Annotated in this window: 52 protein-coding genes, 5 tRNA genes and 1 riboswitch (2 of these 58 only partly in view); of the genes, 35 read left to right on the plus strand and 22 right to left on the minus strand. The window is 55.7% G+C overall.

Annotated features, from left to right (window positions below; translation table 11 throughout):
* Window positions 1-239 carry the start of an acyltransferase gene (locus ACEPLT_RS00790; RefSeq protein ID WP_008502751.1) on the minus strand. 757 nt of this gene lie to the left of the window's left edge, so the window shows 239 of its 996 coding nt (coding positions 1-239); the start codon lies at window positions 237-239; the stop codon falls past the left edge of the window.
* A 182-nt stretch (window positions 240-421) separates the two neighbouring features.
* On the opposite strand from ACEPLT_RS00790, the gene ACEPLT_RS00795 reads away from it, so the two are divergent.
* From ACEPLT_RS00795 to ACEPLT_RS00810, 4 genes are all read left to right on the plus strand, one after another.
* On the plus strand, window positions 422-727 hold the full coding sequence (locus tag ACEPLT_RS00795) for a YsaB family lipoprotein (protein ID WP_021242465.1): 306 nt from the start codon (window positions 422-424) through the stop codon (window positions 725-727).
* Between the two features lie 160 nt (window positions 728-887).
* A complete protein-coding gene (gene glyQ, locus ACEPLT_RS00800; protein WP_003860141.1) occupies window positions 888-1,799 on the plus strand; it encodes a glycine--tRNA ligase subunit alpha in 912 nt (303 codons plus the stop codon).
* Between the two features lie 9 nt (window positions 1,800-1,808).
* Entirely contained in the window at window positions 1,809-3,878 is a 2,070-nt protein-coding gene (glyS, locus tag ACEPLT_RS00805) for a glycine--tRNA ligase subunit beta (protein WP_219984201.1), read from the plus strand.
* 230 nt (window positions 3,879-4,108) lie between these two features.
* On the plus strand, window positions 4,109-5,728 hold the full coding sequence (locus ACEPLT_RS00810; RefSeq protein ID WP_232929157.1) for an ABC-F family ATP-binding cassette domain-containing protein: 1,620 nt from the start codon (window positions 4,109-4,111) through the stop codon (window positions 5,726-5,728).
* A gap of 39 nt (window positions 5,729-5,767) precedes the next feature.
* On the opposite strand, the gene ACEPLT_RS00815 is transcribed toward ACEPLT_RS00810, so the two are convergent.
* Complete coding sequence (locus ACEPLT_RS00815) at window positions 5,768-6,055, minus strand: HTH-type transcriptional regulator (protein ID WP_008502755.1); 288 nt, start codon at window positions 6,053-6,055, stop codon at window positions 5,768-5,770.
* A gap of 331 nt (window positions 6,056-6,386) precedes the next feature.
* Between ACEPLT_RS00815 and ACEPLT_RS00820 the strand changes: the two genes are divergently transcribed.
* Both ACEPLT_RS00820 and cspE read left to right on the plus strand, forming a co-directional pair.
* Window positions 6,387-7,097 (plus strand): DUF3053 domain-containing protein, encoded by a 711-nt coding sequence (locus tag ACEPLT_RS00820; protein ID WP_008502756.1) that lies wholly within the window; start codon window positions 6,387-6,389, stop codon window positions 7,095-7,097.
* A gap of 247 nt (window positions 7,098-7,344) precedes the next feature.
* Entirely contained in the window at window positions 7,345-7,557 is a 213-nt protein-coding gene (gene cspE, locus ACEPLT_RS00825; RefSeq protein ID WP_003860775.1) for a transcription antiterminator/RNA stability regulator CspE, read from the plus strand.
* A gap of 58 nt (window positions 7,558-7,615) precedes the next feature.
* Here the strand turns inward: cspE and ghrB are convergent, their stop codons facing one another.
* From ghrB to ACEPLT_RS00855, 6 genes are all read right to left on the minus strand, one after another.
* The gene (gene ghrB / locus ACEPLT_RS00830; RefSeq protein ID WP_232929158.1) at window positions 7,616-8,590 is read right to left on the minus strand and encodes a glyoxylate/hydroxypyruvate reductase GhrB; all 975 of its coding nucleotides are present in this window, start codon (window positions 8,588-8,590) and stop codon (window positions 7,616-7,618) included.
* 27 nt (window positions 8,591-8,617) lie between these two features.
* Window positions 8,618-9,898: an MFS transporter gene (locus ACEPLT_RS00835; protein ID WP_046091977.1), complete on the minus strand. Its 1,281-nt coding sequence runs from the start codon at window positions 9,896-9,898 to the stop codon at window positions 8,618-8,620.
* Between the two features lie 116 nt (window positions 9,899-10,014).
* Window positions 10,015-10,953: a sugar kinase gene (locus tag ACEPLT_RS00840; RefSeq protein ID WP_023294842.1), complete on the minus strand. Its 939-nt coding sequence runs from the start codon at window positions 10,951-10,953 to the stop codon at window positions 10,015-10,017.
* Between the two features lie 3 nt (window positions 10,954-10,956).
* Window positions 10,957-11,706 (minus strand): sugar phosphate isomerase/epimerase family protein, encoded by a 750-nt coding sequence (locus ACEPLT_RS00845; protein ID WP_032623049.1) that lies wholly within the window; start codon window positions 11,704-11,706, stop codon window positions 10,957-10,959.
* A 103-nt stretch (window positions 11,707-11,809) separates the two neighbouring features.
* The gene (locus ACEPLT_RS00850; RefSeq protein WP_023345235.1) at window positions 11,810-12,826 is read right to left on the minus strand and encodes a LacI family DNA-binding transcriptional regulator; all 1,017 of its coding nucleotides are present in this window, start codon (window positions 12,824-12,826) and stop codon (window positions 11,810-11,812) included.
* Between the two features lie 179 nt (window positions 12,827-13,005).
* Window positions 13,006-13,668 carry an OmpA family lipoprotein gene (locus tag ACEPLT_RS00855; RefSeq protein WP_008502762.1) on the minus strand — a complete coding sequence of 221 codons (663 nt, stop codon included), beginning with the start codon at window positions 13,666-13,668 and terminating at the stop codon, window positions 13,006-13,008.
* Window positions 13,669-13,880: 212 nt separating this feature from the next.
* Between ACEPLT_RS00855 and ACEPLT_RS00860 the strand changes: the two genes are divergently transcribed.
* On the plus strand, window positions 13,881-16,160 hold the full coding sequence (locus ACEPLT_RS00860) for a molybdopterin guanine dinucleotide-containing S/N-oxide reductase (protein ID WP_232929163.1): 2,280 nt from the start codon (window positions 13,881-13,883) through the stop codon (window positions 16,158-16,160).
* On the opposite strand, the gene ACEPLT_RS00865 is transcribed toward ACEPLT_RS00860, so the two are convergent.
* Together ACEPLT_RS00865 and tag are read right to left on the minus strand one after the other, a co-directional pair.
* A complete protein-coding gene (locus ACEPLT_RS00865; protein ID WP_008502764.1) occupies window positions 16,123-16,569 on the minus strand; it encodes an N-acetyltransferase in 447 nt (148 codons plus the stop codon). The genes ACEPLT_RS00860 and ACEPLT_RS00865 overlap by 38 nt on opposite strands.
* Complete coding sequence (tag, locus tag ACEPLT_RS00870) at window positions 16,547-17,128, minus strand: DNA-3-methyladenine glycosylase I (RefSeq protein ID WP_021242476.1); 582 nt, start codon at window positions 17,126-17,128, stop codon at window positions 16,547-16,549. The genes ACEPLT_RS00865 and tag overlap by 23 nt, the downstream gene beginning before the upstream one ends.
* A 165-nt stretch (window positions 17,129-17,293) precedes the next feature.
* On the opposite strand from tag, the gene ACEPLT_RS00875 reads away from it, so the two are divergent.
* The 9 genes from ACEPLT_RS00875 to dppF all read left to right on the plus strand — a co-directional run bounded on the left by ACEPLT_RS00875 (window position 17,294) and on the right by dppF (window position 27,888).
* Window positions 17,294-17,989 carry an autotransporter domain-containing protein gene (locus tag ACEPLT_RS00875; protein ID WP_021242477.1) on the plus strand — a complete coding sequence of 232 codons (696 nt, stop codon included), beginning with the start codon at window positions 17,294-17,296 and terminating at the stop codon, window positions 17,987-17,989.
* A 238-nt stretch (window positions 17,990-18,227) separates the two neighbouring features.
* Window positions 18,228-19,430, plus strand: a complete 1,203-nt coding sequence (locus ACEPLT_RS00880; protein ID WP_008502767.1) for an L-lactate MFS transporter — start codon at window positions 18,228-18,230, stop codon at window positions 19,428-19,430.
* 257 nt (window positions 19,431-19,687) lie between these two features.
* Complete coding sequence (gene eptB, locus ACEPLT_RS00885) at window positions 19,688-21,379, plus strand: kdo(2)-lipid A phosphoethanolamine 7''-transferase (RefSeq protein WP_008502768.1); 1,692 nt, start codon at window positions 19,688-19,690, stop codon at window positions 21,377-21,379.
* A 91-nt stretch (window positions 21,380-21,470) separates the two neighbouring features.
* Window positions 21,471-21,547, plus strand: a tRNA-Pro gene (locus tag ACEPLT_RS00890).
* A gap of 620 nt (window positions 21,548-22,167) precedes the next feature.
* Window positions 22,168-23,775 carry a dipeptide ABC transporter periplasmic-binding protein DppA gene (gene dppA / locus ACEPLT_RS00895; RefSeq protein WP_008502769.1) on the plus strand — a complete coding sequence of 536 codons (1,608 nt, stop codon included), beginning with the start codon at window positions 22,168-22,170 and terminating at the stop codon, window positions 23,773-23,775.
* A 177-nt stretch (window positions 23,776-23,952) separates the two neighbouring features.
* The gene (gene dppB / locus ACEPLT_RS00900) at window positions 23,953-24,972 is read left to right on the plus strand and encodes a dipeptide ABC transporter permease DppB (RefSeq protein WP_008502770.1); all 1,020 of its coding nucleotides are present in this window, start codon (window positions 23,953-23,955) and stop codon (window positions 24,970-24,972) included.
* Window positions 24,973-24,981: 9 nt separating this feature from the next.
* Window positions 24,982-25,884 (plus strand): dipeptide ABC transporter permease DppC, encoded by a 903-nt coding sequence (gene dppC / locus ACEPLT_RS00905; RefSeq protein WP_008502771.1) that lies wholly within the window; start codon window positions 24,982-24,984, stop codon window positions 25,882-25,884.
* A 10-nt stretch (window positions 25,885-25,894) separates the two neighbouring features.
* Window positions 25,895-26,878 carry a dipeptide ABC transporter ATP-binding protein gene (gene dppD / locus ACEPLT_RS00910; RefSeq protein ID WP_008502772.1) on the plus strand — a complete coding sequence of 328 codons (984 nt, stop codon included), beginning with the start codon at window positions 25,895-25,897 and terminating at the stop codon, window positions 26,876-26,878.
* The gene (gene dppF, locus ACEPLT_RS00915; RefSeq protein ID WP_008502773.1) at window positions 26,875-27,888 is read left to right on the plus strand and encodes a dipeptide ABC transporter ATP-binding subunit DppF; all 1,014 of its coding nucleotides are present in this window, start codon (window positions 26,875-26,877) and stop codon (window positions 27,886-27,888) included. Before dppD ends, dppF begins: the two co-directional genes overlap by 4 nt.
* A 44-nt stretch (window positions 27,889-27,932) precedes the next feature.
* Here dppF and coaA read toward each other — a convergent pair whose 3' ends face one another.
* Entirely contained in the window at window positions 27,933-28,883 is a 951-nt protein-coding gene (gene coaA, locus ACEPLT_RS00920; RefSeq protein WP_021242480.1) for a type I pantothenate kinase, read from the minus strand.
* 317 nt (window positions 28,884-29,200) lie between these two features.
* Between coaA and ACEPLT_RS00925 the strand changes: the two genes are divergently transcribed.
* The 13 genes from ACEPLT_RS00925 to rpoC all read left to right on the plus strand — a co-directional run bounded on the left by ACEPLT_RS00925 (window position 29,201) and on the right by rpoC (window position 43,270).
* Window positions 29,201-29,276, plus strand: a tRNA-Thr gene (locus ACEPLT_RS00925).
* 8 nt (window positions 29,277-29,284) lie between these two features.
* A tRNA-Tyr gene (locus ACEPLT_RS00930) sits at window positions 29,285-29,369 on the plus strand.
* Window positions 29,370-29,486: 117 nt separating this feature from the next.
* Window positions 29,487-29,561, plus strand: a tRNA-Gly gene (locus tag ACEPLT_RS00935).
* Window positions 29,562-29,567: 6 nt separating this feature from the next.
* Window positions 29,568-29,643 (plus strand) — tRNA-Thr (locus tag ACEPLT_RS00940).
* 118 nt (window positions 29,644-29,761) lie between these two features.
* A complete protein-coding gene (tuf, locus tag ACEPLT_RS00945) occupies window positions 29,762-30,946 on the plus strand; it encodes an elongation factor Tu (RefSeq protein ID WP_014830236.1) in 1,185 nt (394 codons plus the stop codon).
* A 229-nt stretch (window positions 30,947-31,175) separates the two neighbouring features.
* The gene (secE, locus tag ACEPLT_RS00950) at window positions 31,176-31,559 is read left to right on the plus strand and encodes a preprotein translocase subunit SecE (protein WP_003862342.1); all 384 of its coding nucleotides are present in this window, start codon (window positions 31,176-31,178) and stop codon (window positions 31,557-31,559) included.
* Between the two features lies 1 nt (window position 31,560).
* Window positions 31,561-32,106 carry a transcription termination/antitermination protein NusG gene (gene nusG, locus ACEPLT_RS00955; protein WP_003862341.1) on the plus strand — a complete coding sequence of 182 codons (546 nt, stop codon included), beginning with the start codon at window positions 31,561-31,563 and terminating at the stop codon, window positions 32,104-32,106.
* A 155-nt stretch (window positions 32,107-32,261) separates the two neighbouring features.
* Window positions 32,262-32,690 carry a 50S ribosomal protein L11 gene (rplK, locus tag ACEPLT_RS00960; RefSeq protein WP_008503452.1) on the plus strand — a complete coding sequence of 143 codons (429 nt, stop codon included), beginning with the start codon at window positions 32,262-32,264 and terminating at the stop codon, window positions 32,688-32,690.
* Window positions 32,691-32,693: 3 nt separating this feature from the next.
* Complete coding sequence (gene rplA, locus ACEPLT_RS00965; RefSeq protein WP_006810530.1) at window positions 32,694-33,398, plus strand: 50S ribosomal protein L1; 705 nt, start codon at window positions 32,694-32,696, stop codon at window positions 33,396-33,398.
* Between the two features lie 291 nt (window positions 33,399-33,689).
* Window positions 33,690-34,187 (plus strand): 50S ribosomal protein L10, encoded by a 498-nt coding sequence (gene rplJ / locus ACEPLT_RS00970; RefSeq protein WP_013095001.1) that lies wholly within the window; start codon window positions 33,690-33,692, stop codon window positions 34,185-34,187.
* A 66-nt stretch (window positions 34,188-34,253) separates the two neighbouring features.
* The gene (rplL, locus tag ACEPLT_RS00975; RefSeq protein ID WP_013095002.1) at window positions 34,254-34,622 is read left to right on the plus strand and encodes a 50S ribosomal protein L7/L12; all 369 of its coding nucleotides are present in this window, start codon (window positions 34,254-34,256) and stop codon (window positions 34,620-34,622) included.
* A 319-nt stretch (window positions 34,623-34,941) separates the two neighbouring features.
* On the plus strand, window positions 34,942-38,970 hold the full coding sequence (gene rpoB, locus ACEPLT_RS00980) for a DNA-directed RNA polymerase subunit beta (protein ID WP_008503453.1): 4,029 nt from the start codon (window positions 34,942-34,944) through the stop codon (window positions 38,968-38,970).
* Window positions 38,971-39,046: 76 nt separating this feature from the next.
* Complete coding sequence (gene rpoC, locus ACEPLT_RS00985) at window positions 39,047-43,270, plus strand: DNA-directed RNA polymerase subunit beta' (protein WP_008503454.1); 4,224 nt, start codon at window positions 39,047-39,049, stop codon at window positions 43,268-43,270.
* Window positions 43,271-43,328: 58 nt separating this feature from the next.
* Here rpoC and ACEPLT_RS00990 read toward each other — a convergent pair whose 3' ends face one another.
* From ACEPLT_RS00990 to ACEPLT_RS01035, 10 genes are all read right to left on the minus strand, one after another.
* The gene (locus ACEPLT_RS00990; protein ID WP_008503455.1) at window positions 43,329-43,646 is read right to left on the minus strand and encodes a PTS lactose/cellobiose transporter subunit IIA; all 318 of its coding nucleotides are present in this window, start codon (window positions 43,644-43,646) and stop codon (window positions 43,329-43,331) included.
* Complete coding sequence (locus ACEPLT_RS00995; RefSeq protein ID WP_008503456.1) at window positions 43,646-43,954, minus strand: PTS sugar transporter subunit IIB; 309 nt, start codon at window positions 43,952-43,954, stop codon at window positions 43,646-43,648. Before ACEPLT_RS00995 ends, ACEPLT_RS00990 begins: the two co-directional genes overlap by 1 nt.
* A gap of 180 nt (window positions 43,955-44,134) precedes the next feature.
* Window positions 44,135-45,676, minus strand: a complete 1,542-nt coding sequence (locus ACEPLT_RS01000) for a sensor domain-containing diguanylate cyclase (protein WP_025910400.1) — start codon at window positions 45,674-45,676, stop codon at window positions 44,135-44,137.
* A 336-nt stretch (window positions 45,677-46,012) separates the two neighbouring features.
* Window positions 46,013-47,140, minus strand: a complete 1,128-nt coding sequence (gene thiH, locus ACEPLT_RS01005) for a 2-iminoacetate synthase ThiH (protein WP_232929278.1) — start codon at window positions 47,138-47,140, stop codon at window positions 46,013-46,015.
* Window positions 47,137-47,907, minus strand: a complete 771-nt coding sequence (gene thiG / locus ACEPLT_RS01010; protein ID WP_021242958.1) for a thiazole synthase — start codon at window positions 47,905-47,907, stop codon at window positions 47,137-47,139. The genes thiH and thiG overlap by 4 nt, the downstream gene beginning before the upstream one ends.
* Window position 47,908: 1 nt before the next feature.
* A complete protein-coding gene (gene thiS, locus ACEPLT_RS01015; RefSeq protein WP_126289667.1) occupies window positions 47,909-48,109 on the minus strand; it encodes a sulfur carrier protein ThiS in 201 nt (66 codons plus the stop codon).
* On the minus strand, window positions 48,093-48,848 hold the full coding sequence (locus ACEPLT_RS01020; protein ID WP_008503461.1) for a HesA/MoeB/ThiF family protein: 756 nt from the start codon (window positions 48,846-48,848) through the stop codon (window positions 48,093-48,095). The genes thiS and ACEPLT_RS01020 overlap by 17 nt, the downstream gene beginning before the upstream one ends.
* Window positions 48,841-49,476 carry a thiamine phosphate synthase gene (gene thiE / locus ACEPLT_RS01025; RefSeq protein WP_059360273.1) on the minus strand — a complete coding sequence of 212 codons (636 nt, stop codon included), beginning with the start codon at window positions 49,474-49,476 and terminating at the stop codon, window positions 48,841-48,843. Before thiE ends, ACEPLT_RS01020 begins: the two co-directional genes overlap by 8 nt.
* A complete protein-coding gene (gene thiC / locus ACEPLT_RS01030) occupies window positions 49,476-51,371 on the minus strand; it encodes a phosphomethylpyrimidine synthase ThiC (protein WP_023326468.1) in 1,896 nt (631 codons plus the stop codon). The genes thiE and thiC overlap by 1 nt, the downstream gene beginning before the upstream one ends.
* A 79-nt stretch (window positions 51,372-51,450) precedes the next feature.
* A riboswitch (TPP riboswitch) is annotated at window positions 51,451-51,559 on the minus strand.
* Between the two features lie 54 nt (window positions 51,560-51,613).
* On the minus strand, window positions 51,614-52,099 hold the full coding sequence (locus ACEPLT_RS01035; protein WP_008503464.1) for an Rsd/AlgQ family anti-sigma factor: 486 nt from the start codon (window positions 52,097-52,099) through the stop codon (window positions 51,614-51,616).
* A 95-nt stretch (window positions 52,100-52,194) separates the two neighbouring features.
* On the opposite strand from ACEPLT_RS01035, the gene nudC reads away from it, so the two are divergent.
* The 6 genes from nudC to ACEPLT_RS01065 all read left to right on the plus strand — a co-directional run bounded on the left by nudC (window position 52,195) and on the right by ACEPLT_RS01065 (window position 56,547).
* A complete protein-coding gene (gene nudC / locus ACEPLT_RS01040) occupies window positions 52,195-52,968 on the plus strand; it encodes an NAD(+) diphosphatase (protein WP_008503465.1) in 774 nt (257 codons plus the stop codon).
* A gap of 38 nt (window positions 52,969-53,006) precedes the next feature.
* Entirely contained in the window at window positions 53,007-54,071 is a 1,065-nt protein-coding gene (gene hemE / locus ACEPLT_RS01045; RefSeq protein WP_008503466.1) for a uroporphyrinogen decarboxylase, read from the plus strand.
* Between the two features lie 9 nt (window positions 54,072-54,080).
* Complete coding sequence (gene nfi / locus ACEPLT_RS01050) at window positions 54,081-54,752, plus strand: deoxyribonuclease V (RefSeq protein WP_232929279.1); 672 nt, start codon at window positions 54,081-54,083, stop codon at window positions 54,750-54,752.
* Between the two features lie 41 nt (window positions 54,753-54,793).
* Window positions 54,794-55,384, plus strand: a complete 591-nt coding sequence (locus ACEPLT_RS01055; protein ID WP_008503468.1) for a YjaG family protein — start codon at window positions 54,794-54,796, stop codon at window positions 55,382-55,384.
* Between the two features lie 186 nt (window positions 55,385-55,570).
* Window positions 55,571-55,843 (plus strand): nucleoid-associated protein HU-alpha, encoded by a 273-nt coding sequence (hupA, locus tag ACEPLT_RS01060; RefSeq protein WP_002445246.1) that lies wholly within the window; start codon window positions 55,571-55,573, stop codon window positions 55,841-55,843.
* Between the two features lie 11 nt (window positions 55,844-55,854).
* A complete protein-coding gene (locus ACEPLT_RS01065) occupies window positions 55,855-56,547 on the plus strand; it encodes a DUF1481 domain-containing protein (RefSeq protein ID WP_039025499.1) in 693 nt (230 codons plus the stop codon).
* A 58-nt stretch (window positions 56,548-56,605) separates the two neighbouring features.
* Here ACEPLT_RS01065 and purD read toward each other — a convergent pair whose 3' ends face one another.
* Window positions 56,606-57,267: the 3' portion of a phosphoribosylamine--glycine ligase gene (gene purD, locus ACEPLT_RS01070; RefSeq protein WP_063618796.1), read on the minus strand. It continues 631 nt past the right edge of the window; the window shows 662 of its 1,293 coding nt (coding positions 632-1,293); its start codon lies off the right edge, out of view; its stop codon occupies window positions 56,606-56,608.

Consider the following 57,267-nt stretch of genomic DNA (forward strand, 5'->3'; position numbering starts at 1 on the left):
GCGATGCGGATGAAGTGCCGCGGCTGCGCGCTGCGTTCACCAAAAAAGAGAAAGCCGGAAATCATAAAGAACAGCGGCACGCTGACGCGCGACGCAGAGTTGAGAATATTGGCGATATCCCAGTTAACGGGGCTGATGCTGTGGGCGTTCGTGACGTACCAGGTCGTCGTGTGGATCATGACCACCATCAGACACGCTATTCCTCGCAGGTTATCAATCCAGTTAATTTTTGACGGCATCAGTTCCTCGTATTCCCTGTAAAGTGAATGTGACTCCCATTGTCCAAAAGTCTTCGTTTGGAAAATTCTGAGTTTTATTCGCAGGCTTGCCGGGAGACCGCGAGATTCGCAGAATGGCTGACCATAATCTATAAACGTGTTGATACTAAAAATAACAGCCACTGACCAGGACGGTAATAAAAATGATGATGAAGCGTGTGGCATCACTCATTCTGCTTTTCATGCTGGCAGGATGCAGTGCGCCACAAGAAGCACCAGTGCAAAAAGCCCAGCAGGGCAAAATGAGCCCGGAACGTTCACTGAATATGGAGTCACTCTGCAAGGACCAGGCCGCACGCCGCTATAACTCGGACGTGCAGAAAATCAACGTCACCGGGTTTGAGCGCTTTCAGGGCAGCTATGAGCTCAAGGGCTATACGGCGCGTAAAGAAGGCTTTGTCTGCTCGTTTGATGCGGACGGCCAGTTTTTACACCTCTCCATGCGCTAGCCTGCTCGCATAATCAACAGCCAGACGCCGTCAGCGCCCTGGCGTGAATGCTTATTTCCCAATTTTCCCTAAACAACCCCGTTTCGTACTGTATATCTTGCAGCCAGCGGGTATACTGGTCCCTTCCATTTAAAACCACACGTATCCAGCACGAAATACTATGCAAAAGTTTGATACCAAGACCTTCCAGGGCCTGATCCTGACCTTACAGGATTACTGGGCTCGTCAGGGCTGTACCATTGTTCAACCTTTGGACATGGAAGTCGGCGCCGGCACTTCACACCCGATGACCAGCCTGCGCGCGTTGGGGCCAGAGCCAATGGCGACCGCGTATGTGCAGCCTTCCCGTCGTCCGACCGATGGTCGTTACGGTGAGAACCCGAACCGTCTGCAGCATTACTATCAGTTCCAGGTGGTGATTAAGCCATCACCCGACAACATTCAGGAACTGTACCTCGGGTCGCTGAAAGAGCTGGGTATGGATCCGACCATTCACGACATTCGTTTCGTGGAAGATAACTGGGAAAACCCAACGCTGGGTGCCTGGGGTCTGGGTTGGGAAGTGTGGCTGAACGGCATGGAAGTGACCCAGTTCACTTACTTCCAGCAGGTTGGCGGTCTGGAATGTAAGCCGATCACCGGTGAGATCACCTACGGTCTGGAACGTCTGGCGATGTACATTCAGGGCGTAGACAGCGTTTACGACCTGGTCTGGAGCGACGGCCCGCTGGGTAAAACCACCTACGGCGACGTGTTCCATCAGAACGAAGTGGAGCAATCCACCTATAACTTCGAATACGCGGACGTGGACTTCCTGTTCACCTGCTTCGAGCAGTATGAGAAAGAAGCGCAGCAGCTGCTGGCGCTGGAGACTCCGCTGCCGCTGCCTGCCTACGAGCGTATTCTGAAGGCCGCCCACAGCTTCAACCTGCTGGACGCCCGCAAAGCGATCTCCGTGACTGAACGTCAGCGCTACATTCTGCGTATTCGTACCCTGACCAAAGCCGTTGCAGAAGCTTACTATGCGTCCCGTGAAGCCCTTGGCTTCCCGATGTGCAACCGAAACAAATAAGAGGCGGCCATGTCTGAGAAAACTTTCCTGGTGGAAATCGGCACCGAAGAGCTGCCACCAAAAGCCCTGCGCAGCCTGGCTGAATCTTTTGCTGCGAACGTGACTGCCGAGCTGGATAACGCTGGCCTGGCGCACGGTAAAATTGATTGGTTTGCTGCTCCGCGTCGTCTGGCGCTGAAAGTGGCAAACCTGGCGGCGTCTCAGCCGGATCGCGAAGTCGAAAAACGTGGCCCGGCGATTGCCCAGGCGTTTGACGCGGAAGGCAAGCCGAGCAAAGCGGCGGAAGGCTGGGCGCGCGGCTGCGGCATCACCGTCGATCAGGCCGAGCGTCTGACCACCGATAAAGGCGAATGGCTGCTGTATCGTGCCCATGTGAAAGGCGAAAGCGCGGAAGCGCTGCTGCCGGACATGATTGCCACGTCTCTGGCGAAGCTGCCCATTCCTAAGCTGATGCGCTGGGGCGCGTCTGACGTTCACTTCGTGCGTCCGGTACACACCGTGACCCTTCTGCTGGGCGACACCGTTATCCCGGCGACCATTCTGGGCGTGGCGTCCGATCGCGTGATCCGCGGCCACCGCTTTATGGGCGAGCCAGAGTTCACCATCGACAATGCCGACCAGTACCCGCAGATCCTGCTGGAGCGCGGTAAAGTGATTGCCGACTACGAACAGCGTAAAGCCAAAATCAAAGCGGACGCGGAAGACGCGGCGCGTAAGATTGGCGGTAAAGCCGATCTGAGCGACAGCCTGCTGGAAGAAGTGACCTCGCTGGTGGAATGGCCGGTTGTGCTGACCGCGAAGTTCGAAGAGAAATTCCTGGCCGTTCCGGCTGAAGCGCTGGTGTACACCATGAAGGGTGACCAGAAGTACTTCCCGGTCTATGCCAACGACGGCAAGCTGCTGCCAAACTTCATTTTCGTGGCGAACATCGAATCGAAAGATCCGAGCCAGATTATCTCCGGTAACGAGAAGGTCGTGCGCCCACGTCTGGCGGATGCCGAGTTCTTCTTCAACACCGACCGTAAAAAGCGTCTGGAAGATCATCTTCCACGCCTGCAGACCGTACTGTTCCAGCAACAGCTGGGTACGCTGCGCGACAAGACCGACCGTATTGCGGAGCTGTCCGGCTGGATCGCTCGTGAAATCGGTGCCGACGTTAACCACGCGACCCGCGCAGGCCTGCTCTCCAAGTGTGACCTGATGACCAACATGGTGTTCGAATTTACCGACACCCAGGGCGTGATGGGCATGCACTACGCGCGTCACGATGGCGAAGCGGAAGACGTGGCGGTTGCCCTGAACGAGCAGTATCAGCCGCGCTTTGCGGGTGACGAACTGCCGTCCAACCCGGTAGCTTGTGCTGTCGCAATTGCCGATAAGATGGACACCCTGGCGGGTATCTTCGGTATCGGCCAGCATCCGAAAGGCGACAAAGACCCGTTTGCGCTGCGTCGTGCTGCGCTGGGCGTGCTGCGTATCATCGTTGAGAAGAACCTGAACCTGGATCTGCAGACCCTGACCGAAGAAGCGGTGCGTCTGTACGGCGATAAGCTGACCAACGCCAACGTTGTGGATGACGTGATCGACTTTATGCTCGGTCGTTTCCGCGCCTGGTATCAGGATGAAGGTTACACCGTCGACACCATTCAGGCGGTTCTGGCGCGTCGTCCGACCCGTCCGGCTGATTTCGATGCGCGTATGAAGGCGGTTTCTCACTTCCGTACGCTGGAAGCGGCATCTGCTCTGGCGGCGGCCAACAAGCGTGTCTCCAACATCCTGGCGAAGTCCGACGAGACGCTGAACGAGCGCGTGAACGCCGCGACGCTGAAAGAGCCGGAAGAGATCGCCCTGGCGATGCAGGTTGTGGTGCTGCGCGACAAGCTCGAGCCGGTCTTCGCGGAAGGTCGCTACCAGGAAGCGCTGGTGGAGCTGGCCGAGCTGCGTGACGTCATCGACGCCTTCTTCGAGAAAGTGATGGTAAACGTAGAAGATAAAGAGCTGCGTATTAACCGTCTCTCTATGCTCGAGAAACTGCGTGAACTGTTCCTGCGCGTGGCGGATATTTCGCTGCTGCAGTAATGTGCCCGTTGTGACAAATGCTAAAAACCCGCTTCGGCGGGTTTTTTTATAGTGTGTTGCTGAAAATTTAACCTTGAAATGGTCAACCCATTACCGCTATCCTTACCCCCGTTAACTTTCTCGCGCTGGAGTGCCCCCCAAAAATGAACAAACACGACTGATGAATTTCGATCCTTGCTAAAACGCCACCGCGTCGGCAGGGGATGTTTTGATTTCATTCAGGAGTGCTTATGGCTCATTTTGCGCAGTCCCCTTCTTTTATTTTGCATCAGGTCACCTGTCAGTTTCCGACGGGCGATACCCTTTTTGGTCCGCTGAATCTCACGCTGGAACCCTCCCTGTGCGCGCTGGTTGGCCGCAACGGCAGCGGAAAAACGCGTCTGCTGCGCTTGCTGGCGGGGCTGGACGAACCGGCTACCGGTCATATTGAACGCTTTGGCTCGCATGCCTGGGTGGCGCAGCAGCATGTTATTTCTTCGCAGACGACGCTGGCTGAACTTCTCGGGTATGACGCGATTTTTGCGGCGCGTAAGCGCATTGACAGTGGTGATTATCAGCCTGACGATCTGGCGTTACTCGACGGCCACTGGGATATCGCCGAACGTCTGAGCGAAGCGTTTATCAATGCGACGCTCCCACCGTTTGAGCCTGATAAGCCCGCCATAGAACTCAGCGGCGGCGAGCGCATCCGCGCCCTGCTGTGCGGGGCGTTTACGGCGGGCGCGGACTTTCTTCTGCTGGACGAACCGACTAACCATCTGGATCGACAAGGCCGGGCGTGGTTCTACGACCAGTTGAGTCGGTATCAGGGCGGCGTGCTGGTGGCCTCTCATGACCGCGAACTTCTGGAGCAGGTGCCGCGTATTCTTGAGCTGAGCGCCTCGGGTCTGCGCAGCTACGGCGGAAATTATGCGGATTATCAAGCCCTGCGCGATGCCGAACAGCAGGCTGCCCGCGCGGCGCTGGAACATGCGGCAACCGAGCGCAAACGCACCCGCGCGCGCATGCAAAAAGAGCATGATGACAGCCAGCGGCGGTCGGCAAAGACGTTACGCACCGTCGATACCCTGAATATCGCATCGTTCGAGCGGGTCAAATATAAAGGCGCGGCAAAGGAACGTATCGGCACCTGGAAAAAACAGCACAGCGAGCAAAACGAAGCGCTGAACGCCGCGGTAAACAAGGCGCGTGAACGCGTTGAAGACGATAACCCGGTCATGTTCACTCTGCCGGGAAGTCAGATCCCGGAGGGGAAGCAGGTGCTGGTGCTGGAGGATCTGGTGCTGCAGCATGTACCTGTTCCTCCGCTCAACTGGCGGATGGACGGACCGATGCGCGTGGCGTTAAAGGGGTCGAACGGCTGCGGGAAGTCGACGCTGTTAAAAACCCTCCTCGGCGAGATGGCTCCCCGTTCGGGTAGCTGTAAAGTGTCCGTCAGCTGCGCTTATCTCGACCAGCATCTCTCCCGTCTCGATCTCTCGCAGTCGGTCATGACGCATCTCAATTTGAGTCATACCCCTCTGGAAGAGGGGGTATTGCGAACCCGTTTAGCGCAGCTTCAACTGGGAGCTGACAAAGTGATGCTCCCATTGGCGGCGCTCAGCGGCGGTGAGCGTCTTAAGGCTGCCCTGGCCTGCGTGCTGTGGCGCGCGGAGGCCACGCAGCTTCTGCTGCTGGATGAACCGACCAACCATCTGGATCTGGCTTCAGTCCAGGCCATTGAAGCGGCGCTGGCCGGTTTCCCTGGGGCACTGCTGGTGGTATCACACGATGAGGCGTTTTTAAGCGGCTTAACGTTAACGCATGAGCTGGTGTGGGAAAAGGCGGGTTGGCGTTGTGATAGCCTGTAAAACACAAGCCCCCGCAAAGGCGGGGGCATTCAATCTTCACTACGCGATCTGCTTGCTGAGTGCAGGGTTGGCCTGAATCAGGCGCATCAGCCTTAACTCGGTTGGGGTGGGTTTCTCACGTTTTGACTCCCACTCCTGCACCATAGCCACGCTGACACCCATCGCTCTGGCGAATTCTTCGGTTTTCAGTCCTGTCCCTTTGCGCAATTGCTCATATTCTGTAAAGGGATTGGATTTTTGTTGCAGGGTAATCGTCTGCGGTACATCTTTAAAAATGATCTGTTCCAGGCTGCTCAGCAGCTCAAACTCAGGATCTTTATATTCCATTGAGGACTCCTCTTAAATCTCACATCGTGATCAAGAACATCAGAGAGCCAATTAAGAATAGTCCCTAATACCAACCCAGGATCGTCACGGGTGTGATTAATCGTGCGGTAACGATCGCTGTATCCGATTCAGCAATATGGAGAGTTATGCTAATTCCCTGATTAGTCATATGTCGGCTTCGCCAGGTATTTTTTTGTAAATGGTAAGAAATAAATCGGCAATAGCCGTTTTGCATGAAAAGAGTATCTTGCAAGGCTGACCTGGACTATCCTTGTCAGCGTCGGGCACGCGTGTGCCGGTGTGCGCTTTTTTGGGTGAAAGGAGTAATAAAATGGCGACAGGAAAGTCCTGCTCTCGCTGGTTTGCGCCTATTGCGGCGTTGCTGATGGTTGTTAGCCTGAGTGGGTGTTTTGATAAAGAAGGCGATCAGCGCAAAGCGTTTATCGATTTTCTGCAGAATACAGTGATGCGCAGCGGCGAGCGGTTGCCAACGCTGACTGCGGATCAGAAAAAACAGTTTGGCCCCTTTGTATCCGATTACGCCATTCTTTATGGTTATTCACAGCAGGTAAGCCAGGCGATGGATTCCGGTATCCGCCCGGTAGTGGATAGCGTGAACGCCATCCGCGTTCCACAGGATTATATGACGCAGCGTGAACCATTGCGCCAGTCCAACGGTGCGCTTGGCGTGCTGAGCCAGCAGTTGCAGAATGCGAAAATGCAGGCTGACGCGTCACGTTCTGCGCTGAAGCAGGGCGACGATCTCAAACCGGTCTTCGACAAAGTGTATGAGAAAGTGGTGACCAAACCGTCAGAAGCACTGCAGCCGTTGATTCCGGCCGCGCAAATCTTCACGCAGCAGCTGGTCCAGGTGGGTGACTTTATTGCCCAGCAGAATACGCAGGTAAGCTTTGTTGCCAACGGTATTCAGTTCCCGACCTCCCAGCAGGCAAGCCAGTACAATACGCTGATTGGGCCGCTGGCCTCTCAGCATCAGGCCTTCAGCCAGGCCTGGAGTGCCGCAGTCGCTGCCACAGAATAAACCGAAAAAACCCCGCTTCTGGCGGGGTTTTTTTATGCGTTGCGAAAATAACGCTTGTCATTCCTCTACCACATCGGTATAACTATTCCCGTCGGTTTGTTACACAGACCTAAAGCAGTTTAGTAAAGCAGTCCAGATTGTTATCCATAGATACCCTTCGTAGTGACCCTTCCTTCATCGCTTAAAAATCTGTAACGCAATCCATCAAGCCGGAAGGCACAATATATTTGTTAATAAGGTAATTTCTATGTCTGCTAAAATGACTGGTCTGGTAAAATGGTTCAACGCTGATAAAGGTTTCGGCTTCATCACTCCTGACGATGGCTCTAAAGACGTGTTCGTACACTTCTCTGCTATCCAGAACGATGGCTACAAATCTCTGGACGAAGGTCAGAAAGTGTCCTTCACCATCGAAAGCGGCGCTAAAGGCCCAGCAGCTGGTAACGTTGTAAGCCTGTAAGCTTCCAACCCAGTAGCAAAGAATTTAAAAACCCGCCTTCTGGCGGGTTTTTTCGTTTCTACCGTTGCACCTGCGGGTTCACGCAGTTTATCTCCACCTTTCCACCTAATGCGGCAATCAGATTATCGACCGCGGTGGCCGCCATGTTGTAGCGCGTCTCATGGGTGGCTGAGCCGATGTGGGGCAGGGCAACCACGTTAGGCATTGTCAGCAGCGGGGAGTCCACCGGCAGCGGCTCCTGCTCAAACACGTCCAGACCTGCTGCATGGATCTCACCGTTTTTCAGAGCCTCAATCAGCGCCTTCTCATCCACCACCGGGCCACGACCCGCGTTGATGAAAATGGCAGATGCCTTCATTTTTTCAAACGCCTCTTTACCAATCAGATGACGGGTTTCATCCGTCAGCGGCAGCACCAGGCAGACAAAATCGGCTTCCTGCAGCAGGTTATCCAGCTCGCAGTAACGGGCGTTGAAGCGTTCTTCGGCTTCACTGTGATGGCGACGCGCGTTATACAGAATCGGCATGTTAAAACCAAAATGCGCGCGCTGCGCCAGCGCCAGCCCGATACGCCCCATACCGACAATGCCCAGCGTTTTGCCGTGAACATCCACACCGAACCAGTCCGGACCAATGCTTTTTGTCCATTCGCCCGCTTTGACGCGCTCAGCCACTTCCACCACGCGACGGGCCGTGGTGAGCATGAGCGCCATCAGCGTATCGGCCACGGTTTCCGTCAGAGCATGCGGGGTATGCATCAGCAGGATCTTGCGGGCGTTAAGCGCATCCACGTCGAAGTTGTCGTAACCCACGGAAACGGTTGAGGTAGCACGAAGCTTCGGCATTTTCTCCAGCAGGGCGACATCCACTTTTTCGCTTGAACCCAGCAGGCCTTCCGCGCTCGCGAACGCGTCGGCGTGCTGTGCCACGGTTTCCGGGCGCAGGTTCTTCACCTGCGTGACGGTGAAGTGCTCTTCAAGGCGTTTCTGCAGATCTTCCGGCAGGGTTTTATACAAAATGACGGACGGCTTCATGCTAATCTCCGTTGATTTTTTAAGGATTCAGGCGTGGCGAGCGCCGACAGGGTGTTGTTGATTATTAGCAGGCTTAACAATCAGAGTAAGCCATACCGAGGCGAAAAGCGCCACCCCCATAAAGATGTACGATGCGGATGGGCTGCCGGTGGCACCGTTCAGGTAACCGACGAACCAGGAGCCGCAGAACGAACCCAGTGCACCCATACTGTTAATCAGCGCCATCGCACCCCCCGCCACGTTACGCGGCAGCATCTCGGGGATGATGGCAAAGAACGGTCCGTAAGGGGCGTACATGGCCGCACCGGCAACCACCAGCAGCGTATAAGAGACCCAGAAGTGGTTTGCGCCCACGGCCCAGGAGCCAATAAAGGCGAAGGCAGCAATCAGCAGCAGCGGCCAGACAAACAGCTTGCGGTTCTGCAGCTTGTCCGACGCCCAGGAAACGATAATCATGGCGATGGTTGCCGCCAGATACGGTACGGATGACAGCCAGCCTACTTCGACCATGCCGAGGTTTTCACCGCCGCTGCGGATAATGGACGGCAGCCACAGCACAAAGCCGTACACACCAATGCTCCAGGTAAAGTACTGCGCACAGAGCAGGATCACGTTACGCGAGCGGAAGGCTTCACCATAGTTACGCACCGCCTTCAGACCTTGCTGTTCTTTGTCCAGCTGCGCCTGCAGCGCTGCTTTTTCATCTTCGGAAAGCCACTTCGCCTGGGCAGGTTTATCTTTCACCAGCACCCACCAGCAGAAGGCCCAGATAATTGCCGGTACCCCTTCAATGATAAACATCTCGCGCCAGCCGAAGGACTGGATCAGGTAGCCGGACACCACCGACATCCACAGTACCGTGACCGGGTTACCGAGGATCAGGAAGGTATTCGCGCGCGAGCGCTCAGATTTGGTAAACCAGTTGCTGATGTAGATCAGCATCGCGGGCATAACCGCCGCCTCAACGACGCCGAGGATAAAGCGAATGGCGGCCAGGGCAGGAATATTGTTCACCATGCCGGTCAGCGACGCGCAGGCGCCCCACAGGATCAGACAGATGAAGATCAGCTTACGCACGCTGCGGCGTTCCGCATAGATCGCGCCGGGGATCTGGAAGAAGAAGTAGCCCAGGAAGAAAAGGGCACCCAGCAGGGAGGAGATCCCTTTGGTGATCCCGAGGTCCTCGGTGATCCCTGCGGCGGACGCGAAGCTGAAGTTGGCACGGTCAAGGTACGCCAGGCTGTACGTGATAAACACGATTGGCATGATGTACCACCAGCGTTTTACTGCATTGGTCGAACTGTTCATAGGCTTGCCTCTGTTGTTGAGGTTGTTACCGCCGTTGTCTGTAGGGTACACGGTGGCTTAATTATCTGGTGCGGCTTGCTGCCTCACCCTGGCCCTCTCCCACAGGGAGAGGGAATTTAAACGCCGAGCTGTGCTCGTGTTGGTAATCCTTCGCTGTCGCCCTGCACCTGAATGGCCAGCGAGCCAATCTTGTTGCCTCGCGCGACGGCCTGCGGCAGCGTTTTACCTTCCAGCAGGGCGCTAATCACGCCCACGGCAAAGCCGTCACCTGCGCCGACGGTGTCGACGACGTTCTCGACCTTCACTGCCGCGACCGCGCCCTGCTCGCCGTTGGCCGTTTTAAACCACGCGCCATCGGCACCGGTCTTCAGCACCACCGCTTTTACCCCTTTATTCAGGTAGAAGTCGGCGATGCCTTCCGGCGTGCTTTCGCCGGTCAGAATCATCCCTTCTTTCAGGCCTGGCAGAACCCAGTCCGCCCGGAACGCCAGACGGTTCAGTTTCTCCACCATTTCCGCTTCGCTTTTCCACAGCACCGGACGCAGGTTGGGGTCGAACGATAGGGTTTTCCCCTGGGCTTTCATGGTGGTCGCGGCATGATCCAGCAGCTCATACGAGCTGGCAGAGAGTGCCGCGGCTACGCCGCTCAGGTGCAGATGACGTGCGGAGGCAAAGTAATCGGCGTGGTAATCCGCGACAGAAAGGTGGCTTGCAGCCGAGCCTTTGCGGAAATATTCCACGATGGGATCGGTTCCATTTTCGACCTTGGATTTAAGCTGAAAGCCGGTAGGGAAGCGTCCGTCGAGGGTGACCCCTGCAGCATCAATCCCCTCTTTTTTCAGCGAATCGAGAACGAAATGGCCAAAGCTGTCATCCCCCACGCGGCTGACCCAGCCCACGTTCAGGCCGAGACGCGCCAGGCCGGTCGCGACGTTGAGTTCAGCGCCTGCGACGCGTTTGATAAAGTGCTCCACCGCACTCAGCTCGCCCGTTTCGGTGGCGACAAACATGGCCATGGCCTCGCCGATCGTGATGACATCCAGCGTCTTGTGCATGGTTTACTCCTCGCGCAGCAGGTTGACGTAATGGCGGGTAACGGCGGTTAAATCCGCCCCTTCCAGCGGGAATTCGATACCGCGCGGGGCATCGGCAGGCAGCTGGCCGAGCAGATCCAGCCAGCGCGCATCGGCGCGGTCCGGTGCGACGGCGCGGAAGTTATCTTTATGCGGCACGGCGGCTTTCACGTGGATATAGCTCACCGCAGGGGCCAGGTGACGCGCGGCCTCTTCAGGGGAGTCGCCCACCCACAGCCAGTTCCCCATATCGAAGGTCAGCGTGACGGGGAGCGCCATTTCCCGACAGGCGGCCTGGAAGCGCTGCATGGGCGCGAGCTGTCCGCAGTCGGTCTGATCGTTCTCCACGACCAGCGCCATGCCGCTGGTATTCAGCAGCGTACGCAGGGCGTCCAGAGGTTGCGCGTCGCGGAAATGGCCGAGGGAAACCTTCAGCCAAAGTGCGTTCAGGGTGTTGGCTTCAGAAAGATAGCGGGGCAGGTCCGGGTTGAGGGTGCCGTCGGGCATAAACAGGGCGGCGGGTGCGGAGTAGCACGCCAGCAGACCCAGCAGCTCAATGGATTCGCCCAGCGCAGGCAGCGCCAGCAGCTCTTCGCTGTTGAACAGTTCCCGGCGGATCTCCACGCCGTCTGCCCCCGCGCCAGCAATAACGGGGAGCATCGCCCGTTGACCGCCCGCCTGTCGCACCTGTTCCGCACCGTACGCGGCGGTGACCACCATAATTTTCCTGCCCATCTTCGGACTCCATCGCAACATATCAATACTATTACGCTAGATGGAACCGGTTCCAAAGAAAAGGTCAGGATGTTGAATTTATGATCGCTATCACAAGGGAAATTTAACGCGCGGTGGAGCCACGAACGATCAGCTCGCCGGAGAAGACCTGCTCGCGAACGGCATCGCTGGTGCCTTCAATACGACGAACGACTTGTTCAACAGCAGCATAGCCAATCTGCCAGGTGGGCTGTTTGAGGGTAGTAATGCCGACGCCAGCCAGCTCTGCCCACTCCAGTTCATCAAACCCCAGCAGACCGATGTCGCTGCCCCAGTGCAGGCCAATGCGCTTGAGCGAGCGGGCGACCTGCAGCGTCAGCGCCCCGTTGGCGGAGATAACCGCTTTGCGCATCCCACGATGGCGCGTATGGAACTGACGCAGGGTGTTGTCGAGCTGCCCGGCTTCGTGAAGCGGCGTTTCGGCATTTTCGGCGATCACGCCGGGATAACGCTCCAGCGTGGCGCGAAATGCGCTCAGGCGTTCACGTCGGGTATTGACCATCCCCAGCGGTTCACTCAGAAACAGAATGGCCTCGAAGCCCTGTTCAATCAGATGTTCGGTGGCGGTCGTGGCGGCCTGGATGTTATCCAGCCCGACCACGTCGCAGGCAAATTCCGGGATTTTACGGTCGATGAGGACCATGGGCAGGGAGGATTGCTGCAGGCGATTCAAGCCTTCTTCACGCATGCCTACCGCGTTGACCACAATCCCTTCCACCTGATAGCTGCGCAGCAGGTCGAGATAATGCAGCTCCTGGTCGACTTCGTTGTTGGTATTACAGACCAGCGGCGTGAAACCCTTCTCGCGACAGGCGGCTTCGATACCGCTGAGCACGTTCACGGAGTAGGGGTTGGTGATATCGGCGATGATCAGCCCGATAAGGCGGGTGCGGCCGCGTTTGAGCCCGCGCGCCATGAGGCTGGGACGGTAGTCGAGATCGGCAATGGCCTGTTCAATACGCGCCAGCAACGCATCGGACAGCAGGTGTTTCTCGCCGTTAAGATAGCGCGAAATGCTGGTTTTACCGGTTTTGGCGGCTTTCGCCACGTCGCTGATGGTGGCCCGGGCTGGTTTGCTCATCACTGATTTCCCTGAATTTAGTGAGAATACCTTAGCGGGAAAATCGGACGAATCAAGCATTTTGCCCGGTGGCGCTGCGCTTACCGGAGGATGCGGTCTGATGCCCTCACCCCAACCCTCTCCCACGGGAGAGGGCGCAAACACTAAAAACGGCAACGGGGTTGCCGTTTTGCTTTTACCTACTGAATTGGGCTTAACGTAATCTCTACGCGGCGGTTCTGCGCTTTGCCTTCCGCCGTGCTGTTGCTGGCGATAGGGTTGGCAGGGCCCATGCCGCTGGTGCGGATGCGGTTTGCTTCAACGCCCTGGGTGATCAGCGAGCTGGCCACGGAATCGGCGCGCTGCTGGGACAGACGCATGTTCAGATCCTGGCTGCCGGTGCTGTCGGTGTAGCCAATCACGTTCACGGCGGTCTTGTTGTACTCTTTCAGCACCATCGCCACGCCGGTAAGGGTGTTCGCACCCGCGGGTTTCAGCGTTGCGCTGCTGCTGTCGAAGGTGACGTTGTTCGGCATGTTCAGGATGATGTTATCGCCGCTGCGCGTCACGCTCACGCCGGTTCCCTTCATTTTGTCGCGCAGTTTTGCTTCCTGCACGTCCATGTAATAACCGACGCCGCCGCCCAGGGCCGCGCCCGCCGCTGCGCCAATCAGCGCGCCTTTGCCGCGGTCTTTCTTGGAGGAGGAGAGCGCCCCAACGCCTGCGCCGACCAGCGAGCCGATACCCGCGCCAATGCCGGATTTACCCGCTTCGCGCTCACCGGTGTAAGGGTTGGTTGTGCAGCCAGAAACAGCCAGTGCACCGCTCACCAGAGCGGCAATAACGAGTACGCGTTTTTTCATCTTCTTTCCTTAATCCTTTTTATTCTTTGCCACGGCGAACGTGGCAGTTGATTATGACGTCCAGATACGGAGAAAATTCCGGGTATAACTCTGAAATTTGTGACAAACCATAAACGGTCTCAGCAAGAAGGCCGTAAAACCTGCACGCAACCAGGAGCGCACGCTTGAGCACCTCAACGAAAACCATTCTGACCGCCGCCCACTGGGGGCCGATGCTGGTCGAAACCGATGGCGAAAATGTTCTGTCGTCTCGCGGAGCATTGCCAACACAACATCCCAACTCTTTACAGACCGTCGTTCGCGATCAGGTGCACAGCAAAACACGCGTGCGCTGGCCGATGGTGCGTAAAGGTTTTCTCGCCTCACCTGACAAGCCGCAGGGCATTCGCGGTCAGGATGAGTTTGTTCGCGTGAGCTGGGATGACGCGCTGGCGCTGATCCACACCCAGCACAAGCGCATTCGCGACAGTTACGGTCCGTCGTCCATTTTCGCCGGGTCCTACGGCTGGCGCTCTAACGGGGTGCTGCACAAGGCATCGACGCTGCTGCAGCGCTATATGAGCCTGGCGGGCGGCTATACCGGTCATCTGGGGGATTACTCCACCGGTGCAGCGCAGGCGATCATGCCGTACGTCGTGGGCGGGAACGAGGTGTACCAGCAGCAGACCAGCTGGCCGCTGGTGCTGGAACATACCGACGTGGTGGTGCTGTGGAGCGCTAACCCTCTTAACACGCTGAAAATTGCCTGGAATGCCAGCGACGAGCAGGGCATTGGCTATTTCGACGCGCTGCGCAAAAGCGGCAAGCGCATCATCTGCATTGACCCGATGCGCTCTGAAACCCTGGATTTCTTCGGCGACAGCGCCGAGTGGATTGCCCCGCATATGGGCACCGACGTGGCAATGATGCTGGGTATCGCCCATACCCTGGTGGAAAACGGCTGGCACGATGTCGCATTCCTGACGCGCTGTACCACCGGCTTCGATAAATTCGCCGACTATCTGACGGGTAAAACGGATGATGTAGCCAAAACGGCAGAGTGGGCGGCTGACATTTGCGGTGTTTCTGCGGATAAACTCCGCGAAATGGCGGCGTTATTCCATAAAAACACCACGATGTTGATGTCCGGCTGGGGGATGCAGCGCCAGCAGTTTGGCGAGCAAAAACACTGGATGCTGGTGACCCTCGCCGCGATGCTGGGGCAGATCGGTACGCCGGGCGGCGGTTTTGGTCTCTCCTATCACTTTGCCAATGGCGGTAACCCCACGCGTAAAGCGGCGGTGCTGGCGTCTCTGCAAGGTTCGGTGCAGGGGGGCGTGGACGCCGTGGATAAAATCCCGGTGGCGCGTATTGTTGAAGCCCTGGAAAATCCGGGCGGTTTTTATCAGCACAATGGTCTCGACCGCCACTTCCCGGATATTAAATTTGTCTGGTGGGCGGGCGGGTCGAACTTCACGCACCATCAGGATACCAACCGCCTGATCCGCGCCTGGCAGAAGCCGGAGCTGGTGGTGATTTCAGAGTGCTTCTGGACCGCCTCGGCGAAACACGCTGATATCGTGCTCCCGGCGACCACCTCGTTTGAGCGTAACGATCTCACCATGACCGGCGACTACAGCAATCAGCATATGGTCCCGATGAAGCGCGTGGTGGCCCCGCGCGATGAGGCGCGTGATGATTTCGACGTGTTTGCTGAACTGAGCGAGCGGTGGGAAGCGGGCGGTCGCGCGCGTTTTACCGAGGGAAAAACCGATCTCGAATGGCTGGAAACCTTCTACCAGATTGCCGGGCAGCGCGGCGCGGCGCAGGGCGTGACGCTCCCGCCATTTACTGAGTTCTGGGAGGCGAACCAGATCGTCGAAATGCCGGAGAGCGAACAGAACGCGAAGTTTGTTCGTTTTGCCGATTTCCGCCGCGATCCGGAGAACCACCCGCTGAAAACCGAGAGCGGCAAGATCGTGATCTACAGCGAGCGCATCGCCAGCTTTGGCTATGCTGACTGCCCGCCGCATCCCACGTGGCTCGAGCCGGACGAATGGCACGGCAACGCCCGGCCGGATCAGCTGCAGGTATTATCTGCCCATCCCGCGCACCGTCTGCACAGCCAGCTTAACTATACCTCCCTGCGCGAGCAGTATGCGGTCGCCGGGCGAGAGCCCATCACGCTGAATACCCTTGATGCGCAAGCGCGCGGGATTGCGGACGGCGACGTGGTGCGCGTCTGGAACGCGCGTGGACAAGTGCTGGCAGGGGCGGTGGTGAGCGACGGGATTAAGCCGGGCGTGATCTGCATTCATCAGGGCGCATGGCCTGACCTTGAGCTCGCCGAAGGCGGTATCTGTAAAAACGGGGCGGTTAACGTGCTGACCAAAGATCTCCCCAGCTCGAAGCTGGGGAATGGTTGCGCAGGGAACACGGCGCTGGCCTGGGTCGAGAAATATACGGGTCCCGAGCTTACCTTAACGGCGTTTGATCCGCCTGCCAGCTCATGATCCACGTCGGGTGTTGGGTGTCATCCTGCCAGGCGCTGTCTTCAATGCGAAAGCCCTGAGCATGGTAGAAATTCACCGCCCGGACATTTTTCTGATACACCTCCAGGGTTAAGTGCGGGAAGCGCTGTTGAACATGGTTCAGCAGCGCGCGCCCGATGCCTTTCCCGATGCATGACGGCGCCACAAACAGGGCGCCGACAAACTGAGACTGCATCACGCTGATAAATCCGCAAGGTTCGCCGTCCTGCTCCCAGACCCAGGTTTCAGCGGACGGCAGATAAACGTCCCGCACCATGGCCTCATTCTCTTTCCAGTAATTCGGCGCGATGAACGGATGCGCTTCCGTGGTGCTTTCCAGCCACAGGCTCAGCAGCGGCGCGGTATTTTCATTTTGCCATTTGCGGATCATGATGGCCTCCCGGATGACAGAAGCAGCCGGTAACGTGGTCGTTGACCAGGCCACAGGCCTGCATAAAGGCGTAGCAGATGGTGGAGCCGACAAACTTAAAGCCGCGTTTTTTCAGGGCCTTCGAGAGCGCATCCGAGGCCGGAGTGGCGGCCGGAATTTCCGCGAGCGTGGTCGCCTCCGTGACTTGCGGAGCGTTATTCACAAACGTCCAGACAAAATCTGAAAATGATTCGCCGTTTTGTTCCATCGCCAGATAAGCGCGTGCATTACCGATGATGGCCTGGATCTTGCCGCGATGGCGGATGATGCCGGCATCCTGCACCAGTCGCTCGACGTCCTCATCGGTCATCGCGGCGACGGCGACGGGGTCGAACTGGTGGAAAGCGCTGCGGTAATTTTCGCGTTTTTTCAGTACCGTAATCCATGATAACCCCGCCTGCTGGCCCTCCAGGCAGATCATCTCAAAGAGCTTTTTGCCATCCCTTTCCGGCACGCCCCATTCCCGATCGTGATAGTCGATATAAAGCTGATCCTGGCTTACCCAACCGCAACGTTCCATCCGTCATCTCCCTTATTGATACTGATTTCGCAAAAATTTCGTTCTGACTGGCTTGACGTGTTTACTATAAAGACAATAGTTAATACAGGGCCATATGCTCTCTAAGCTCTTCCTGAATAACGACAAATATCGCCGAATTCGGCTCTCTCTGGGGTCGCGTTGAAGATGATAAAAAAAATCAGTGGTCGCCATGCTGTGTCTGGCCTGGTGGGGATTTCAGCCTGCCTGTTTTTTTGTAATACAGCGTCTGCCTGGCAACAGGAATATATCGTTTCAGATGCCCAAAATAATACGGCGGAACGCTATACATGGGACGCGGATCACCAACCGCGCTATGAGGATATTCTCGCGGAGCGTATTCAGTCTTCGCAAAATGCGCCGGGTCTTGCTCTGAATATACCGTCTGGCAGCACGACAGAGGGGGCGATGAGCGTAGGCTGGAATTTTCCCGTTTCAGCGCGTATCACCACAGGCCCGGTGGTGGCGTGGCGGTACGACGGCACGGCTCCCATGATGATCAACGAGTTTGGTGATAGCGCGTCGACACAGTCAGTTACGGACCCGCTCTGGCATGCCAGCGTCAGCACGCTGGGGTGGCGCGTTAACACCCAGTACGGCGATCTCCGGCCCTGGGCGCAGATCAGCTATAACCAACAGTTTGGTGAAAACCAGTGGAAATCGCAGTTTGGTATGCCGCAAACGCCAGCTCCTGCCCAAAATGGCAGCTGGATGGATGTCACCGTGGGAACGGATATTCCCTTTAATACGCACATGGCGGCCTATGCCTCGCTGGCTCAGGGGGAGCATACCACCACCGGTGAGGAGTTTTTATACACCCTCGGCGTCAGCGCCAATTTCTAGCGTTGTTACTTTTTTAAACGTTACGATAACATCTCGAATACAATAACCACGGGCTTTACAGCGATAGCAGATACTAACACGCTGTCGCTTTATTCCCGTGCCAGGTCATTCATTCCCGATTCCAGGCATTTCATTCCGTTCCGCCTGCATTTCATGCCGTTTTACCCCAGGCATATTGAGGTTTTGTTTATCGTTGTCCTCAGCGAATTCCCTCAATTTATCTTGCAGGACAACTGCCATGAACACATCAACCTATAACCGCACGCGCTGGCTCACGCTCTTTGGCACCATCGTCACTCAGTTTGCGCTGGGATCGGTCTATACCTGGAGCCTGTTCAACAGTGCGCTTTCTGACAAACTCGGCGCACCGGTCAGCCAGGTCGCGTTCTCCTTTGGTTTGCTGAGCCTGGGTCTGGCGATTTCATCTTCCGTCGCGGGCAAGCTGCAGGAGCGTTTTGGCGTGAAGCGCGTGACCATGGCGTCCGGCATCCTGCTGGGACTGGGCTTTTTCCTGACCGCGCATTCCAGCAATCTGATGATGCTCTGGCTGAGTGCGGGCGTGCTGGTGGGACTGGCGGACGGCGCGGGCTATCTGCTGACGCTGTCAAACTGCGTGAAGTGGTTCCCGGAACGTAAAGGCTTAATCTCCGCGTTTGCCATTGGTTCTTATGGTTTGGGCAGCCTCGGGTTCAAATTTATCGATGCCCATCTGCTGGCGTCCGTTGGCCTCGAAAAAACCTTCATGATCTGGGGCGCAATCGTGCTGGTGATGATTCTGTTCGGCGCCACGCTGATGAAGGATGCGCCGCAGCAGGAAGTGAAATCCGTGAATGGCGTGGTGGAGAATGATTTCACCCTCGCGCAGTCCATGCGTAAACCGCAGTACTGGATGCTGGCGGTGATGTTCCTGACGGCCTGCATGAGCGGCCTGTATGTCATCGGCGTGGCGAAAGATATCGCGCAGGGGATGGTGAAACTGGATGCAGCCACGGCGGCCAACGCGGTGACCGTCATCTCCATTGCTAACCTCTCCGGTCGTCTGGTCCTCGGTATTCTGTCCGACAAAATCGCCCGCATCCGCGTGATTACGATTGGGCAGGTGGTTTCGCTGGTCGGTATGGCGGCGCTGCTGTTCGCTCCGCTGAATGAAGCCACCTTCTTCGCGGCAATTGCCTGCGTGGCCTTTAACTTCGGCGGCACCATTACCGTCTTCCCGTCACTGGTGAGCGAGTTCTTTGGCCTGAACAATCTGGCGAAAAACTACGGCGTGATCTATCTGGGCTTCGGGATCGGCAGTATCTGCGGCTCGCTGATTGCTTCCCTGTTCGGCGGGTTCTACGTAACCTTCTGCGTGATATTTGCCTTGCTGATTATCTCCCTGGCGCTGTCAACCACGATTCGCCAGCCGCAACGTGAAGTTTTTAAAGAAGTTCATGCATAATCGCGACGAGAAAGGCCGGTAATCCGGCCTTTTTATTTTTTTAACCTGGAAATAAAGCGATTTTGTCTGTTTATGGATTTGCTTTTTTGTAAATAACTGTACTGATCACACTCTCTGCTGCCACTTTTCCGCTTCCCTGTGGTCTACTTACCACGCCTGTAGACGTTTCATTGAACGATCCCCTGAGCGTATGTCTAATCTGCCCACTTTTTAATCGAGGTGGGCGGCGGTACTGTCCCTTTTTCCGGGTAGCTTGCATGAAATACATTAAATCGATGGCGCAACAAAAGCTCTGCTTTTTGCTGGCGTTGTACATCGGCCTGTTTATGAACGGCGCAGTTTTTTTCCGTCGGTTTGACGGTTACGCGCATGATTTTACCGTCTGGAAAGGAATTGCAGCGGTTGTCGAATTGGTCGCTGCGGTACTGGTCACCTTCTTTTTATTCCGTATTCTTACCCTGTTTGGCCGTCGCGTGTGGCGAGTGCTGGCAACGTTTATCGTGCTGTGCTCGGCGGGTGCCAGCTATTACATGACTTTTATGAACGTGGTGATTGGCTACGGCATTATTGCCTCGGTGATGACCACGGATATCGACCTCTCTAAAGAGGTTGTGGGGCTGCACTTTATCCTCTGGCTGGTAGCGGTCAGCGCCTTGCCGCTGCTGCTCATCTGGAGCAACCGCTGCCGCTATACCCTTGTTCACCAGATCCGCACGCCAGGAAAGCGATTCAGAAGCGTCGCCGTGGTGCTGCTGGCGGGCCTGATGGTCTGGGGGCCGATTCGTCTGCTGGAGGTGAAGCAGAAGAATGATGAGCGTACCTCCGGCGTGGATATGCCGAGCTACGGTGGCGTGGTTGCCAACTCTTATTTACCGTCTAACTGGATCTCCGCGCTGGGGCTGTATGCGTGGGCGCAGGTGGATGAGTCCTCGGATAATAAGTCGCTGATAAACCCGGCGAAGAAGTTTACCTATGTGGCGCCAAAGGATATCGACGATACCTACGTCGTCTTTATTATCGGAGAGACCACGCGCTGGGATCATATGGGCATTCTCGGCTATAACCGTGATACCACGCCTAAACTGGCGCAGGAAAAGAACCTGATTGCCTATCGTGGCTATTCCTGTGATACCGCCACCAAACTTTCCCTGCGCTGCATGTTTGTGCGCGAGGGCGGGGCGAGCGATAACCCGCAGCGTACGCTAAAAGAGCAAAACGTCTTCTCGGTGCTGCATCAGCTTGGGTTTACCTCCGACCTCTATGCGATGCAGAGTGAGATGTGGTTCTACAGCAACACCATGGCGCAAAACATCTCCTACCGCGAGCAGATTGGCGCAGAGGCGCGCAACCGTGGCAAACCTGTCGATGACATGTTGCTGATTGATGAGATGAAACTCTCACTCAACGGGAACCCTGATGGTAAGCATATGATCATCCTTCATACCAAAGGGTCGCACTTTAACTACACGCAGCGCTACCCGCGCAGCTTTGCCAAATGGACGCCGGAGTGCGTCGGAGTGGATAAAGACTGCACCAAAGCCCAGTTGATTAACTCTTATGACAACTCCGTGATGTATGTGGATCACTTTATTGATTCGGTGATTGACCAGGTTCGCGATAAGAAGGCTATTGTCTTCTATGCGGCGGACCACGGTGAATCTATCAATGAGTTCGAGCATCTGCACGGTACGCCACGCAAGATGGCGCCGCCCGAGCAGTTCCGCGTGCCAATGATGGTGTGGATGTCCGATAAGTATCTGGAAGACCCGGAGAAAGCGAAGATGTTTGCCCATCTGAAGAAAGAGGCGGAAATGAAGGTGCCGCGTCGTCACGTTGAGCTGTACGACACCATTATGGGTTGTCTCGGCTACACCTCACCGAACGGTGGGATTAACGAAAACAACAACTGGTGTAAACTCCCTGATAACAGCGCAAAAGCCGCGCAGTAGCTGCTCTGGCGAGAATATCGCCAGTTGAATGGCTTTTTGAAAATAAGGGATTGACGGGGGCGCACCTCAGCAGTAAGATGCGCTCCGCATTCGGCGAGTAGCGCAGCTTGGTAGCGCAACTGGTTTGGGACCAGTGGGTCGGAGGTTCGAATCCTCTCTCGCCGACCACATTCTGAAAAGGGCTAACCGTAAGGTTAGCCCTTTTTGCATTATGGCCTTAGCTCTTCAGAGTAATCAAAACGCCCCTTACGCCCGCTTCTCCCTGCCTGTTAACGATTTTGTGACATAATCCATTGTATTTTTTTATATATAGATTGATCTTTTTTCGCGTTGCTTATGGATAACCTCAGCATTTTTCGCTGTGCGTTTTAACGTTCGCGGTATTTAGTGCTCAGATAATCACCATTCTGCAAGAAAATTTACCCATTCTGAATAAAAGTTAATCACTGATTGTTGCGAAATATGAAGATAGTTGTGCTGCAACATGGCGAGTAGCATAAATTTCCCTGCTGAAAACTGACGCTCATGGTTTTTTTAATCTTTGTTTGCGGTTTCTCACACTCAGCGTAAATCCCCGTCACCTGTATTGACGTTTTCACATTCTGTTGACAGATTGTAGGGCATGAGGGGCATTTCAGGGACGATCTGCGCTGCAACTCAAACGCTCTTCTGAAAGGATTCTCCATCCCTTTAACGCCTTCGGGCACCTCCGACCGGACCGGGTAAAAAATAAATAAAGGTCTGGCGGCGTAACACAACAAAGCAAAACATCACATTGGAGCAGAATAATGAGTATTTCCTTGAAGAAGTCAGGGATGCTGAAGCTTGGTCTGAGCCTGGTGGCTATGACCGTGGCAGCAAGCGTACAGGCAAAAACCCTGGTTTACTGTTCTGAAGGCTCGCCGGAAGGCTTTAACCCACAGCTCTTTACCTCTGGTACGACTTACGACGCAAGCTCTGTACCGATCTATAACCGTCTGGTTGAATTCAAAACCGGCACCACGGAAGTGATTCCGGGTCTGGCCGAGAAGTGGGACGTCAGCGAAGACGGTAAAACCTACACCTTCCACCTGCGCAAGGGCGTGAAGTGGCAGGACAGCAAAGAATTCAAACCAACGCGCGACTTTAACGCCGACGACGTTGTGTTCTCCTTCGACCGTCAGAAAAACGCTCAGAACCCGTACCACAAAGTCTCTGGCGGCAGCTATGAATACTTCGAAGGGATGGGTCTGCCGGATCTGATCTCTGAAGTGAAAAAAGTGGACGATAATACCGTTCAGTTCGTGCTGACGCGTCCGGAAGCACCGTTCCTGGCTGACCTGGCCATGGACTTCGCCTCAATTCTGTCCAAAGAGTACGCGGACAACATGCTGAAAGCCGGTACGCCGGAAAAAGTCGACCTGAACCCAATCGGTACCGGTCCATTCCAGCTGCTGCAGTACCAGAAAGACTCCCGTATTCTGTATAAAGCATTCGAAGGCTACTGGGGCACCAAGCCGAAGATTGATCGTCTGGTCTTCTCCATCACGCCTGATGCGTCAGTACGTTATGCAAAACTGCAGAAAAACGAATGCCAGGTGATGCCATACCCGAACCCGGCTGACATCGCCCGCATGAAGCAGGATAAGAACATCAACCTGCTGGAGCAGGCTGGCCTGAACGTGGGCTATCTCTCCTTCAACACCGAGAAGAAACCGTTTGATGACGTGAAAGTGCGTCAGGCGCTGACCTACGCGGTGAACAAAGAAGCGATTATCAAGGCGGTTTACCAGGGCGCTGGCGTTGCAGCCAAAAACCTGATCCCACCAACCATGTGGGGCTATAACGACGACGTTAAAGATTACTCCTACGATCCTGAGAAAGCGAAAGCGCTGCTGAAAGAAGCGGGCCAGGATAAAGGCTTCACCGTTGAGCTGTGGGCGATGCCGGTACAGCGTCCGTACAACCCGAACGCACGCCGTATGGCAGAAATGGTTCAGGCTGACTGGGCGAAGATTGGCGTACAGGCCAAGATTGTGACCTACGAGTGGGGCGAGTACCTGAAGCGCGCCAAAGCGGGTGAGCACCAGGCAGTGATGATGGGCTGGACCGGTGACAACGGGGATCCGGACAACTTCTTCGCTACCCTGTTCAGCTGTGCTGCAGCGAAAGACGGTTCTAACTACTCTCGCTGGTGCTACAAGCCGTTTGAAGACCTGATCCAGCCGGCGCGTGCGACCGACGATCACAACAAACGTATTGAACTGTACAAGCAAGCGCAGGTTGTTATGCACGATCAGGCTCCGGCGCTGATTGTTGCTCACTCCACCGTGTACGAGCCAGTGCGTAAAGAAGTGAAAGGCTACGTGGTTGATCCGCTGGGCAAACACCACTTCGAAAACGTATCGGTTGAATAATTAAAAGCAACGCCAGGCGGCGCTGCGCTTGCACTGGCCTACGGTATGTAGGCCGGGTAAGCGTAGCGCCACCCGGCAGCAGTGCTTAATTCTCTCTCTGAAAGGAGAGGGGATAAGATTTGTGAGCAATACAGACGTCACGCCACTGGTCGTGCGTCATCAGAGAGAATCCGGGTTATGTTGCAGTTCATCCTCCGACGTCTGGGACTTGTTATCCCCACGTTTATCGGTATCACCCTTCTCACTTTTGCCTTCGTCCATATGATCCCCGGCGACCCGGTAATGATTATGGCGGGCGAGCGTGGTATTTCCCCTGAGCGCCATGCACAGCTGCTGGCTGAACTTGGCCTCGATAAGCCAATGTGGCAGCAGTATCTCCACTATATCTGGGGCGTGCTGCACGGTGATTTAGGGATTTCGCTGAAAAGCCGTCTTCCGGTGTGGGACGAGTTCGTGCCGCGTTTTAAAGCGACGCTGGAGCTTGGCGTCTGCGCCATGATTTTCGCCACCGCGGTGGGTATTCCTGTCGGGGTACTGGCTGCCGTTAAGCGTGGCTCTATTTTTGACCACACCGCTGTGGGCCTGGCGCTGACCGGCTACTCCATGCCTATCTTCTGGTGGGGCATGATGCTGATCATGCTGGTCTCGGTGCAGCTTAACCTGACACCGGTCTCCGGGCGCGTCAGCGATATGGTCTTCCTGGATGACTCCAACCCGCTCACCGGCTTTATGCTGATTGATACGGCTATCTGGGGCGAAGAGGGCAACTTCATGGATGCCGTCGCGCATATGATCCTGCCTGCCATGGTGCTGGGCACCATTCCTCTGGCGGTGATCGTGCGTATGACCCGTTCATCGATGCTGGAAGTGCTGGGTGAGGATTATATCCGCACCGCGCGCGCCAAGGGCCTGACGCGTATGCGCGTTATCATCGTCCATGCGCTGCGTAACGCCATGCTGCCGGTGGTGACCGTTATCGGTCTCCAGGTGGGGACATTGCTGGCGGGGGCGATCCTGACCGAAACCATCTTCTCCTGGCCGGGCCTGGGTCGCTGGCTGATTGACGCGCTGCAACGCCGTGACTATCCGGTGGTGCAGGGCGGTGTGCTGCTGGTCGCGACGATGATTATCCTCGTCAACCTGCTGGTCGATTTGCTGTACGGCGTGGTGAACCCGCGTATTCGTCATAAGAAGTAAGGGGCCATCATGTCACAGGTTTCTGAAAACAAAGTTGTTGCTGCACCGGTTCCGATGACGCCGATGCAGGAGTTCTGGCACTACTTCAAGCGCAACAAAGGCGCGGTGGTGGGGCTGGTGTATGTCGCTATCATGATCCTGATTGCGGTGTTTGCGAACGTCCTCGCGCCGTATAACCCGGCGGATCAGTTCCGCGATGCGCTGCTCGCCCCGCCTGCCTGGCAGGATGGCGGTAGCCTGGCGCACCTGCTGGGGACCGATGATGTGGGCCGCGATGTGCTGTCGCGTCTGATGTACGGTGCGCGCCTGTCGCTGCTGGTCGGCTGCCTGGTGGTGGTGTTATCCCTGATTATGGGGATCGTACTGGGTCTGGTTGCCGGCTACTTCGGCGGTATCGTTGATAACATCATCATGCGTATCGTCGACATCATGCTGGCGCTGCCAAGCCTGCTGCTGGCCCTGGTGCTGGTGGCGATCTTCGGTCCGTCGATCGGTAACGCCGCCCTGGCGCTGACGTTCGTGGCGCTTCCTCACTACGTGCGTTTAACCCGTGCGGCGGTGCTGGTGGAAGTGAACCGCGATTACGTCACCGCCTCTCGCGTGGCGGGTGCCGGTGCGATGCGCCAGATGTTCGTCAATATCTTCCCGAACTGCCTTGCGCCGCTGATCGTTCAGGCGTCGCTCGGTTTCTCTAACGCCATTCTTGATATGGCCGCTCTTGGTTTCCTGGGCATGGGTGCGCAGCCGCCAACACCGGAGTGGGGCACCATGCTCTCCGACGTGTTGCAGTTCGCACAAAGCGCCTGGTGGGTTGTCACCTTCCCGGGTCTGGCAATCCTGCTGACGGTGCTGGCATTTAACCTGATGGGTGATGGCCTGCGTGATGCGCTTGATCCCAAACTGAAGCAGTAAGAGGCACGAGATGGCGTTATTAAATGTAGATAAATTATCGGTGCACTTCGGCGATGAAGGCACCCCGTTTCGCGCCGTGGACCGCATCAGCTACAGCGTAAATCAGGGCGAAGTGGTTGGCATTGTCGGGGAGTCCGGTTCCGGTAAGTCAGTGAGCTCACTGGCGATCATGGGGCTGATTGATTACCCGGGCCGCGTGATGGCGGAAAACCTGCAGTTCAACGGTCAGGACCTGAAGCGCATTTCTGAGAAACAGCGCCGCCAGCTGGTGGGTGCGGAAGTGGCGATGATTTTCCAGGATCCGATGACCAGCCTGAACCCGTGCTACACCGTCGGTTTCCAGATTATGGAAGCAATCAAGGTGCACCAGGGCGGGAATAAGAAAACGCGTCGTCAGCGGGCGATCGATCTGCTGAACCAGGTGGGCATTCCTGACCCGGCATCGCGTCTGGACGTTTACCCGCACCAGCTTTCAGGCGGGATGAGCCAGCGCGTGATGATCGCCATGGCGATTGCCTGTCGGCCAAAGCTGCTGATTGCGGATGAACCGACGACGGCGCTGGATGTGACCATCCAGGCGCAAATCATCGAGCTGCTGCTGGAGCTGCAGCAGAAAGAGAACATGGCGCTGGTGCTGATTACGCACGATCTGGCGCTGGTGGCTGAAGCTGCGCACAAAATCATCGTGATGTATGCCGGCCAGGTGGTCGAGACCGGAAATTCGCACGATATCTTCCGCGCGCCGCGTCACCCGTATACCCAGGCGCTTTTACGCGCGCTGCCGGAGTTTGCTCAGGATAAAGCGCGTCTGGCGTCGCTGCCGGGTGTGGTGCCGGGCAAATATGACCGTCCGCAGGGCTGTCTGCTCAATCCGCGCTGTCCGTATGCGACGGACAAATGCCGGGCGGAAGAACCAGAGCTGAACCAGCTGGCTGACGGTCGTCAGTCGAAATGCCACTACCCACTCGATGATGCCGGGAGGCCAACACTATGAGTACGCAACAGGCCACCACGCAACAGCCGCTGTTGCAGGCCATCGACCTGAAAAAATATTACCCGGTAAAGAAGGGGCTGTTTGCCCCTGAACGCCTGGTGAAAGCGCTGGACGGCGTCTCCTTTAACCTCGAACGCGGTAAAACGCTGGCGGTGGTGGGGGAGTCCGGCTGCGGGAAATCCACGCTGGGCCGTCTGCTGACGATGATTGAAGTGCCGACCGGCGGCGAGCTCTATTATCAGGGGCAGGATCTGCTCAAGCACGACCCGCAGGCGCAGAAGCTGCGTCGCCAGAAAATCCAGATTGTGTTCCAGAACCCGTACGGTTCGCTGAACCCGCGTAAAAAGGTGGGGCAGATTCTGGAAGAGCCGCTGCTGATTAACAGCAATCTCAGCAAAGAGCAGCGCCGTGAAAAAGCGCTGGCGATGATGGCGAAGGTCGGCCTCAAAACCGAGCACTATGACCGCTACCCGCACATGTTCTCCGGCGGCCAGCGCCAGCGTATCGCCATCGCGCGCGGTCTGATGCTTGACCCGGACGTGGTGATTGCCGATGAGCCGGTGTCGGCGCTCGACGTCTCCGTGCGGGCGCAGGTGCTGAACCTGATGATGGATCTCCAGCAGGAGCTGGGGCTCTCCTACGTGTTCATCTCCCACGACCTGTCGGTGGTGGAGCATATTGCCGATGAAGTGATGGTGATGTACCTGGGGCGCTGCGTGGAGAAGGGGACCAAAGACCAGATCTTTAATAACCCTCGTCACCCGTACACCCAGGCGCTGCTGTCTGCGACGCCACGTCTGAACCCGGACGATCGTCGTGAGCGCATAAAGCTGACGGGAGAGCTGCCAAGTCCGCTGAATCCGCCGCCGGGATGTGCATTCAACGCCCGCTGCAGCCGCCGCTTTGGCCCCTGCACCCAGCTACAGCCGCAGCTGAAGGAGTATGGTGGTCAGCTGGTGGCCTGCTTCGCGGTCGATCAGGATGAAAATGGCGAGAAGCCACACGCATAATGAAAAAAAACCGGCGCTAAGCCGGTTTTTTTATGTCTGCTTTATTATTTCCGCAGGCGAATCTGGTCGACGGCGTGCTTCTCGCTCTTGGTGAGGATAAGGCTCGCACGCTCGCGCGTCGGCAGGATGTTCTCTTTAAGATTCACATAGTTGATCTCATTCCATAGCCCCGTCGCCACATTGATCGCTTCTTCTTCAGAAAGCTGAGCATAGTGGTGGAAATAGGAATCCGGATCGGTGAATGCCCCTTCGCGGAACTTCAGGAAGCGGTTGATGTACCAGTTCTGCAGCAGGTCTTCCGGCGCATCGACATAAATAGAGAAATCGACGAAATCCGAAACAAAGACGTGATGCGGATCGTGAGGATAGTCCATGCCGCTTTGCAGCACGTTGAGACCTTCCAGAATGAGAATATCCGGCTGGACCACCGTCTTATCCCCACCCGGGATGCGATCGTAGATCAGGTGCGAATAGACCGGCGCCGTCACGTGAGGCACGCCGGATTTCAGATCGGAGACAAATTTTACCAGACGGTGCATATCATAAGAGAGCGGGAAGCCTTTCTTCTTCATCAGCCCGCGTTCTTTTAATACTTCGTTTGGATGCAGGAAGCCGTCGGTCGTGATCAGCTCCACGCTGCGGTGTTCCGGCCAGCGGCTCAACAGTGCCTGCAGGACGCGTGCGGTGGTGCTTTTACCCACGGCCACGCTGCCTGCGATACTGATGATATAAGGAATGCGTTGACCGTTCGTCCCGAGAAACTGCTCCAGCACCGCCTGACGACGCAGGTTCGAGCTGATATAGAAGTTAAGCAAGCGCGAGAGGGGGAGATAAATTTCTGCCACTTCTTCAAGGGACAGATCTTCGTTTATCCCTTTTAACCGTGCGATTTCACCTTCCGTCAGCGTCATAGGGACGGAATCACGCAGGGCAGCCCACTGGCTGCGGTTAAAGTGAAGATAAGGCGTCATTAACGTTTGCTCTTTTTTGCTCATAAGCATGCTTCAGTGAGCCAGCATGAAACTGCCGGATCGTGGCTCATCACACAGTTAATTTTGGACAATGGGCAGGAGGTTAACACCAGATGACAGGAATAATAAGAAAAAAGATGGAAAGCGCTGCGTTACGCGGAGGCCGTCACGCTACGGTGTATATAGTGTAAATCACGCGTACATGTTGATTATTTGACCCGCAATGACTACTTTTACAGCGCTTAGCGCTTCGTTCGCATAAAATGTGAGCGAAAGAACGTTTTATGCAAATTTTTAGTTGCATGACCGCGCAGGTATCCATAGAATGCGCGCTACTTGATGCCGACTTAGCTCAGTAGGTAGAGCAACTGACTTGTAATCAGTAGGTCACCAGTTCGATTCCGGTAGTCGGCACCATCAAGTCCGGTGGGGTTCCCGAGCGGCCAAAGGGAGCAGACTGTAAATCTGCCGTCACAGACTTCGAAGGTTCGAATCCTTCCCCCACCACCACTTTCTGGCAGCGTAAATGCCGCCGGAGCTGGTTGGAAAAATTAGCCAGCTCAAACTGAAAAAGAGAGAAATCTCTTTTTTTGTTACAGAAAGAACTGGGTAGCCGAGTTTCAGGATGCGGGCATCGTATAATGGCTATTACCTCAGCCTTCCAAGCTGATGATGCGGGTTCGATTCCCGCTGCCCGCTCCAATACGTGCTGATATGGCTCAGTTGGTAGAGCGCACCCTTGGTAAGGGTGAGGTCCCCAGTTCGACTCTGGGTATCAGCACCACTTCACTTCTCCTTCCCGTTTCTCTCTGTTTCAATTTTACTGTATTCAACAATTCAGGCATTTCGCCTGGTTGATGTGGTGATATCACCGATTTATCCGTGTCTTAGAGGGACAATCGATGTCTAAAGAAAAGTTTGAACGTACAAAACCGCACGTTAACGTCGGTACTATCGGCCACGTTGACCATGGTAAAACAACGCTGACCGCTGCAATCACTACCGTTCTGGCAAAAACCTACGGTGGTTCTGCTCGTGCATTCGACCAGATCGATAACGCACCAGAAGAAAAAGCTCGTGGTATCACCATCAACACCTCTCACGTTGAGTACGACACCCCGACTCGCCACTACGCACACGTAGACTGCCCAGGCCACGCCGACTATGTTAAAAACATGATCACCGGTGCTGCGCAGATGGACGGCGCGATCCTGGTTGTTGCTGCGACTGACGGCCCAATGCCTCAGACTCGTGAGCACATCCTGCTGGGTCGTCAGGTAGGCGTTCCTTACATCATCGTGTTCCTGAACAAATGCGACATGGTTGATGACGAAGAGCTGCTGGAACTGGTAGAGATGGAAGTTCGTGAACTGCTGTCTCAGTACGATTTCCCGGGCGACGATACCCCAATCGTTCGTGGTTCTGCTCTGAAAGCGCTGGAAGGCGACGCAGAGTGGGAAGCGAAAATCATCGAACTGGCTGGCTTCCTGGATTCTTACATCCCAGAACCAGAGCGTGCGATTGACAAGCCATTCCTGCTGCCAATCGAAGACGTATTCTCCATCTCCGGTCGTGGTACCGTTGTTACCGGTCGTGTAGAGCGCGGTATCATCAAAGTTGGTGAAGAAGTTGAAATCGTTGGTATCAAAGAGACTGCGAAGTCTACCTGTACTGGCGTTGAAATGTTCCGCAAACTGCTGGACGAAGGCCGTGCTGGTGAGAACGTTGGTGTTCTGCTGCGTGGTATCAAACGTGAAGAAATCGAACGTGGTCAGGTTCTGGCGAAGCCAGGCTCAATCAAGCCGCACACCAAGTTCGAATCTGAAGTGTACATCCTGTCCAAAGACGAAGGCGGCCGTCATACTCCGTTCTTCAAAGGTTACCGTCCACAGTTCTACTTCCGTACTACTGACGTGACCGGTACCATCGAACTGCCAGAAGGCGTTGAGATGGTAATGCCAGGCGACAACATCAAGATGGTTGTGACGCTGATCCACCCAATCGCGATGGACGACGGTCTGCGTTTCGCAATCCGTGAAGGTGGCCGTACCGTTGGCGCGGGCGTGGTTGCTAAAGTTCTCGGCTAATTGCTGATAACATTTGACGCAATGCGCAATAAAAGGGCATCATTTGATGCCCTTTTTGCACGCTTTCACGTCAGAACCTGGCTCATCAGTGATTATTTTTGTCATAATCATTGCTGAGACAGGCTCTGCAGAGAGCGTATAATTCGAAAAGCGAATTAGCATTTCGATTTGGTTTGCCTCGCAATCGCGGGGTGAAAATGTTTGTAGAATACTTCTGACAGGTTGGTTTATGAGTGCGAATACCGAAGCTCAAGGGAGCGGGCGCGGCCTGGAAGCGATGAAATGGGTAGTAGTAGCCGTTCTGCTGATCGTAGCGATTGTCGGCAACTACCTTTATCGTGACATGATGCTGCCGCTACGCGCGCTTGCAGTGGTAATTCTGATTGCTGCAGCGGGTGGTGTCGCGCTGTTGACGACGAAAGGCAAAGCGACCGTCGCTTTTGCTCGCGAAGCGCGTACCGAAGTCCGTAAGGTAATTTGGCCGACTCGCCAGGAAACATTGCACACCACGCTGATCGTAGCGGCGGTTACCGCTGTAATGTCACTGATCCTGTGGGGACTGGATGGTATTCTGGTTCGCCTGGTATCCTTTATCACTGGCCTGAGGTTCTGAGATGTCTGAAGCCCCTAAAAAGCGCTGGTACGTCGTTCAGGCGTTTTCCGGTTTTGAAGGCCGCGTAGCAACATCGCTGCGTGAGCATATCAAATTACACAACATGGAAGAGTTATTTGGCGAAGTTATGGTTCCGACCGAAGAAGTGGTCGAGATCCGTGGCGGCCAGCGTCGCAAAAGCGAGCGCAAATTCTTCCCGGGTTACGTGCTGGTTCAGATGGTGATGAACGACGCGAGCTGGCACCTGGTGCGCAGCGTACCGCGCGTGATGGGCTTTATCGGCGGCACGTCTGACCGTCCGGCGCCAATCAGCGACAAAGAAGTGGATGCGATTATGAACCGCCTGCAGCAGGTTGGTGATAAGCCGCGTCCGAAAACGCTGTTTGAACCGGGTGAAATGGTTCGTGTTAATGACGGTCCGTTTGCTGACTTTAACGGCGTCGTTGAAGAAGTGGACTACGAAAAGTCCCGCCTGAAAGTTTCTGTATCTATCTTCGGTCGTGCGACCCCGGTAGAACTGGACTTTGCGCAGGTCGAAAAAGCCTAAGCAGCGATCAAAAAAGCGACGATTTAATCGTTGCACAGGGCGCGAGATTGGAATACAATTTCGCGCCTTTTGTTTTTATGGGCCCGGCCCGTAAAACGAATTTTATTCACGGGGAGCCTCACTGAGGCGCTATTACCCAATCAGAGGATTTTAGAATGGCTAAGAAAGTACAAGCCTACGTCAAGCTGCAGGTTGCAGCTGGTATGGCGAACCCAAGTCCACCAGTTGGTCCAGCTCTGGGTCAGCAGGGTGTGAACATCATGGAATTCTGTAAAGCGTTCAACGCAAAAACGGAATCCCTGGAAAAAGGTCTGCCAATCCCAGTCGTAATCACTGTTTACGCTGACCGTTCTTTCACTTTCGTTACCAAAACCCCTCCTGCAGCAGTTCTGCTGAAGAAAGCGGCTGGTATCAAGTCTGGTTCCGGTAAACCGAACAAAGACAAAGTGGGTAAAATTTCCCGCGCTCAGCTGCAGGAAATCGCGCAGACCAAAGCTGCCGACATGACTGGTGCCGACATTGAAGCGATGACTCGCTCAATCGAAGGTACTGCACGTTCCATGGGCCTGGTAGTGGAGGACTAAGAAATGGCTAAACTGACCAAGCGCATGTCCGTGATCCGTGACAAAGTTGATGCGACCAAACAGTACGACATCAACGAAGCTATCGCTCTGCTGAAAGAACTGGCAACTGCTAAGTTCGTTGAAAGCGTTGACGTTGCCGTTAACCTGGGCATCGACGCGCGTAAATCCGATCAGAACGTTCGTGGCGCAACTGTACTGCCACACGGTACTGGCCGTTCCGTTCGTGTAGCTGTATTTGCTCAGGGTGCAAACGCTGAAGCTGCTAAAGCTGCCGGCGCTGAACTGGTAGGTATGGAAGATCTGGCTGATCAGATCAAGAAAGGCGAAATGAACTTTGACGTTGTTATTGCTTCTCCAGATGCAATGCGCGTTGTTGGCCAGCTGGGCCAGGTTCTGGGTCCACGCGGCCTGATGCCAAACCCGAAAGTGGGTACTGTAACCCCTAACGTTGCTGAAGCGGTTAAGAACGCTAAAGCAGGTCAGGTTCGTTATCGTAACGACAAAAACGGCATCATCCACACCACCATCGGTAAAGTGGACTTTGACGCTGACAAACTGAAAGAAAACCTGGAAGCTCTGCTGGTTGCGCTGAAAAAAGCAAAACCAACTCAGGCGAAAGGCGTGTACATCAAGAAAGTTAGCATCTCCACCACCATGGGTGCAGGTGTTGCAGTTGACCAGGCTGGCCTGAGCGCTGCTGCAAACTAATGCCTTTACGTGGGCGGTGATTTTGTCTACAATCTTACCCCCACGTTTGCTAACGAAAGTTAGCGGCTAAAAGAATTGTTCGTTGGAGCCTGGCCTAATCCAGGCCTCCGTCGAAGACCGCAGGTGTTTCGCAAGAGACTTAATCCCCTGCGTAGACGGTGACAGAACGCTAAGATTATTTTTGGATACTCTGGCTTGTTTCTGCTCACCGTATTAAGACGCTCTTTCCGTTGGGGAGAGTGAAGTGAGTTCCGGAACATGAGTTCCGGCAAACATCCAGGAGCAAAGCTAATGGCTTTAAATCTTCAAGACAAACAAGCGATTGTTGCTGAAGTCAGCGAAGTAGCCAAAGGCGCGCTGTCTGCAGTAGTTGCGGATTCCCGTGGCGTTACTGTAGACAAAATGACTGAACTGCGTAAAGCAGGTCGTGAAGCTGGCGTTTACATGCGTGTTGTTCGTAACACCCTGCTGCGCCGTGCTGTTGAAGGTACCTCTTTTGAGTGCCTGAAAGACACGTTTGTTGGTCCGACCCTGATTGCATACTCTATGGAACACCCGGGCGCTGCTGCTCGTCTGTTCAAAGAGTTCGCGAAAGCGAATGCAAAATTTGAGGTCAAAGCCGCTGCCTTTGAAGGTGAGCTGATCCCGGCGTCTCAGATCGACCGCCTGGCAACTCTGCCGACCTACGAAGAAGCAATTGCACGCCTGATGGCAACCATGAAAGAAGCTTCGGCTGGCAAACTGGTTCGTACTCTGGCTGCTGTACGCGATGCGAAAGAAGCTGCTTAATCGCAGTTATCTTTATAAAGCATCTGCTTACGTATAAACTTATTCTGATATTCAGGAACAATTTAAATGTCTATCACTAAAGATCAAATCATTGAAGCAGTATCCGCTATGTCCGTAATGGACGTTGTTGAGCTGATCTCTGCAATGGAAGAAAAATTCGGTGTTTCTGCTGCTGCTGCTGTAGCTGTTGCTGCTGGCCCAGCTGCTGACGCTGCTGAAGAGAAAACTGAATTCGACGTAATTCTGAAAGCTGCTGGCGCGAACAAAGTTGCAGTAATCAAAGCTGTTCGTGGCGCTACCGGTCTGGGTCTGAAAGAAGCTAAAGACCTGGTAGAATCTGCTCCAGCTGCGCTGAAAGAAGGCGTGAGCAAAGACGACGCAGAAGCACTGAAAAAATCTCTGGAAGAAGCTGGCGCTGAAGTTGAAGTTAAATAAGCCAACTTTTCTGGTTGCAGCCTAAGTCATTAGGCTGATGGCTGGTGACTTTTTAGTCACCAGCCTTTTTGCGCTGTAAGGCCTCGGTAGCATTTCACACTGTTTGACTATCGATGTGTCTTTCAATGCTTGTTTCTATCGACGACTTAATATACTGCGACAGGGTGCTCGCTCTGTGTAAATCGCAATGAAATGGTTTAAGCGTGATAGCAACAGGTATTGCGGAAAGTATTCAATTTTCCGGTCCACAAAATGGTGTTGCACAAACTGTCCCTTCGTCGGACAGATGGGTCGACTTGTCAGCGAGCTGAGGAACCCTATGGTTTACTCCTATACCGAGAAAAAACGTATTCGTAAGGATTTTGGTAAACGTCCACAAGTTCTGGACATTCCATATCTCCTTTCTATCCAGCTTGACTCGTTCCAGAAGTTTATCGAGCAAGATCCTGAAGGGCAGTACGGTCTGGAAGCAGCCTTCCGCTCCGTGTTCCCGATTCAGAGCTACAGCGGTAACTCCGAGCTGCAGTACGTCAGCTACCGCCTTGGCGAACCGGTGTTTGACGTTCAGGAATGTCAGATCCGTGGCGTGACCTATTCCGCACCGCTGCGCGTGAAACTGCGTCTGGTGATCTACGAGCGCGAAGCGCCGGAAGGCACCGTAAAAGACATTAAAGAACAAGAAGTCTACATGGGTGAAATTCCACTCATGACAGACAACGGTACTTTCGTTATTAACGGTACTGAGCGTGTTATCGTTTCCCAGCTGCATCGTAGCCCGGGCGTCTTCTTCGACAGCGATAAAGGTAAAACGCACTCTTCCGGTAAAGTACTGTATAACGCACGCATCATTCCTTACCGTGGTTCCTGGCTGGACTTCGAGTTCGATCCAAAAGACAACCTGTTTGTCCGTATCGACCGTCGTCGTAAACTGCCTGCAACCATCATTCTGCGTGCACTGAACTATACCACTGAGCAGATCCTGGACCTGTTTTTTGAGAAAGTGATCTTTGAAATCCGCGACAACAAGCTGCAGATGGAGCTGGTGCCGGAACGTCTGCGTGGTGAGACCGCGTCGTTCGACATCGAAGCCGACGGCAAAGTGTATGTGGAAAAAGGTCGCCGTATCACCGCGCGCCACATCCGCCAGCTGGAAAAAGATGATATCAAACACATCGAAGTTCCGGTTGAATACATTGCAGGAAAAGTAGCCGCGAAAGATTACGTTGATGAATCAACTGGCGAGCTGATCTGCCCGGCTAACATGGAGCTGAGCCTGGATCTGCTGGCTAAGCTGAGTCAGGCTGGCCACAAACGTATCGAAACGCTGTTCACCAACGATCTGGACCACGGTCCGTACATCTCTGAGACTGTACGCGTCGACCCAACCAACGATCGTCTGAGCGCGCTGGTTGAAATCTACCGCATGATGCGTCCTGGTGAGCCACCAACTCGCGAAGCGGCTGAAAGCCTGTTCGAGAACCTGTTCTTCTCCGAAGACCGCTACGATCTGTCCGCGGTTGGTCGTATGAAGTTCAACCGTTCTCTGCTGCGCGACGAAATCGAAGGTTCCGGTATCCTGAGCAAAGACGACATCATCGAAGTGATGAAGAAGCTCATCGATATCCGTAACGGCAAAGGCGAAGTGGACGACATCGACCACCTCGGCAACCGTCGTATCCGTTCCGTAGGCGAAATGGCGGAAAACCAGTTCCGCGTTGGCCTGGTACGTGTAGAGCGTGCGGTGAAAGAGCGTCTGTCTTTGGGCGATCTGGATACCCTGATGCCTCAGGATATGATCAACGCCAAGCCGATTTCTGCAGCCGTGAAAGAGTTCTTCGGTTCCAGCCAGCTGTCTCAGTTTATGGATCAGAACAACCCGCTGTCTGAGATTACGCACAAACGTCGTATCTCTGCACTCGGCCCAGGCGGTCTGACCCGTGAGCGTGCAGGCTTCGAAGTTCGAGACGTACACCCGACGCACTACGGTCGCGTATGTCCAATCGAAACGCCTGAAGGTCCAAACATCGGTCTGATCAACTCCCTGTCCGTGTACGCACAGACCAACGAATACGGTTTCCTCGAGACCCCGTACCGTAAAGTGACCGACGGTGTTGTTACCGACGAAATTCACTACCTGTCTGCTATCGAAGAAGGCAACTACGTTATCGCTCAGGCGAACTCCAACCTGGATGACGAAGGCCACTTTGTAGAAGATCTGGTGACCTGCCGTAGCAAAGGCGAATCCAGCTTGTTCAGCCGCGACCAGGTTGACTACATGGACGTATCCACCCAGCAGGTGGTATCCGTCGGTGCGTCCCTGATCCCGTTCCTGGAACACGATGACGCCAACCGTGCATTGATGGGTGCGAACATGCAACGTCAGGCCGTTCCAACTCTGCGTGCTGATAAGCCGCTGGTTGGTACCGGTATGGAACGTGCTGTTGCCGTTGACTCCGGTGTTACTGCAGTTGCTAAGCGTGGCGGTACTGTTCAGTACGTGGACGCATCCCGTATCGTTATCAAAGTTAACGAAGACGAGATGTACCCGGGCGAAGCAGGTATCGACATTTATAACCTGACCAAATACACCCGTTCTAACCAGAACACCTGTATCAACCAGATGCCTTGCGTATCTCTGGGTGAGCCAGTTGAGCGCGGCGACGTGCTGGCAGACGGTCCGTCCACCGACCTCGGTGAACTGGCTCTCGGTCAGAACATGCGCGTAGCATTCATGCCGTGGAACGGTTACAACTTCGAAGACTCCATCCTCGTCTCCGAGCGTGTGGTTCAGGAAGATCGTTTCACCACCATCCACATTCAGGAACTGGCGTGTGTGTCCCGTGACACCAAGCTGGGGCCAGAAGAGATCACCGCTGACATCCCTAACGTGGGTGAAGCTGCGCTCTCCAAACTGGATGAATCCGGTATTGTTTACATCGGTGCGGAAGTGACCGGCGGCGACATTCTGGTGGGTAAGGTTACGCCGAAAGGTGAAACCCAGCTGACGCCAGAAGAGAAACTGCTGCGTGCCATCTTCGGTGAGAAAGCGTCTGACGTTAAAGACTCTTCTCTGCGCGTACCAAACGGTGTTTCCGGTACGGTTATCGACGTTCAGGTCTTCACTCGTGATGGCGTTGAGAAAGATAAGCGTGCGCTGGAAATCGAAGAGATGCAGCTCAAACAGGCTAAGAAAGACCTGTCTGAAGAACTGCAGATCCTCGAAGCGGGTCTGTTCAGCCGTATCTATGCGGTGCTGGTTGCCGGTGGCGTTGAAGCTGAGAAGCTCGACAAACTGCCACGCGATCGCTGGCTGGAACTGGGCCTGACCGACGAAGAGAAACAAAATCAGCTGGAACAGCTGGCTGAGCAGTATGACGAACTGAAACACGAGTTCGAGAAAAAACTCGAAGCGAAACGCCGCAAAATCACTCAGGGCGACGATCTGGCACCAGGCGTGCTGAAGATTGTTAAGGTCTATCTGGCTGTTAAACGTCAGATCCAGCCTGGTGATAAGATGGCAGGTCGTCACGGTAACAAGGGTGTTATCTCTAAGATCAACCCGATCGAAGATATGCCGCACGATGCTAACGGTACGCCGGTAGATATCGTACTGAACCCACTGGGCGTACCGTCTCGTATGAACATTGGTCAGATCCTGGAAACTCACCTGGGTATGGCTGCGAAAGGTATCGGCGACAAGATTAACGCCATGCTGAAACAGCAGCAGGAAGTCGCGAAACTGCGCGAATTCATCCAGCGTGCCTACGATCTGGGTACCGACGTGCGTCAGAAAGTCGACCTGAACACCTTCAGCGATGAAGAAGTGCTGCGTCTGGCAGAGAACCTGCGCAAAGGTATGCCAATTGCAACGCCGGTATTCGACGGTGCAAAAGAAGCTGAAATTAAAGAGCTGCTGCAACTGGGTGGTCTGCCAACGTCTGGTCAGATTACGCTGTTTGACGGCCGTACCGGTGAACAGTTCGAACGTCCGGTAACCGTAGGTTACATGTACATGCTGAAACTGAACCACCTGGTCGACGACAAGATGCACGCTCGTTCTACCGGTTCTTACAGCCTGGTTACTCAGCAGCCGCTGGGTGGTAAGGCACAGTTCGGTGGTCAGCGCTTCGGGGAGATGGAAGTGTGGGCGCTGGAAGCATACGGCGCGGCATACACCCTGCAGGAAATGCTCACCGTTAAGTCTGATGACGTGAACGGTCGTACCAAGATGTATAAGAACATCGTGGACGGCAACCATCAGATGGAACCAGGCATGCCAGAATCCTTCAACGTACTGTTGAAAGAGATTCGTTCGCTGGGTATCAACATCGAACTGGAAGACGAGTAATTCTCGCTCAAACAGGTCACTGGTGCCGGGTTAACCCCCGGCACCGGATTGTGCTAACTCCGACGGGAGCAAATCCGTGAAAGATTTATTAAAGTTTCTGAAAGCGCAGACTAAAACCGAAGAGTTTGATGCGATCAAAATTGCTCTGGCTTCGCCAGACATGATCCGTTCATGGTCTTTCGGTGAAGTTAAAAAGCCGGAAACCATCAACTACCGTACGTTCAAGCCTGAGCGTGACGGCCTCTTCTGTGCGCGTATTTTCGGGCCAGTAAAAGATTACGAGTGCCTGTGCGGTAAGTACAAGCGCCTGAAACACCGCGGTGTGATCTGTGAGAAGTGCGGCGTTGAAGTGACCCAGACCAAAGTGCGCCGTGAGCGCATGGGCCACATCGAGCTGGCGTCTCCGACTGCTCACATCTGGTTCCTGAAATCACTGCCGTCCCGTATCGGTCTGCTGCTGGATATGCCGCTGCGTGATATCGAACGTGTTCTGTACTTCGAATCTTATGTGGTTATCGAAGGCGGGATGACGAACCTGGAACGTCATCAGATCCTGACTGAAGAGCAGTATCTGGACGCGCTGGAAGAGTTCGGTGACGAATTCGACGCGAAGATGGGTGCGGAAGCTATTCAGGCCCTGCTGAAGAGCATGGATCTGGAGCAAGAGTGCGAGCAGCTGCGTGAAGAGCTGAACGAAACCAACTCCGAAACCAAGCGTAAAAAGCTGACCAAGCGTATCAAACTGCTGGAAGCGTTCGTTCAGTCTGGTAACAAGCCAGAGTGGATGATCCTGACCGTTCTGCCGGTTCTGCCGCCAGATCTGCGTCCACTGGTTCCGCTGGATGGTGGTCGTTTCGCAACGTCCGATCTGAACGATCTGTATCGTCGCGTGATCAACCGTAACAACCGTCTGAAACGTCTGCTGGATCTGGCTGCGCCGGACATCATCGTACGCAACGAAAAACGTATGCTGCAGGAAGCGGTAGATGCTCTGCTGGATAACGGTCGTCGCGGTCGTGCGATCACCGGTTCTAACAAACGTCCTCTGAAATCTTTGGCCGACATGATCAAAGGTAAACAGGGTCGTTTCCGTCAGAACCTGCTCGGTAAGCGTGTTGACTACTCCGGTCGTTCTGTAATCACCGTAGGTCCATACCTGCGTCTGCATCAGTGCGGTCTGCCGAAGAAAATGGCACTGGAGCTGTTCAAACCGTTCATCTACGGCAAGCTGGAACTGCGTGGCCTGGCCACCACCATCAAAGCCGCTAAGAAAATGGTTGAGCGTGAAGAAGCTGTCGTTTGGGATATCCTGGACGAAGTTATCCGCGAACACCCGGTACTGCTGAACCGTGCACCAACCCTGCACCGTCTGGGTATCCAGGCATTTGAGCCAGTCCTGATCGAAGGTAAAGCGATCCAGCTGCACCCGCTGGTTTGTGCGGCATATAACGCCGACTTCGATGGTGACCAGATGGCTGTTCACGTACCGCTGACGCTGGAAGCCCAGCTCGAAGCGCGTGCGTTGATGATGTCTACTAACAACATCCTGTCTCCAGCGAACGGTGAGCCAATTATCGTTCCTTCTCAGGACGTTGTACTGGGTCTGTACTACATGACCCGTGACTGTGTTAACGCCAAAGGCGAAGGCATGGTGCTGACTGGCCCGAAAGAAGCTGAGCGTATTTATCGCGCTGGCCTGGCCTCTCTGCATGCGCGCGTTAAAGTGCGTATCACCGAATACGAAAAAGATGCAAACGGCGAATTCGTTGCGAAAACCAGCCTGAAAGACACGACCGTTGGCCGTGCCATTCTGTGGATGATCGTACCGAAAGGTCTGCCTTTCTCCATCGTCAACCAGGCGCTGGGCAAGAAAGCGATCTCCAAAATGCTGAACACCTGTTACCGCATTCTGGGCCTGAAGCCGACCGTTATCTTCGCTGACCAGACTATGTACACCGGCTTTGCTTATGCAGCGCGTTCAGGTGCATCTGTTGGTATCGATGACATGGTCATCCCAGAGAAGAAACACGAGATCATCTCTGAAGCGGAAGCTGAAGTTGCTGAGATCCAGGAGCAGTTCCAGTCTGGTCTGGTTACCGCGGGCGAACGCTATAACAAAGTTATCGATATCTGGGCAGCGGCGAACGATCGTGTATCCAAAGCGATGATGGACAACCTGCAGACCGAAACCGTGATTAACCGTGACGGCGTAGAAGAGCAGCAGGTTTCCTTCAACAGCATCTACATGATGGCCGACTCCGGTGCGCGTGGTTCTGCAGCACAGATTCGTCAGCTGGCAGGTATGCGTGGTCTGATGGCGAAGCCAGATGGCTCCATCATCGAAACGCCAATCACCGCGAACTTCCGTGAAGGTCTGAACGTACTCCAGTACTTCATCTCCACGCACGGTGCGCGTAAAGGTCTGGCGGATACCGCACTGAAAACCGCGAACTCCGGTTATCTGACGCGTCGTCTGGTAGACGTTGCGCAGGATCTGGTTGTGACCGAAGACGATTGTGGCACCCTCGAAGGTATCACCATGACCCCGGTTATCGAGGGTGGTGATGTTAAAGAGCCACTGCGCGATCGCGTACTGGGTCGTGTGACCGCGGAAGACATTCTGAAGCCGGGCACCGCAGACATTCTGGTTCCACGCAACACCCTGCTGCACGAACAGTGGTGTGACCTGCTGGAAGCGAACTCTGTTGACTCCGTGAAGGTGCGTTCCGTTGTATCCTGTGACACCGACTTTGGTGTATGTGCGCACTGCTACGGTCGTGACCTGGCGCGTGGCCACATCATCAACAAAGGTGAAGCCATCGGCGTTATCGCGGCACAGTCCATCGGTGAGCCGGGTACACAGCTGACGATGCGTACGTTCCACATCGGTGGTGCGGCATCTCGTGCGGCTGCTGAATCCAGCATCCAGGTGAAAAACAAAGGTAGCATCAAGCTCAGCAACGCGAAATCGGTTGTGAACTCCAGCGGTAAACTGGTTATCACTTCACGTAACACCGAGCTGAAGCTGATCGACGAATTCGGTCGTACCAAAGAGAGCTATAAAGTGCCTTACGGTGCGGTTATGGCGAAAGGTGATGGCGAGCAGGTTGCCGGCGGTGAAACCGTTGCAAACTGGGATCCACACACCATGCCGGTTATCACCGAAGTAAGTGGTTTCATCCGCTTCACTGACATGATCGACGGCCAGACCATTACTCGTCAGACTGACGAGCTGACCGGTCTGTCTTCTCTGGTGGTTCTGGATTCTGCTGAACGTACTACCGGCGGTAAAGATCTGCGTCCTGCACTGAAAATCGTTGATGCTCAGGGTAATGACGTTCTGATCCCAGGTACCGATATGCCTGCGCAGTACTTCCTGCCGGGTAAAGCGATTGTACAGCTGGAAGATGGCGTACAGATCAGCTCTGGTGACACCCTGGCGCGTATTCCTCAGGAATCCGGCGGTACCAAGGACATCACCGGTGGTCTGCCACGCGTTGCGGACCTGTTCGAAGCACGTCGTCCGAAAGAGCCGGCAATCCTGGCTGAAATCAGCGGTATCATCTCCTTCGGTAAAGAGACCAAAGGTAAGCGCCGTCTGGTTATCACTCCAGTAGATGGCAGCGAACCGTACGAAGAGATGATTCCTAAGTGGCGTCAGCTCAACGTGTTCGAAGGTGAACGCGTAGAACGTGGTGACGTGGTTTCCGACGGCCCAGAAGCGCCGCACGACATCCTGCGTCTGCGTGGTGTGCATGCTGTTACTCGTTACATCGTTAACGAAGTACAGGACGTATACCGCCTGCAGGGCGTTAAGATTAACGATAAACACATCGAAGTTATCGTTCGTCAGATGCTGCGTAAAGCAACCATCGAAAACGCGGGCAGCTCCGAGTTCCTCGAAGGCGAGCAGGTGGAATACTCACGCGTCAAGATCGCTAACCGCGAACTGGAAGCGAACGGCAAAATCGGTGCGACCTTCTCGCGCGATCTGCTGGGTATCACCAAAGCGTCTCTGGCAACCGAGTCCTTCATCTCTGCAGCATCGTTCCAGGAAACGACTCGTGTCCTGACCGAAGCCGCTGTTGCAGGTAAACGTGATGAACTGCGCGGTCTGAAAGAGAACGTTATCGTGGGTCGTCTGATCCCGGCGGGTACCGGTTATGCGTACCATCAGGATCGTATGCGTCGTCGTGCTGCAGGCGAACTGCCAGCTGCACCGCAGGTTACTGCTGAAGATGCATCCGCGAGCCTGGCAGAACTGCTGAACGCAGGTCTGGGCGGTTCCGACAACGAGTAATCGTTGATGCCGTAAATAAAAAACCCGCCTCGGCGGGTTTTTTTACATCTGCATGTATTCAATTCACCAACGGGATCCGACGATAAAGCTCAATCATATCGCCCGCCAGATCCTGAATGACCATGGCGTTCATCAGGTGATCCTGCGAGTGGACGGTGATCAGGTTAACCGGAAGCTTCCCGGTCCCCTCATCAAGACCGATAAGCTGCGTCTGTATGGTGTGCGCATGCTTCACATATTCCCGCGACTCTTCCATCGCTTTTTCGGCTTCGTCAAACTCACCTTTACGCGCCATCTGCAATGCCGTCAGGGCCGCACTGCGCGCCGCGCCTGCGTTAACAAGCAGTTCCATAATCGTGGTTTCTAAGTCTTCCATTATGACTCCAGAAGTTTGAGCGCTTTATCCAGTACGGCATCACCTTTCATCATGCCGTAATCCATCATGTCGATCACCGCGACCTTTTTGCCCAGCGGGTCGGCCTGCGCCTGTAATTTAGCCTGCTCGTATTTAACCTGTGGCCCCAGCAATACGATGTCGGCCGTTGCGATGTTGTCTTTAAACTCCGCAACCGGAACGGCTTTAATGGTGACTTCAACCCCTTTTTTCTGCGCGGCGTCTTTCATACGTTGAACCAGCATGCTGGTTGACATTCCCGCTGCACAGCATAAAACGATGTTCTTCATAATCAGCCTCGATCTACATGTGTTTATTGATAATTATCCCGTGCAGACCGCTTCAACAACCGCTTTACCGCGATTGTGTGTCAGGCATCACAAAGAAACAGGCGTTTTTCTGAAACCGGTTACAATTTTACATTGGCGGGTACCCTGACCGTCGAAACGGGCAGGGTGAAAGCGAGAGGATTAGCTGATGGATGTGCGAACGATTCGATTTTTTCCCTGCTGTTTGGCGCTGTAGAGGGCGTTATCAACGCTTCCGACAAATTGTTCCAGCGGTTCAAAATGCCACTCTCCAAGACCGCCGCTGAACGTAACCCGCAGGTTTTCTTCCCGCCAGACGCGTTTTTCAACGGCGGTACGCCACGCTTCCAGTAATGAGAGCGCGGAAGACATCTGCTCCGCCTGGAAGATTACGGCGAACTCTTCTCCGCCATAACGGTAAACCGAGACGTGATGTGGCTGCATAATCTGGATCCCTTCACGAGCCACGTTGCGCAGAACGATATCACCGGTCAGGTGACCCAGCGTGTCGTTAATTGACTTAAAGTTATCAATATCCACCAGCGCCATCGCGAAGGGCTGCTGGGCATTCAGCAGCTCTGCGATATCGCTGTCGAACGCGCGGCGGTTTTTACAGCCCGTCAGCGCATCGTGGGTAGCCTGGCGCACATACGCCATTTCGCGCTCTTTATTGGACTGAATCGTGTGGCTCAGCATCGCTTCCAGGCGCGGTGCCTCGTTAACGTCGCCAGTTTTGATGGCATTGATAATGTGCATCAGCACGCTACGCGAGGCGTGGCGGAGGTATAAGCCGAAAAGGATGATGATGATGGCCGCCAGCGCAAACCCCCAGCCAACGATCGTCGTTTCGTGGCGGGTGATATCGGTGAGCGTCGCACCGGATACCCGGTAGATGACAAACCAGTCCGGGTTGGTAAAAGAGTAATAGTAATACCAGGCGTTGCTTTTCTTGTCGTAAAGATGGCCTTCGCCGCTGGTCATTTTGTCCATCAGCGCTTCGCTCACGTACTGCTTGAAGAGCGCGCCGGTATCCGGATGCAGCACCACAGCACCGTCGCGTTCGACTACGAAGAATTCCCCCTGAACGGGTGCCACCATCTGACGCAGGGTATAGCCCATTGACGTCAAATCAAGATGAAAGGCGATCGTTCCCTTCAGTCTGCCTTCCGGCGAGATCAACGGCTTATAAAGGGTTACTGTCGGATGGCCGGTAAAGTAGTCCATGTAGGGACGGGTATAGTGGCTGAAGATGCTGGCTTCCGCCTGAGCGACAAACCACGGCCGCGTTCGGGGATCGAAGGTTTTACTCTTCTCCGTGGGGAGCACCTCCGGCGCGCGCAGATAATGCCCCTGCGTATCGGCAAGCGAAATGGAGGAGACGGTCGGCATCAGGTTCTGCAAATGCATGACCATCTGCAGCCCCTGCGTCGGGTTAAGGTTTAGCGTCTCGTTTAGCCTGTCGTCGCGCGCAAAGTACATCGCGGAACGGCCCAGAATATAGTCGTTTTCGCGCAGGATAGATTCGGTGTAGTTCACCGCCAGGTTGTGCGTGAAGTTGCTATTGATCTTATGATAATCCTCAAGAAAATCCTTTCGTTGCGAAAGCGTCACCGCGATCGCGATCACCGCAAAACTGCAGAGGATCCCCGCAAAGCTGAGCATAATGGGCCGGGTAAAAGAGAGCTTTTTGCTGTGAAGTGCCATGAGCTGTACATCGTTCCTGATGGTGAATACTTTTCGTCTGCCGATATCCTCTCAGCATAGTCGCTGCCCTGCGGTTAGCGGTGAATTATACGGCACGCGATTTTTGACAGGATGATTTATCTTAAGAACCATTAAGAAAATACTTATTAAAATGACATGAGCCGTTTGTGCAATGAACCAGAGGCAGGGCGAAACGAGGAAGAAGCTTTTCGCCCTGGTCAGCATCCGTTGCTGACCGTGTGACAATAAAAAACCGGACGATCGCTGACAATCTTCCGGTTTTGCCTTTTCGTCGCGGCTCGACAATTTTTTAACGTGTTGCAGTGCGTTTCAACGTCACTGCGAGGCTCTTCCCAGCCAGCTGTCCCAGTCTTTCCAGACGGGCTGAAGACCCTGCGCCGTCAGGACGGCGGCGACCGCTTCCGGGCGTCGTCCGTCATGGGGTGCAAATTGTTCCAGTTCCGGATGGTCGTCGGCGTAGCCGCCAGGCTGCGTTTTGGAAAACGCGCTGACGTTGTTAATTGCAATCGGGATGACGCGATCGCGAAATGCCGGAGACTCGCGCGTTGAGAGCGATAATTCCACTTCCGGAGCGAGCAGGCGAAACGCGCAAATGGTCTGCACCAGCTGGCGTTCATCCATCAGCGAAGCCGGTTCAATTCCTCCCGCGCAGGGACGCAGGCGCGGGAAGGAGATGGAGTATCGGCTCTGCCAGTAGTGCTGCTGCAACCACAGCAGATGTTCCGCCACCATGTAACAATCCACCCGCCAGCTGTCGGAGAGCCCGATCAGCGCACCCAGACCGATTTTGTCAATACCGGCGCGACCCAGCCTGTCCGGCGTTTCCAGGCGGAAGAAGAAATCCTGTTTCTTGCCCTTCAGGTGGTGTCGGGCGTACGTCGCCTCGTGGTAGGTTTCCTGATAGACCATGACCCCGTCCAGCCCGAGGGTTTTGAGCTCCGCGTACTCCTCCTGCGCCAGGGGCTGCACTTCCATCTGCAACGACGCAAACTGACGACGAATGGCGGGAAGGTGCCGACGGAAATAGTCCATTCCCACTTTCCCCTGATGTTCGCCCGTGACCAGCAAAAGATGTTCAAAGCCCATTTCACGGATGGCCGCACACTCACGGGCAATCTCAGCCTCATCGAGCGTTTTACGCTTGATGCGGTTGCTCATGGAGAAACCGCAGTAGGTGCAGTCATTGGCGCACAGGTTGGAGAGATAGAGCGGCACGTAGAAGCTCACCGTGTTGCCAAACCGCTGGCGGGTAAGCCGCTGCGCTCGCTGGGCCATCGGTTCGAGGTAGGCGCTGGCCGCCGGGGAGAGCAGGGCCATCAGATCCTCGCGGGTCAGATGACGGGCCTGCAGCGCGCGCTCCACGTCAGCCGCCGTTTTGCTGTTGATACGCAGGGCAATGTCGTCCCAGTTAAGCTGGCGCCAGCGCTCGGTAAACGTGCTCATGAGATCGCCTCCAGAAAACCGGTCAGCGGGCTGGTGGCCTGCGCCTGGAAACTGCGCGAGCCGGGGCCGGATCCCCTTGCCAGCAGGCCAGCCTCCACGGCCAGGCGGAACGCACGCGCCATCATGACCGGATCGTCGGCAACCGCGATAGCCGTATTCACCAGCACCGCGTCGGCGCCCATCTCCAGCGCCTGCGCGGCATGGCTGGGCACGCCAATGCCCGCATCCACCACCACCGGTACGGTGGCCTGCTCAATAATGATTTCCAGCATCGCGCGGGTCTCCAGCCCCTGGTTGGAGCCAATGGGGGCCCCCAGCGGCATGACGGCAGCGCAGCCGACCTCTTCCAGCCGTTTGCACAGGACAGGGTCGGCCCCGCAGTAAGGCAGGACGGTAAACCCTTGCTGCACCAGCTTTTCAGCCGCTTTCAGCGTTTCGATCGGATCGGGCAGCAGCCAGCGGGCATCCGGATGGATTTCCAGCTTCAACCAGCGGGTGCCGAGCGCCTCCCGTGCCAGCTGTGCGGCAAAAATCGCCTCTTCTGCCGTTTTGGCGCCGGAGGTGTTGGGCAACAGCGTGACGCCCGCTTCCAGCAACGGAGCCAGAATGGCATCGCTGTGATGGCGCAGATCCACGCGCTTAAGCGCCAGCGTCACCAGCTGGCTGCCGCTTTCGCGAATGGCCTCCACCATCAGCTGCGGCGAGGCGAATTTTCCGGTTCCGGTAAACAGATGTGAATCAAAGACTTTATCGGCAATACGTAACATCTCAGCCCCCTGCGATAACCTGAAACAGCAGGATCTGGTCGCCGTCATTGACCTGCTGATGTTCCCACTGCTCGCGCGGCAGGATCTGTTGATTGAGCGCCAGCGCCGTTCCCGGCTTGAGCTGACGCAGCTTGCCGAGCAGTGCGGCAACGGTGAGCCCGTCGTCGCAGCTCATCGGCTCATCGTTAAACAGAATGCGCATCGCGGCCTCCGCACACCGGGCAGTGGCTGGCGCGATGCAGCGCCAGATGACGCCAGCCGCTGGAGCGGGCATCAAACAGCCGCAGCGTATTGCGTTCCGTCTCCATGCCGCTGAGCAGCTTGATGGCCTCCAGCGCCTGCATCGTGCCCATCACGCCGACCACCGGACCCAGAATGCCCGCCGTACGGCAGTTGCGCGTCGGCTCGGCATCGTCCGGCCACAGGCAGCGATAGCAGCCCTGCGTCCACGGTGGCGTCAGAACCATCATTTGCCCGCCGAACCCCACCGCGCTGGCGGTGATAAGCGGCGTATGGTTTGCCACGCAGGCGGCGTTGATCGCCTGGCGCGTCGCCATGTTGTCGGTACAGTCCAGCACCACGTCGGCAAGGGCGACTTCACGGTGCAGGCTTTCACCGCCAAGCCGCTCCTGTAGGGCAATCAGTTCGATATCCGGGTTAAGCTGATGCAGCCGCTGCCGGGTGATCTGCGCTTTCGGCTGGTTGATATCCTCGGTGGTAAAGAGGATTTGTCGCTGCAGGTTGCTGAGGTGGACCTCGTCGTCGTCGGCCAGCACCAGCGTGCCGATACCCGCGCCTGCCAGATAGAGCGCGGCGGGTGCGCCTAATCCCCCCAGGCCAACAATCAGCACCCGGCTGGCGAGCAGTTTTTGCTGCCCGTCGATGGCGATATCTTCCAGCAGGATCTGACGGCTGTAGCGCATAAAGTCGCGATCATTCATCGCCTGCTCCTGCCAGCTGTAAAAGCTGTTCGGTGGCGGCCTGCCAGTCTGCGGCCTGGGTGATGGCGCTGACGACGGCGATGCTGCCCACGCCGGTCTCCAGCACCGCCGGGGCGCGTTCCAGGCTGATTCCGCCGATGGCGACGGTGGGGTAGTCGGCAAGGCGTTTAACGTGACCCGCCAGTTGCGTCAGACCCTGCGGAGCGGAGGGCATCTGCTTGGTTTGCGTCGGGAAGACGTGACCGAGCGCGATGTAAGAGGGACGGGCCGCCAGGGCCACGTCGATCTCCATGTCATCGTGTGTTGACACGCCAAGACGTAACCCGGCGTCACGGATTACGCTCAGATCCGTTGTTTCCAGGTCCTCCTGACCCAGATGCACGCCGTACGCCCGGTGCTTAACGGCCAGCCGCCAGTAGTCATTGATAAACAGGCGGGCGTTATACCGACGCCCCAGCGCAATGGCGGCAACCACATCGGCTTCCACCTCCTCATCGCGTTTATCCTTGATGCGCAGCTGGAGGGTGCGAACGCCTGCCTCCAGCAGGCGCGCTATCCACGCCACGCTGTCCACCACCGGATAGAGCCCTAAACGGTATGGAACGGGTGGGAAATCGGGCTGGTACATTACGCCTCCTCTTTTTTGAGGTAGATTTCGCCGCCTTTGGCGCGGAAGGCTTCGGACATGTCCGCCATACCCACTTCAATGGTTTGCGTGGCGGCGTAGTCGCGCACCTCCTGGCTGATTTTCATCGAGCAGAACTTCGGCCCACACATGGAGCAGAAGTGCGCGACTTTGCCCGATTCCTGCGGCAGGGTTTCGTCGTGGTAGGCGCGGGCGGTGAACGGATCCAGCGCCAGGTTGAACTGGTCTTCCCAGCGGAATTCAAAGCGCGCCTTCGACATGGCGTTATCACGGATTTGCGCGCCCGGGTGGCCTTTGGCCAGATCCGCCGCGTGGGCGGCAATTTTGTAGGTGATCAGCCCCTGTTTCACGTCCTCTTTGTTAGGCAGGCCGAGGTGCTCTTTCGGCGTCACGTAGCAGAGCATGGCGCAGCCGAACCAGCCGATCATCGCCGCGCCAATGCCTGACGTGAAGTGGTCATAGCCCGGCGCGATGTCGGTGGTCAGCGGCCCCAGCGTGTAGAACGGCGCTTCGTGGCAGTGCTCCAGCTCTTCGGTCATGTTGCGGCGGATCATCTGCATCGGCACGTGTCCCGGGCCTTCAATCATCACCTGCACGTCATACTCCCAGGCGATTTTGGTCAGCTCGCCCAGCGTGTGCAGCTCGGCAAACTGTGCTTCGTCGTTAGCGTCGCGGATGGAGCCCGGGCGCAGGCCGTCGCCCAGCGACAGAGAGACATCGTACGCGGCGCAGATTTCGCAGATCTCGCGGAAGTGTTCGTAAAGGAAGTTCTCCTGGTGATGGGAGAGGCACCACTTCGCCATGATCGAACCGCCGCGCGAGACGATGCCGGTCAGACGCTTCGCGGTCATCGGCACGTAGCGCAGCAGCACGCCCGCGTGAATGGTGAAGTAGTCCACGCCCTGTTCCGCCTGCTCCAGCAGCGTGTCGCGGAACGCTTCCCAGGTAAGGTTTTCGGCGATGCCGTTGACCTTCTCCAGCGCCTGATAAATCGGGACGGTGCCAATCGGAACCGGGCTGTTACGCAGGATCCATTCGCGGGTTTCGTGAATATAGCGGCCGGTGGAGAGATCCATTACCGTGTCCGCGCCCCAGCGCGTTGACCAGACAAGCTTTTCAACCTCTTCTTCGATGGAGGAGGTGACGGCCGAGTTACCGATGTTAGCGTTGACCTTCACCAGGAAGTTGCGGCCGATAATCATCGGCTCGGATTCCGGGTGGTTAATATTGGCGGGGATGATCGCGCGGCCTGCGGCCACTTCGTCACGCACAAACTCCGGCGTGATGTTCTCCGGCAGGCGTGCGCCAAAGCCTTCGCCCGGGTGCTGGTAGCGCAGCACTTCGCTGCGGATACGCTCGCGGCCCATGTTCTCGCGGATGGCGATGAACTCCATCTCCGGCGTGACGATCCCCTGGCGGGCGTAGTGCAGCTGCGTCACGCATTTGCCCGCTCTGGCGCGTTTTGGCGTCAGCAGGCCGGTAAAGCGCAGCGCGTCCAGACCGTCGTCGGCCAGGCGTTCTTTGGTGTATGCAGAACTGCGTACGCTCAGTTCTTCGCAGTCGTTACGCGCCTCTATCCACGGCTGGCGCAGCTTTGCCAGACCCTGCTGGACGTTGATAGCCACATCAGGATCGCCGTACGGGCCGGAGGTGTCATACACCGGCACGGCTTCGTTGTCTTCATACTGCGGATTCTCTTTGCTGCCGCCGATAAGCGTCGGGCTGAGCTGGATTTCGCGCATCGGGACGCGGATATCGGCCTGCGAGCCGGAAATGTAGATGCGTTTCGAGTTCGGGAAAGCGGTGCCTTCCAGGGTGTCGATGAAGTGTTGGGCCTGTGCACGCTGTTCGCGGCGGGTCAGTTTTGCAGTAGACATAGCTCATTCCAAAAGTGAAGGACATGGCTTGTCAGACGACGGATGAAGCAAGAGAGGATCGCCCGGGGGGCGATACAACAGCAGTGTGACTCTTGTTCCCTTCGCAGGTATTAGCCTGATCAGGTTCCGCGGATCCCGAATTAACGGTCTCAGCCCGGCTTTCGCTCTGGGCACTCCGACAAGATAAATCCCCCTCGTGAGAGGGGCGAATGGTTGTAAATTACTCGTTAACGATTAAGAACTCAAGCCGGGCGCGCGATGTTATCTTCGGGGCTGGCGTCCAGGACGAGGCTAATCAGCTTATCTTCCAGCGTGAATCGCTCTTCCAGCGCTTCGCCAAGGTCGGAAAGCGCCTGCTGGAACTCAAGATAGTTATCGTGATCGATGGCGTTCTCAAGCGTGGAATCGTAGTAATCCATGATCTGCTGGGTGTTGGCTTCCAGCAGCGGACAAAGCTTGCTGGCCGCTAAATACGGCGTTGTCCCTTCCATTTCGCGGATAATGCGTTCATAAATATTGAAATGGCCGTCGGACAGATAGTCGACCAGGCTCTGACAAAAATCATCTAGCGCTTTTTCATTCAGCCGCATAAACGATTCTTTGCCAGGCTTAAGACCGACCAGATTGTAATAAGCCACGAGTAGATGCTTGCGCACATGTAGCCAGCGATCCACCAGTTTGTTACTTCCTCTAACGCGCTCAGTCAGGCTTTCTAGCTGGTTTAACATGGTCGACTCCGCAAAGTGTAGGATTGAATCTGCTCATCCAGAATGTAACCACAATGCTAACAACATGTCAGTGAAGCGAAGGTAGTGCAATAGATATGGATCGTATTATTGAAAAATCAGATCTGGGTTGGTGGATCGTCAGTCACGAACAAAAATTATGGTTGCCCGGTGGAGAGCTGCCCTACGGTGCGGCGGAAACGTTCGATCTCGTGGGCCAGCCTGCGCTGAAGATCGGCGAGTGGCAGGGTGAACCCGTGTGGTTGATCCAACAATCGCGTCGTCAGGATATGGGATCCGTTCGCCAGGTGTTGGATCTGGACGTAGGCCTGTTCCAGCTGGCGGGGCGGGGCGTGCAGCTGGCGGAGTTTTACCGCTCGCACAAATACTGCGGCTATTGCGGCCATACCATGCACCCGAGTAAAACCGAGTGGGCGATGCTCTGCAGCCACTGCCGCGAACGTTATTACCCACAAATTGCGCCGTGCATTATCGTCGCTATCCGTCGGGATGACTCTATTTTGCTTGCACAGCATACCCGCCATCGCAACGGCATTCATACCGTGCTGGCCGGGTTCGTCGAAGTGGGCGAAACGCTGGAGCAGGCAGTGGCGCGCGAGGTGATGGAAGAGAGCGGAATCAAAGTGAAGAACCTGCGCTACGTCACCTCCCAGCCGTGGCCGTTCCCGCAGTCGCTGATGACGGCCTTTATGGCCGACTATGACAGCGGCGAGATCGTTATCGATCAGAAAGAGCTGCTGGATGCGAACTGGTATCGCTATGACGATCTACCGCTGCTCCCCCCACCGGGTACCGTGGCGCGTCGGCTGATAGAAGATACCGTAGCGATGTGTCGGGCCGAGTATGAGTAGTGTTACACTGAGGCCATGACGCTTAAGGAACTGCAAAAATGACCGAACTGAAGAACGATCGTTATCTGCGTGCGCTGCTGCGCCAGCCCGTTGATGTCACCCCGGTGTGGATGATGCGCCAGGCGGGACGCTATCTGCCAGAGTACAAAGCCACGCGCGCGCAGGCGGGCGATTTTATGTCGCTGTGCAAAAACGCCGAGCTGGCCTGTGAAGTGACGCTCCAGCCGCTGCGCCGCTTCCCGCTGGATGCTGCGATCCTCTTCTCGGATATTCTGACCATTCCGGATGCGATGGGCCTTGGCCTGTACTTCGAAACCGGTGAAGGCCCGCGTTTTACCTCTCCGATCAGAAGCAAAGCCGACGTGGACAAGCTGCCGATCCCCGATCCGGAAGGCGAGCTGGGCTACGTGATGAACGCCGTGCGCACCATTCGCCGCGAGCTGAAAGGGGAAGTGCCGCTGATTGGCTTCTCCGGCAGCCCGTGGACGCTGGCAACCTATATGGTGGAGGGGGGCAGCAGCAAAGCCTTCACCCTGATTAAAAAGATGATGTACGCCGAGCCGCTGGCTCTGCATGCGCTGCTCGACAAGCTCGCGAAGAGCGTCACGCTCTATCTCAACGCGCAGATTAAAGCCGGTGCGCAGTCGGTGATGATTTTCGATACCTGGGGCGGCGTGCTGACCGGGCGTGATTATCAACAGTTCTCCCTGTATTACATGCATAAAATCGTTGACGGCCTGCTGCGCGAAAACGAAGGCCGCCGCGTGCCGGTGACGCTGTTCACCAAAGGTGGCGGTCAGTGGCTGGAAGCCATGGCGGCAACCGGCTGTGACGCCCTGGGTCTCGACTGGACCACCGATATCGCTGATGCCCGCCGCCGCGTGGGCGACAAAGTGGCGCTTCAGGGCAATATGGACCCGTCCATGCTCTATGCGCCGCCTGCCCGCATTGAAGAAGAAGTGTCGACTATACTGTCTGGTTTCGGCCAGGGGGAAGGCCACGTCTTTAACCTCGGCCACGGTATTCATCAGGATGTACCGCCAGAGCACGCAGGCGTATTTGTGGAGGCGGTGCATCGGCTTTCTGCCCAGTATCACAAGTAAGGAGTCGTTATGGATCTCGCGTCGCTACGCGCTCAACAAATCGAACTGGCCTCATTGGTGATCCGCGAGGATCGTCTGGATAAGGATCCTCCGCAGTACATTGGCGGAGCCGACGTCGGGTTTGAGCAGGGTGGGGACGTGACGCGAGCGGCGATGGTGGTGCTGAAATACCCTTCGCTCGAGCTGGTGGAGTACAAGGTCGCGCGTATTGCCACCACCATGCCGTACATTCCGGGCTTTCTCTCCTTCCGCGAATATCCCGCGCTGCTGGCAGCGTGGGAGCAGCTTTCGCAAAAACCTGACCTGCTTTTTGTCGATGGGCACGGTATCTCACACCCGCGCCGTTTAGGCGTTGCCAGCCACTTTGGGCTGCTGGTGGATGTGCCGACCATCGGTGTCGCCAAGAAACGCCTCTGCGGCGCGTTTGAACCTCTTTCAGCCGAGCCAGGTGCGCTGGCGCCGCTTATCCATAAAGGCGAGCAGCTGGCGTGGGTCTGGCGCAGCAAGGCGCGCTGTAATCCGCTGTTCATCGCCACCGGCCATCGGGTGAGTATGGACAGCGCCCTGGCGTGGGTACAGCGCTGCATGAAGGGCTACCGCTTACCGGAGCCAACGCGCTGGGCTGACGCGGTGGCCTCTTCGCGTCCGGCTTTTGTTCGTTGGCAGGAAATTCAGCGATGATTCAGGTAAACTGCGCCTAATTTTCGATTCGAGAGATCATCATGCTACAAAACCCGATTCACCTGCGCCTTGAAAAGCTGGAAAGCTGGCAGCACGTCACCTTCATGGCTTGCCTGTGCGAGCGCATGTATCCCAACTATGCCGCGTTCTGCAAGCAGACCGGCTTTGGTGATGGCCATATCTACCGCCGCATTCTGGATCTGATCTGGGAAACGCTGACGGTGAAAGACGCGAAGGTGAATTTCGACTCTCAGCTCGAAAAGCTGGAAGAGGCGATCCCGGTGGCGGATGATTTTGACCTGTACGGCGTCTACCCGGCAATTGATGCCTGTGTGGCGTTAAGCGAATTGCTCCACTCCCGCCTGAGCGGTGAGACGCTGGAGCACGCTATCGAAGTCAGTAAGGCCTCTATCACCACCGTGGCGATGCTGGAAATGACCCAGGAAGGTCGCGAGATGACCGACGAAGAGCTGCGTGCGAACCCGGCCGTTGAGCAAGAATGGGATATCCAGTGGGAGATTTTCCGCCTGCTGGCAGAGTGTGAAGAACGCGACATTGAGCTGATCAAAGGGCTGCGCGCGGACTTACGTGAGGCCGGTGAGAGTAATATTGGTATAATTTTTAACCAATGAGATAAGAAAACTTGAGATAACGCCCGTTTTGTCGCTCCTCGACTCTTCCCTTTCGACCCTTGTCTGGTCTACATTTGGGGGGCGAAAAAAAGTGGCTATCGGTGCGTGTATGCAGGAGAGTGCTTTTTTGGCATTTTCGTCGCACTCGATGCTTAGCAAGCGATAAACACATTGAAAGGATAACTTATGAACAAGACTCAACTGATTGATGTAATTGCGGACAAGGCTGATCTGTCTAAAGTGCAGGCTAAAGCTGCTCTGGAATCTACCCTGGCTGCTATTACTGAGTCTCTGAAAGAAGGCGATGCTGTACAACTGGTTGGTTTCGGTACCTTCAAAGTGAACCACCGCGCTGAGCGTACTGGCCGCAACCCGCAGACCGGTAAAGAAATCAAAATCGCCGCAGCTAACGTGCCGGCATTTGTTTCTGGTAAAGCACTGAAAGACGCTGTTAAGTAAGACGCGTGGCAGTGAACAGTTTTAGCGAAGGGGCGGCAACGCCCCTTTTGTCTTTCTGGCGCGGAACGCTCGCGCTGGCAGGCGTGCTGCTGCTGTCAGCCTGTAGTCACGACACCACCCTGCCGCCGTTTACCGCCAGCGGCTACGCTGACAACCAGGGCGCGGTCAGGATCTGGCGTAAAGATTCCGGCAATGAAGTTCATCTGTTGTCTGCCTTCAGCCCGTGGCATAGCGGCAATACGTCGACGGCAGAATATCGCTGGCAGGGAGATGACCTCTCGCTGATTGAGCTGAACGTCTACAGCAAGACCCCCGAACACGTGAAAGTGCGTTTTGACGACCATGGCGAGCTGAGCTTTATGCAGCGTGAAGTCAGCGGTCAAAAACAGCAGCTTTCCAGCGACCAAATCGCCCTCTACCGTTACCGTGCCGAACAAATCCGCCAGACCAGCGATGCGCTTCGTCTGGGACGCGTTGTGCTGCGCCAGGGGCGCTGGCATAACGACGGGACGGTAACCACCTGCGAAGGGCAAACGGTGAAGCCTGAGCTTGAATCCTGGGCGACCGAACACATTCAACGCCGTCAGCGTCATTCCTCAATGGAAGTGAGCGTGGCGTGGCTTGAGGCGCCGGAAGGCTCTCAATTGCTATTGGTGGCGAACGAAGATTTCTGCACCTGGCAGCCGACAGAGAAGAGTTTTTGAGGTAAATCCCCTCTCCCTTGAGGGAGAGGGTTAGGGTGAGGGGGAACAGACGGTTCCGTTACTCCCCCTGCTCGCGCGCAATCGCGCGATAGCCGATATCCTGACGGCTAAAGCTACCGTTCCAGTGAATATCCGCCATCAGCGCATAGGCGCGCTTCTGCGCTTCTGCCACGGTATGACCCAGCGCGGTCGCACACAGCACGCGTCCGCCGTTGGTCAGAACGCGATCGTCTTCAGCCAGCTTCGTACCGGCATGGAACACCTTCGCACCGTCAATCTCTTCCAGAGGCAGACCGTGGATCTCATCCCCGGTGTTGTAATTACCCGGATAACCACCCGCAGCAATCACCACACCCAGAGATGCACGCTCGTCCCACTCTGACGTTTTCTCGTCCAGCTTGCCTTCGCAGGCTGCCAGACACAGATCCACCAGATCGGATTTCATGCGCAGCATGATGGGCTGCGTTTCCGGATCGCCAAAGCGGCAGTTGAATTCGATGACCTTAGGGTTACCCTGCTTGTCGATCATCAGGCCCGCGTAGAGGAAACCGGTGTAGGTGTTACCTTCCGCCGCCATCCCTTTCACGGTTGGCCAGATGACGCGATCCATGGTGCGTTGATGAACTTCGTCAGTCACGACCGGCGCAGGGGAGTAGGCGCCCATCCCGCCGGTATTAGGACCCGTGTCGCCATTACCCACACGCTTGTGGTCCTGGCTGG

The organism is Enterobacter sp. fkY84-1 (genome assembly GCF_052974705.1).

Coding starts and splice junctions, on each gene's coding strand:
- ACEPLT_RS01020 (WP_008503461.1), bottom strand. CDS start 48,848: ATGAATGATCGCGACTTTATGCGCTACAGCCGTCAGATCCTGCTGGAA.
- hupA (WP_002445246.1), top strand. CDS start 55,571: ATGAACAAGACTCAACTGATTGATGTAATTGCGGACAAGGCTGATCTG.
- ACEPLT_RS00865 (WP_008502764.1), bottom strand. CDS start 16,569: ATGATCCGCAAATGGCAAAATGAAAATACCGCGCCGCTGCTGAGCCTG.
- coaA (WP_021242480.1), bottom strand. CDS start 28,883: ATGAGCAAAAAAGAGCAAACGTTAATGACGCCTTATCTTCACTTTAAC.
- ACEPLT_RS01055 (WP_008503468.1), top strand. CDS start 54,794: ATGCTACAAAACCCGATTCACCTGCGCCTTGAAAAGCTGGAAAGCTGG.
- ACEPLT_RS00815 (WP_008502755.1), bottom strand. CDS start 6,055: ATGGAATATAAAGATCCTGAGTTTGAGCTGCTGAGCAGCCTGGAACAG.
- secE (WP_003862342.1), top strand. CDS start 31,176: ATGAGTGCGAATACCGAAGCTCAAGGGAGCGGGCGCGGCCTGGAAGCG.
- thiH (WP_232929278.1), bottom strand. CDS start 47,140: ATGAGCACGTTTACCGAGCGCTGGCGCCAGCTTAACTGGGACGACATT.
- ACEPLT_RS00880 (WP_008502767.1), top strand. CDS start 18,228: ATGAACACATCAACCTATAACCGCACGCGCTGGCTCACGCTCTTTGGC.
- tuf (WP_014830236.1), top strand. CDS start 29,762: ATGTCTAAAGAAAAGTTTGAACGTACAAAACCGCACGTTAACGTCGGT.
- rplK (WP_008503452.1), top strand. CDS start 32,262: ATGGCTAAGAAAGTACAAGCCTACGTCAAGCTGCAGGTTGCAGCTGGT.
- ACEPLT_RS00995 (WP_008503456.1), bottom strand. CDS start 43,954: ATGAAGAACATCGTTTTATGCTGTGCAGCGGGAATGTCAACCAGCATG.
- tag (WP_021242476.1), bottom strand. CDS start 17,128: ATGGAACGTTGCGGTTGGGTAAGCCAGGATCAGCTTTATATCGACTAT.
- ACEPLT_RS00875 (WP_021242477.1), top strand. CDS start 17,294: ATGATAAAAAAAATCAGTGGTCGCCATGCTGTGTCTGGCCTGGTGGGG.
- ACEPLT_RS00840 (WP_023294842.1), bottom strand. CDS start 10,953: ATGCACAAGACGCTGGATGTCATCACGATCGGCGAGGCCATGGCCATG.
- ACEPLT_RS00835 (WP_046091977.1), bottom strand. CDS start 9,898: ATGAACAGTTCGACCAATGCAGTAAAACGCTGGTGGTACATCATGCCA.
- glyS (WP_219984201.1), top strand. CDS start 1,809: ATGTCTGAGAAAACTTTCCTGGTGGAAATCGGCACCGAAGAGCTGCCA.
- thiE (WP_059360273.1), bottom strand. CDS start 49,476: ATGTACCAGCCCGATTTCCCACCCGTTCCATACCGTTTAGGGCTCTAT.
- thiG (WP_021242958.1), bottom strand. CDS start 47,907: ATGTTACGTATTGCCGATAAAGTCTTTGATTCACATCTGTTTACCGGA.
- eptB (WP_008502768.1), top strand. CDS start 19,688: ATGAAATACATTAAATCGATGGCGCAACAAAAGCTCTGCTTTTTGCTG.
- ACEPLT_RS00820 (WP_008502756.1), top strand. CDS start 6,387: ATGGCGACAGGAAAGTCCTGCTCTCGCTGGTTTGCGCCTATTGCGGCG.
- rpoB (WP_008503453.1), top strand. CDS start 34,942: ATGGTTTACTCCTATACCGAGAAAAAACGTATTCGTAAGGATTTTGGT.
- ACEPLT_RS00795 (WP_021242465.1), top strand. CDS start 422: ATGATGATGAAGCGTGTGGCATCACTCATTCTGCTTTTCATGCTGGCA.
- nudC (WP_008503465.1), top strand. CDS start 52,195: ATGGATCGTATTATTGAAAAATCAGATCTGGGTTGGTGGATCGTCAGT.
- rplA (WP_006810530.1), top strand. CDS start 32,694: ATGGCTAAACTGACCAAGCGCATGTCCGTGATCCGTGACAAAGTTGAT.
- ACEPLT_RS01035 (WP_008503464.1), bottom strand. CDS start 52,099: ATGTTAAACCAGCTAGAAAGCCTGACTGAGCGCGTTAGAGGAAGTAAC.
- glyQ (WP_003860141.1), top strand. CDS start 888: ATGCAAAAGTTTGATACCAAGACCTTCCAGGGCCTGATCCTGACCTTA.
- ACEPLT_RS00845 (WP_032623049.1), bottom strand. CDS start 11,706: ATGGGCAGGAAAATTATGGTGGTCACCGCCGCGTACGGTGCGGAACAG.
- ACEPLT_RS00850 (WP_023345235.1), bottom strand. CDS start 12,826: ATGAGCAAACCAGCCCGGGCCACCATCAGCGACGTGGCGAAAGCCGCC.
- hemE (WP_008503466.1), top strand. CDS start 53,007: ATGACCGAACTGAAGAACGATCGTTATCTGCGTGCGCTGCTGCGCCAG.
- ACEPLT_RS01000 (WP_025910400.1), bottom strand. CDS start 45,676: ATGGCACTTCACAGCAAAAAGCTCTCTTTTACCCGGCCCATTATGCTC.
- ACEPLT_RS00860 (WP_232929163.1), top strand. CDS start 13,881: ATGCTGGTCGAAACCGATGGCGAAAATGTTCTGTCGTCTCGCGGAGCA.
- dppA (WP_008502769.1), top strand. CDS start 22,168: ATGAGTATTTCCTTGAAGAAGTCAGGGATGCTGAAGCTTGGTCTGAGC.
- rplL (WP_013095002.1), top strand. CDS start 34,254: ATGTCTATCACTAAAGATCAAATCATTGAAGCAGTATCCGCTATGTCC.
- dppD (WP_008502772.1), top strand. CDS start 25,895: ATGGCGTTATTAAATGTAGATAAATTATCGGTGCACTTCGGCGATGAA.
- dppB (WP_008502770.1), top strand. CDS start 23,953: ATGTTGCAGTTCATCCTCCGACGTCTGGGACTTGTTATCCCCACGTTT.
- dppC (WP_008502771.1), top strand. CDS start 24,982: ATGTCACAGGTTTCTGAAAACAAAGTTGTTGCTGCACCGGTTCCGATG.
- dppF (WP_008502773.1), top strand. CDS start 26,875: ATGAGTACGCAACAGGCCACCACGCAACAGCCGCTGTTGCAGGCCATC.
- thiS (WP_126289667.1), bottom strand. CDS start 48,109: ATGCGCATTCTGTTTAACGATGAGCCGATGAGCTGCGACGACGGGCTC.
- ACEPLT_RS00855 (WP_008502762.1), bottom strand. CDS start 13,668: ATGAAAAAACGCGTACTCGTTATTGCCGCTCTGGTGAGCGGTGCACTG.
- ACEPLT_RS00990 (WP_008503455.1), bottom strand. CDS start 43,646: ATGGAAGACTTAGAAACCACGATTATGGAACTGCTTGTTAACGCAGGC.
- ACEPLT_RS00810 (WP_232929157.1), top strand. CDS start 4,109: ATGGCTCATTTTGCGCAGTCCCCTTCTTTTATTTTGCATCAGGTCACC.
- ghrB (WP_232929158.1), bottom strand. CDS start 8,590: ATGAAGCCGTCCGTCATTTTGTATAAAACCCTGCCGGAAGATCTGCAG.
- cspE (WP_003860775.1), top strand. CDS start 7,345: ATGTCTGCTAAAATGACTGGTCTGGTAAAATGGTTCAACGCTGATAAA.
- nfi (WP_232929279.1), top strand. CDS start 54,081: ATGGATCTCGCGTCGCTACGCGCTCAACAAATCGAACTGGCCTCATTG.
- thiC (WP_023326468.1), bottom strand. CDS start 51,371: ATGTCTACTGCAAAACTGACCCGCCGCGAACAGCGTGCACAGGCCCAA.
- nusG (WP_003862341.1), top strand. CDS start 31,561: ATGTCTGAAGCCCCTAAAAAGCGCTGGTACGTCGTTCAGGCGTTTTCC.
- rplJ (WP_013095001.1), top strand. CDS start 33,690: ATGGCTTTAAATCTTCAAGACAAACAAGCGATTGTTGCTGAAGTCAGC.